We start from the raw sequence: 57671 nt of genomic DNA, 5'->3' as shown, positions 1-57671 counted from the left end.
CGAAAACCTCGCGCATCGAGCAGATCGCCACCGCCTCGCTGAAGATGCAGTCGGTCACGACGGGCCGCACCCAGTACCTGACGCTCGACCCGGGCGCCGCGAAGGCCGTCGACGCGCCGATCCCCACTTCGGCACCGGCCTCGGCACCGGCGGCAACCCGTCGCGGAGGCGTGCGATGAAAAAATCGTCGGCTCGCAAGAGCGTTGCGTTTTCCGCCAATCCGATCCTGTCGGTGCGCCTGCCGATGTGGCGCTCGAAGCTCGTCGTGTTCATGCTGTTCATGGCGTTCGTCGCGCTCGCCGGGCGCGCGTTCTGGATTCAGGGACCAGGCAACGCGTTCTATCTGAAGCAGGGCGAAATCCGCTATCAACGCCGCATCGAATTGCCGGCCACGCGCGGCAAGATTCTCGACCGCAACGGTCTCGTGCTTGCCACGAGTCTGCCCGTGCGCGCGATCTGGGCGATTCCCGACGCGGTGCCCGACGATCTCGGCGCCGACAAGCTCGACTCGCTCGGGCGTCTGCTCGGCATGACGACGAAGGAGCTGCGCACGAAACTGTCGGAAGACAAGAATTTCGTCTACGTGAAGCGCCAGGTGCCGCTCGACGTCGCCACGAAAGTCGCCGCGCTCGACATCCCCGGCATCTACTCGCGCGAGGAATACAAGCGCTTCTATCCGGAAGGCGAGATCACCGCTCACCTGATCGGCTTCACGAACGTCGAGGACGAGGGCCAGGAAGGCGTCGAACTCGGCGACCAGAAGCTGCTCGCCGGCATGTCGGGCAGCCGCCGCGTCATCAAGGACCGCATGGGTCACGTGATCGAGGACGTGGACGAGCAGGTCGTGCCGCACAACGGGCAGGACGTCGATCTGTCGATCGACAGCAAGATCCAGTACATCGCGTATACGAACCTGAAAGCGGCCGTCGAGAAATTCAAGGCGAAGGCCGGCGCGGCGATGGTGATCGACGTGCGCACGGGCGAAGTGCTTGCGCTCGTCAATTACCCGACCTACAACCCGAACGACCGCTCGCACCTGACCGGCGACCAGCTGCGCAACCGCATCCTGACCGACACGTTCGAGCCGGGCTCGATCATGAAGCCGTTCACGATTTCGCTCGCGCTCGATCTGCACCGCGTGACGCCGACTACACTGGTTGATACGGGCAACGGCCACTTCGTACTCGATGGCGCGCCGATTACCGACGACGCCGGCTTCGGCGTGCTGACGGTCGGCGGCGTGATCCAGAAGTCGAGCAACATCGGCGCGACCAAGATCGCGATGCAGCTGCGGCCCGAAGAGATGTGGAACATGTACACCAGTATCGGTCTCGGCCAGGCGCCGAAGGTCGGTTTCCCCGGCGCGGCGGCGGGCCGTCTGCGTCCGTGGAAAAGCTGGCGCCGCATCGAGCAGGCGACCATGTCGTACGGCTACGGCCTGTCGGTGTCGCTGTTCCAGCTCGGCCGCGCATACACCGCGATCGCGCACGACGGCCAGCTCATGCCGGTGACGATTTTCCACACGCCGGGTGACCAGCCGGCCACCGGTCCGCAGATCTTCTCGCCGACCACCTCGCGCGAAGTGCGCACGATGCTCGAATCCGTCGTGTCGGCGCAGGGTACGTCGCCGGATGCGGCGGTGCCCGGCTATCGCGTCGGCGGCAAGAGCGGTACCGCGTACAAGCACGGTCCGCACGGCTACGACCACTCCAAATACCGCGCGTCGTTCGTCGGCATGGCGCCGATGCCGAATCCGCGCATCGTCGTCGCCGTGTCGGTCGACGAACCGACCGCGGGCAGCCACTTCGGCGGCCAGGTGTCGGGGCCGGTGTTCTCGGGCATCGTCGGCGACACGCTGCGCGCGCTCAACGTGCCGCCCGACATGCCCGTCAAGCAGATGGTCGTGACCGACGACTCGGCTCCGCCCGCGCCCGGTGCGCCGGCGACGCAAGCCACGGTGAAGAAGCTGTCCACGAGTCCCGGCGTGAAAAAGATGACCATTTCCGCCAACGCGAAAAATCGTCCCGGAGTCGAGCGATGAGCGTGCTGCGCGAGCAACATCCAGCGCACCGGCAGATCGCCGACGCCCTCGCCTGGCTGCACGAGCACGTGCGGCCAGGCGCGCAATTGCATGCCGACACGCGCTCGCTCGCGGCCGGCGACGCGTTCTTCGCCTACGCGGTCGACGGCGCGGACAACCGCCCGTTCATCGGCGCCGCGCTCGACCGTGGCGCGACGGCTGTGCTTGTGCAACCCGAAGGTTTCGCCGGCGCGCTCGACGCGTCGGTCGCGCACGCGGTGCCGGCGCTGAACGAACTGGCCGGCTCGATCGCGAGCGCATGGTACGGCGAGCCGAGCGATGCGATGCTCGCGGTCGGCATTACGGGCACGAACGGCAAGACTTCGTGCAGCCAGTGGATCGCCACGGCGCTCAGTGCACTTGGCACGCGCTGCGCGATCGTCGGCACGCTCGGTACCGGTTTCCCCGGCCAGCTCGTGCACACCGGCTTCACGACGCCCGACGCGCCGCAACTGCAACGCAGTCTCGCGCAACTGCGCGACGCGGGCGCGCAGGCGATCGCGATGGAAGTGTCGTCGCATGCGCTGCATCAGGGGCGCGTGAACGGCACTGCATTCGACATCGCCGTATTCACGAATCTCACGCAGGATCATCTCGACTATCACGGTACGTTCGACGCCTACGAGGCGGCGAAGGCACGCCTGTTTGCCTGGCCCGAACTGCAGGCAGCCGTGATCAATCGCGACGATGCCGCCGGCCGCCGTTTGCTCGCGGCCACGCGCGGCCATGCGCGCACCATCGCGTACGGCATCGAAGCCGGGCAAGGCAGCGTCGACGCCAAGGATGCGCCGCAAGCCGACGCGTGGCTCGTCGCCTCGAACGTGCGTGCCACGACCACCGGCACGGCGTTTCATCTGACTACCTCGGACTGGGGCAGCGCCGAAGTCGACGTGCAAACGCTCGGCGCGTTCAACGTGAGCAATCTGCTTGCGGTGCTCGGCACGCTGCTCGCCGCGGACGTGTCGTTCGACGCGGCGCTTGCCGAACTCGCGAAGCTCGAATCGGTGAACGGCCGCATGCAGCGCCTTGGCGGCCGTCTGCAAAACGACGAGCCGCTCGTCGTGGTCGATTACGCGCATACGCCCGACGCGCTCGAAAAGACGCTCGCCGCGCTGCGCCCGATCGCGGCCGCGCGCGGCGGCGAACTCGTCTGCATGTTCGGCTGCGGCGGCGACCGCGATGCAACCAAGCGTCCGCTGATGGGCGCGATCGCCGAAAAGCTCGCCGACAGCGTTGTCGTTACGAGCGACAACCCGCGCAGCGAAGATCCGCAGTCGATCATCGAGCAGATCGTCGCGGGCATGCGGGACGCGTCGCGGGCGCGCTGCATCGAAGACCGCGCGAGCGCGATCCTGCAGGCGATCCGCGGCGCCGCGCGCGAAGACGTCGTCGTGCTGGCCGGCAAGGGACACGAAGCCACCCAGGAAATCATGGGCAAGAAACGCGCATTCTCCGATCAGGACCACGCCCGCCTCGCGCTTGCCGCGCGCGCGACGCACGCACGCGGAGGTGGCGAATGAGCATGTTCTCGCTGCACGAAGCCGCCGCGCTGATTCCGGGCGCCACCGTGTCGGGCGACGCCGGCGCGCGTTTCGAGCGCGTCTCGACCGACAGCCGCAGTGCCGGCCCCGGCGACCTGTTCGTCGCGATCAAGGGCGATCGCTTCGACGCGCACGACTTCCTGCCGCAAGTCGCCGAGCGCAACGTCGCGGCCGTGCTCGTCACGCGCACGCCGGAGAACTGGAGCGTGCCCGCGATCCGCGTCGCCGAGACGCGCGCCGCGCTCGGCGCGCTCGCGCGCGGCTGGCGCCGCCAGTTCGGCATGCCGCTCGTCGCGGTCACGGGCAGCAACGGCAAGACCACGGTCAAGGAAATGATCGCGTCGATTTTCGCGGCCGCGGTCGGCGCGGATGCGCGTCTTGCCACCGCCGGCAATTTCAACAACGACATCGGTCTGCCGCTCACGCTGTTCCGTCTGCACGCCGCGCATCAGCTCGCGGTGGTCGAGCTCGGCATGAATCATCCGGGCGAAACCGAACTGCTCGCGAAGATCGCCGAGCCGACGGTTGCCGTCGTCAACAACGCGCAGCGCGAGCATCAGGAATTCATGGCGACCGTCGAAGCGGTCGCGCTCGAACACGCGAGCGTGATTCACGCGCTGGCGCCCGACGGCACGGCCGTGTTCCCCGCCGACGATGCCTACGCGAGCATCTGGCGCGTGGCCGCGACCGGCAACCGCATCGTCGATTTCGCGCTGAACAGCGCGGAGCGCACGACCGAAGCCGCGGTGACGGGCCGCTTCGACGGCCAGCGCCTGAGCATCGACACGCCGCAAGGCCACCTCGACGTCACGCTGCAGGTGCTCGGCGATCACAACGCGCACAACGCGCTCGCGGCGACTTCGGCGGCGCTCGCCGCGGGCGTGTCGCTCGACGCGATCCGGCGCGGTCTCGAATCGTTCGGCGCGGTGAAGGGGCGTCTGCAAGTGAAGCAGGCCGCGCTCGGCACGCTCGCGGGCGCCACCGTGATCGACGACACCTACAACGCGAATCCCGATTCGATGCGCGCCGCGATCGACGTGCTCGCGTCGCGCGCCGCGCCGCGCGTGCTCGTGATGGGCGACATGGGCGAAGTCGGCGACAACGGCCCGGCGTTTCATCGCGAAATCGGCGCGTATGCGAAAGAGCGCGGTATCGACGCGCTGTATGCAATGGGCGACGCCTCGCGCGACGCCTGCACCGCATACGGCGCGGGCGCGCACCACCTCGCCGATGTCGGCGCGCTGGTCGCGCAATTGCAGCAGGCCGGCTTCGGCGCGGCCGCAACGCTTCTCGTGAAAGGCTCGCGCTTCATGCAGATGGAGCGCGTGGTGGACGCCGTGACGAGTCCACAACCCAACGCCGCGGGCACGACGCCCGCAGCACATTGAAATAGAAGGAACCCGGCATGCTACTGGCGCTGGCGCAATGGCTGCAGAATGACGCAAGCTTCTTGCGCGTGTTCAGTTATCTGACGTTTCGCGCGGTGATGGCGACCATCACCGCGCTGTCGATCGGGCTCGTCTGCGGCCCGGCGGTAATTCGCAAGCTGACCGCGATGAAGGTCGGCCAGGCCGTGCGCAAGGACGGTCCGCAAACGCACCTCGTCAAATCCGGCACGCCGACGATGGGCGGCGTGCTGATCCTGCTCGGCATCGCCGTGGCCACGCTGCTGTGGGCCGACCTGACCAACCGCTTCATCTGGATCGTGATGCTCGTCACGTTCGGCTTCGGCGTGATCGGCTGGGTCGACGATTACCGCAAGGTCGTCTACAAGGACCCGCGCGGCATGTCCTCGCGCGAGAAGTATTTCTGGCAGTCGGTGATCGGTCTGTTCGCGGCGGTCTATCTCGCGTTCAGCGTGTCCGAGGCGAGCAACGTGCGCGTGTTCGACCTGTTCATGGCGTGGGTGCGCAGCGGCCTGTCGATGGGCTTGCCCGCGCGCGCCGACCTGATGCTGCCGTTCTTCAAGTCGATCAGCTATCCGCTCGGCGTGTGGGGCTTCATCGTGCTGACGTATCTCGTGATCGTCGGCGCGAGCAATGCCGTGAATCTGACCGACGGCCTCGACGGCCTCGTCATCATGCCGGTCGTGCTGGTGGGCGCGTCGCTCGGCGTGTTCGCGTACGTGATGGGCAGCTCGGTCTATTCGAAGTACCTGCTGTTCCCGCACATCGCCGGCGCGGGCGAATTGCTGATCTTCTGCTCGGCGATGGGCGGCGCGGGCCTCGCGTTCCTGTGGTTCAACACGCACCCGGCGCAGATGTTCATGGGCGACGTCGGCGCGCTCGCGCTCGGCGGCGCGCTCGGCACGGTCGCGGTGATCGTGCGCCAGGAAATCGTGCTCTTCATCATGGGCGGCATTTTCGTCGCGGAAACGCTGTCGGTGATGTTGCAGGTCACGTGGTTCAAATACACCAAGCGCCGCTACGGCGAAGGGCGGCGCCTCTTCAGGATGGCGCCGCTGCATCACCATTTCGAATTGTCGGGCTGGAAGGAAACGCAGGTGGTCGTGCGTTTCTGGATCATCACGTTGATGTTGTGCCTGTTCGGTTTGTCCACTCTCAAATTGCGTTAAGCAGCGGTATTTAAGGAAGCAGGCGATGTTCGGCGAGAAGTTTCGGGATCGGCAAAAGCCGAGGGTGCTCGTGCTGGGACTGGGTGAATCCGGTCTCGCGATGGCGCGCTGGTGCGCCAGGCACGGTTGTCGGCTGCGGGTGGCCGATACGCGCGAGGTGCCGCCGAACCTGTCCGCGCTCGAAGCGGATGGCGTCGATGCCGATTTCGTCGGCGGTCCGTTTGCGCCGGTGCTGCTCGACGGCGTCGAACTGGTCGCGATCAGCCCGGGGCTGTCGCCGCTCGCCGCCGATCTGCTGCCGCTGATCGCGGCGGCGCGCGAGCAGGGCATTCCGGTGTGGGGCGAGCTCGAACTGTTCTCGCAGGCCTTGCGCACGCTCGGCGAATCGGGCTACGCGCCGAAGGTGATCGCGATTACCGGCACGAACGGCAAGACCACGACGACGAGCCTGACCGGCCTGCTGTGCGAACGCGCGGGCAGGAAGGTCGCGGTGGCCGGCAACATCAGCCCGTCGCTGCTCGACAAGCTCTCCGAAGCGATCGACCAGACCGCGCTGCCCGACGTGTGGGTGCTCGAACTGTCGAGCTTCCAGCTGGAAACCTCGCATACGTTTGCGCCCGATGCGGCGGCCGTGCTCAACATCACGCAGGATCACCTCGACTGGCACGGCGGGCTCGATGCGTACGCGGCGGCGAAGGGTCGCATCTTCGGTACACAGACCGTGCGCGTGCTGAATCGCGACGACGCGCGCGTGATGTCGCTCGCGTCCGCGAGCGGTGAAGCCGAAGTGATCACGTTCGGCGTGGCCGAACCGCAGAACGACGGCGATTATGGTCTGCTGCGCGATAACGGCATGGTGTGGCTCGTCGAGGCGCACGATCGCGACGCGAGCGACGAACCGACACCGAAGCGCCGCCGCAAGAACGAAGCGGCCGCCACGCCGGACATCGCGCTGAAGCGCCTGATGCCCGCCGACGCATTGCGCATCCGCGGCTTGCACAACGCCGCGAACGCGTTGGCCGCGTATGCGCTCGCGCGCGCGATCGGCCTGCCCGGCGCGCCGTTGCTGCATGGCTTGCGCGAATATCGCGGCGAGCCGCATCGGGTGGAACTGATCGCGTCGATCGACGGCATCGACTACGTGGACGACAGCAAGGGCACCAACGTCGGCGCGACGGTCGCCGCGCTCGACGGTCTCGCGCAGCGCATCGTGCTGATCGCCGGCGGCGACGGCAAGGGCCAGGCGTTTGAACCGCTCGCCGCGCCGGTCATGCGCTGGTGTCGCGCGGTGATGCTGATCGGCCGCGACGCGCCGCAGATTCGCGCGGCGCTTGAGCACAGCGGCGTCGCAATGACGGATCACGCGACGCTCGAAGAAGCGACGCGCGCTGCCGCCGCGCTCGCTCAGCCTGGCGACGCGGTGCTGCTCTCGCCCGCCTGCGCGAGCCTGGACATGTTCAGGAGTTACGCACATCGGGCCGAGGTATTCCGCGGCACGGTGGAAGACATCGCGGCCGAACGGGGGACGATGATATGAGCTGGTCGGAACGTTTCGGCTCGCGCGAAGCAGCCGGCAGTAGCGCCGGCCCGGCGCGCGCCGCTGGCCGCACGGGCGGCAGTGGTCTCGCGAGCGCGGTCAACGGCGTGCGTCCGCTGCGCTCGCGCATGCTCGACTACGACCACTCGCTGCTGTGGGTCGTGGTCGCATTGCTCGGGCTCGGCATCGTGATGGTGTATTCGGCGTCGATCGCAATGCCCGACTCGCCGAAGTACGCCTCGTATCACGACTACGCGTTCCTCGTGCGCCAGGTCATCTTCGTCGTGATGGGCGCCGTGGTCGGCGTCGTGTCGTTCCGCATTCCGATTTCGACGTGGGACAAGTACGCGCCGAAGCTCTTCCTGATCTCGCTCGCTGCGCTCGTGATCGTGCTGATTCCGCACATCGGCAAGGGCGTGAACGGCGCGCGCCGCTGGATTCCGCTCGGCATCACGAACATGCAGCCGTCGGAAATCATGAAGCTCGCGGTGACGATCTACGCAGCGAACTACACGGTGCGCAAGCAGGAGTACATGCACAGCTTCGCCAAGGGCTTTCTGCCGATGGCGGTCGCGGTCGGTCTTGTCGGCGCGCTGCTGCTGCTCGAACCGGACATGGGCGCGTTCATGGTGATCGCGGCGATCGCGATGGGCGTGCTGTTCCTCGGCGGCGTGAACGGCAAGCTGTTCGGCGGCCTCGTCGCGACCGCGGTGGGCACCTTCAGTCTGCTCGTGTGGGCGTCGCCGTGGCGTCGCGAGCGGATTTTCGCCTACCTCGATCCGTGGGACGACCGCTACGCGCAGGGCAAGGCCTATCAGCTGACGCACTCGCTGATCGCGTTCGGCCGCGGCGAGTGGTTCGGCGTGGGCCTCGGCGGCAGCGTCGAGAAGCTCAACTATCTGCCGGAAGCGCATACCGACTTCATTCTCGCGGTGATCGGCGAGGAACTCGGTTTCGTCGGCGTGCTGGTCGTGATCCTGATGTTCTACTGGATCGTGCGCCGCTCGTTCGAGATCGGCCGTCAGGCGCTCGCGCTCGACCGCACGTTCGCGGGTCTCGTCGCCAAGGGCATCGGCCTCTGGTTCGGCGCGCAGACCTTCATCAACATGGGCGTGAACCTCGGGCTTCTGCCGACCAAGGGGCTCACGTTGCCGCTCGTCAGTTACGGCGGTTCGGGCATTCTGCTGAACTGCGTCGCTATCGCTGTCCTGATGCGGGTGGATTACGAGAACCGGGTGCTGATGCGCGGGGGCAAAGTATGACGGCTCTGCCACAACGCACGCTGATGGTGATGGCCGGCGGCACCGGGGGACACGTGTTCCCGGGGCTCGCGGTCGCGCACCGGATGCAGGCGTGGGGCTGGAAAGTCGTGTGGCTCGGCAACCCGGCGGGCATGGAAGCGACGCTCGTGCCGAAGCACGGCATTCCGATGGAGTACGTGCGTTTCGGCGGCGTGCGAGGCAAGGGTTTGAAGACCAAGCTGATGCTGCCGGTGAACCTGCTGAGCGCCTGCACGCAGAGCTTCTCCGTGCTGCGTCGCGTGAAGCCCGATGTCGTGCTCGGCATGGGCGGCTACATCACGTTTCCGGCCGGTCTCATGACCGCGCTGAGTGGCCGGCCGCTCGTGCTGCACGAACAGAATTCGATTGCGGGTCTCGCGAACAAGGTGCTCGCGAAGCTCGCGAAACGCGTACTCGTCGCGTTCCCGAATGCGCTGCCGCACGGCGAATGGACCGGCAATCCGATCCGTGAGGAACTTGCGCGCGCGAATGCACCCAAAGCTCGCTACGCGCAACGCAGCGGTCCGCTGAACGTGCTGGTGGTGGGCGGCAGTCTCGGTGCGGCAGCGTTGAACGATGTGGTGCCGCGCGCGGTTGCGCTGCTGGGCGCCAACGAGCGCCCGCGCATCGTGCATCAGGCGGGGGCCAAGCATATCGACGCGCTGCGCGAGAACTACGCGGCAGCCGGCTTGCAGGCGGGTGCCGACGTCTCGCTCGTGCCGTTCATCGACGACATGACGAGCGCCTACGAAGCGGCCGATCTGGTGATCTGCCGCTCGGGCGCGATGACGGTCTCGGAGATTGCGGCGGTCGGCGTCGCCGCGTTCTTCGTGCCGTTCCCATATGCGGTGGACGATCACCAGACCACCAACGCAGCGTTTCTCGCCGACAACGGCGCGGCGCTGGTCGTGCAACAACGCGATCTGTCGGCGCAAAAGCTCGCCGACTGGTTGCGCAGCCAGACACGCGAAAGTCTCGCGGAGATGGCGGAGCGTTCGCGCTCGCTCGCGAAACCGGATGCCACCGAACAGGTCGCGCAGATCTGCGCGACGGTGGCGGGTGCGGGTTCGACGGCGGGCATGAGCCCTGAAGGAAAGCAATGAAACACATCGTCAAACATATTCATTTCGTCGGCATCGGCGGTGTCGGCATGAGCGGCATCGCCGAGGTGCTCGTCAATCTCGGCTATCAGGTGAGCGGCTCGGACCTGTCGGGCAACGCGGTCACCGAACGTCTCGCCGCGCTCGGCGCGCGCATTTCGATCGGCCACGCGGCGGAAAACATCGAGGGGGCGAACGCGGTGGTCGTGTCGACCGCGGTGCGCAGCGACAACCCCGAAGTACTCGAAGCGCGTCATCGCCGCATTCCGATCGTGCCGCGCGCGGTGATGCTCGCGGAGCTGATGCGCCTGAAGCAAGGCATCGCGATTGCCGGCACGCACGGCAAGACCACGACCACCTCGCTCGTCGCGAGCGTGCTCGCGGCGGGCGGGCTCGATCCGACCTTCGTGATCGGCGGGCGGCTGATCAGCGCGGGCGCGAATGCGCGCCTGGGCACCGGCGACTTCATCGTTGCCGAGGCCGACGAATCGGACGCGTCGTTCCTGAACCTGTTCCCGGTGATCGAAGTCATTACGAACATCGACGCCGATCATATGGATACCTATGGTCACGACTTCGCGCGTCTGAAGCAGGCGTTCATCGAATTCACGCACCGTCTGCCGTTCTACGGCATCGCGGTGCTGTGCGTCGACGATCCGAACGTGAAGGAGATTCTGCCGTTCGTGTCGAAGCCGATCATCCGCTACGGCTTCGCGGCCGACGCGCAGGTGCGCGCGGTCAACGTCGAGGCGCGCGAAGGCCGCATGCATTTCACCGCGATGCGCGAAGACGCGGCGCCGCTCGACATCACGTTGAATCTGCCGGGCGAGCACAACGTACAGAACGCGCTGGCCGCGATCGCGATCGCGACTGAACTTGAAGTGAAAGATGCCGATATCCAGCGAGCGCTTGCGGATTTCAACGGCGTCGGCCGGCGCTTCCAGCGCTACGGCGAAGTGCCGGTTATGAGCAACGGTGAGGCCGCCGGCGCCTACACGCTGGTGGACGACTACGGTCATCACCCGGTCGAAATGGCGGCCACGGTGGCAGCGGCGCGCGGCGCGTTTCCGGGCCGGCGTCTCGTGCTGGCATTCCAGCCGCACCGCTTCACGCGCACGCGCGACTGCTTTGAGGATTTCGTGAAGGTGCTGTCGACTGTCGACGCGCTCGTGCTGACCGAGGTCTACGCGGCCGGCGAAGCGCCGATCGTCGCCGCGGACGGCCGCGCGCTCGCGCGCGCGCTGCGCGTCGCGGGCAAGGTCGAGCCGGTGTTCGTCGATACGGTCGATGAAGTGCCGGACGCGCTCTCCACCGTGGTGCGCGACGGCGATGTGGTGATTACGATGGGCGCGGGTTCGATCGGCGGTGTGCCGGGTCGCCTCGCTCAGGAACAGAAGGTGTGAGATGAGCAGCATCAAATCCGATCAACTCGCTAAACAATTCGGCAAGGTGGCCGTGCTGCTCGGCGGTAATTCCGCCGAGCGCGAGGTGTCGCTCAATTCCGGGCGGCTGGTGTTGCAAGGCCTGCGCGACGCGGGCATCGACGCGCATCCGTTCGACCCGGCCGAGCGTCCGCTGTCCGCGTTGAAGGAAGAGGGTTTCGTGCGCGCGTTCAACGCGCTGCATGGCGGTTACGGCGAGAACGGCCAGATTCAGGGTGCGCTCGATTTCTACGGCATCAAGTACACCGGTAGCGGCGTGCTCGGCTCGGCGCTCGGTCTCGACAAGTTCCGCACCAAGCTCGTGTGGCAGCAGCTCGGCATTCCGACGCCGCTGTTCGAAGCGGTGCTGCGCGGCGACGACTACGCAGCGCGCTCCAAAGAGATCGTCGCGAAGCTCGGTCTGCCGCTGTTCGTGAAGCCGGCCAGCGAAGGGTCGAGCGTCGCCGTCATCAAGGTGAAGAGCGCGGACGCGCTGCCGGCCGCGCTGCTCGAAGCCGTCAAGCACGACCGTATCGTGGTGGTCGAGAAGAGCATCGAGGGCGGCGGCGAATACACCGCGTGCATCGCCGGCAATCTGGACCTGCCGGTGATCCGCATCGTGCCGGCCGGCGAGTTCTACGACTACCACGCGAAGTACATCGCCAACGACACGCAGTACCTGATTCCGTGCGGCCTGCCCGCCGACGAGGAAACGCGCCTGAAGCAGCTCGCGCGCCGCGCGTTCGACGTGCTCGGCTGCGCCGACTGGGGCCGCGCCGACTTCATGCTCGACGGCGAGGGCCAGCCGTATTTCCTCGAAGTGAACACGGCGCCCGGCATGACCGATCACTCGCTGCCGCCGAAAGCGGCGCGCGCGGTCGGCATCAGTTATCAGGACCTGGTGGTCGGCGTATTGGCGCTGACATTGAACGACTAATCAAGGCAATCGCAAGCAACACCATGTGGAACAACGTTCGCCAGCTCAATCTCGCCAGCAATGCCTTGCATGCGTTGCTGGTGCTCCTGCTGCTGGCGGCGGGCGGTTACTGGCTGATCCAGCGCCCGAATTTCGCGTTGCGCGAAATCCAGATCGACGGCGACACCGAGCATATCAATTCGCCGACGGTGCGCGCCGGCGTGGTCGGCAAGTTGAAGGGCAACTTCTTCACCGTCGATCTCGATGTCGCGCGGCAGGCCTTCGAGCAGATGCCGTGGGTGCGCCACGCGAGCGTGCGGCGCGTCTGGCCGAATGCACTGGCTGTCACGCTGGAGGAGTACAAGCCGCTTGGGACGTGGGGCAGCGATCAGCTCGTGAGCGTCGACGGCGAGCTGTTCACGGCGAACCAGGGCGAGCTCGACGAGGATCTGCCCGCGTTCGACGGCCCGGACGGTACGGCAAAGGAAGTCGTCGCGCGTTATCACGACTTCCAGAAGTGGTTCGCGCCGCTCAATGCGACGCCCGAGGAAGTAACGCTGTCGCCGCGCTACGCGTGGACGGTGAAGCTCTCGAACGGCACGCAGGTGGAGCTGGGGCGCGAACGCAATCAGGACACGCTCGCCGATCGCAGCAGGCGTCTGACCGCGGCATGGAACGCGGTCACGCAACGTTGGGGAAAGGATATCGAGTATGCGGACTTGCGCTATCCGAACGGTTTCGCGATTCGTGCCGCTGGCATGCGCTTCATCAGCGAACCCGACAAGGGCAAGAAGTAAACGGACATCACACGCAATGAGCACGCTATGAGTAAAGACTATAAGGATCTGCTGGTCGCCCTCGACATCGGGACGTCGAAGGTCGTGGCCATCGTCGCCGAGTTGAAGGGCGAGGGCCACTACGAGGTGATCGGTCTCGGCCAGAGCGAATCGAAGGGGCTCAAGAAAGGCGTGGTGGTGAACATCGAAGCCACCGTGCAGTCGATCCAGCGCGCGCTCGAGGAAGCCGAGCTGATGGCCGACTGCAAGATCACGAACGTGTTCACCGGCATCGCCGGCAGCCATATCCGCAGCTTCAATTCGAGCGGCATGGTCGCGATCAAGGAGAAGGAAGTCACGCAGGCCGACGTCGCGCGCGTGATCGAAACCGCCAAGGCGATCAACATTCCGACCGACCAGCAGGTGCTGCATATCCTCACGCAGGAATTCATCATCGACGGTCAGGAAGACGTGCGCGAGCCGATCGGCATGAGCGGCATCCGCCTCGAAGTGAAGGTGCATATCGTTACCGGCGCCGTGAGCGCGGCGCAGAACATCGTCAAATGCGTGCGCCGCTGCGGCCTCGAAGTGAACGACCTGATCCTGCAGCCGCTCGCGTCGTCGCTCGCGGTGCTGACGGAAGACGAAAAGGAACTGGGCGTGGTGCTCGTCGACATCGGCGGCGGCACGACCGACATCGCGATCTTCAGCGAAGGCGCGATTCGCCACACGGCCGTGATTCCGATCGCCGGCGACCAGATCACGAGCGACATCGCGATGGCGCTGCGCACGCCGACGCCGGACGCCGAAGACATCAAGGTCGACTACGGCATCGCCAAGCAGGCGCTCGCCGATCCGGACGAGATGATCGAAGTGCCGGGTCTCGGCGAGCGCGGTCCGCGCACGCTGTCGCGCCAGGCGCTCGCGGCCGTGGTCGAGCCGCGCGTCGAAGAACTGTTTTCGCTCGTGCAGCAGGTCGTGCGCGAGTCGGGTTACGAAGAACTGCTGAGCTCCGGCGTGGTGCTGACGGGCGGCGCGTCGATGATGATCGGCATGGTCGAGCTCGGCGAGGACATTTTCCTGAAGCCGGTGCGCATCGGCGTGCCGGAATACGCGGGCGGTCTCGCCGACGTGGTGCGCAATCCGCGCTACTCGACGGCGATGGGCCTGCTCGTCGAAGGCCGCTCGCAGCGCATGCGCGGGCGCAAGGTTGCGGTGCAGTCGGGGTCGATGGGGCAGGTGTTCTCGCGCATGAAGGACTGGTTCCTCGGCAACTTCTGATTACAGGTTTCGAGAAATTCGCGCTGGTGCCGGCGGCTGGCGCGCGACAGGGGGTTGCCCGATCTCCTGCCGGATAACGCCGAGTGGCGGTACTTTTTTATCTTGACGGAGGCAACATGGAATTCCAGATGCTGGAAACCGAAACGAACGGCACCATCATCAAGGTCGTCGGAGTCGGTGGCGCTGGCGGCAATGCCGTTCAGCACATGATCAACAAAGGCGTGCAAGGCGTCGACTTCATCGTGATGAACACGGACGCGCAGGCACTGTCGCGTTCGCGTGCCACCGCGGTGATCCAGCTCGGCAACACGGGTCTGGGCGCGGGCGCGAAGCCGGAAATGGGTCGCGCCGCCGCTGAAGAAGCCCGCGAGCGCATCGCCGACGCACTGCGCGGCGCGCACATGGTGTTCATCACCGCCGGCATGGGCGGCGGCACCGGCACGGGCGCGGCACCGGTCGTGGCGCAGATCGCGAAGGAGATGGGCATTCTGACCGTCGGTGTGGTCAGCAAGCCGTTCGAATTCGAAGGCGGCAAGCGCATGCGCGTCGCGGAAGCCGGTTCGCAGCAACTGGAGGATCACGTCGACTCGCTGATCGTCGTGCTGAACGACAAGCTGTTCGAGGTGATGGGCGATGACGCCGAGATGGACAAGTGCTTCCAGTGCGCTGACGACGTTCTGAACAACGCGGTGGCGGGCATTGCGGAAATCATCAACGTCGACGGTCTCGTGAACGTCGACTTCGAAGACGTGAAGACCGTGATGGGCGAGCAGGGCAAGGCGATGATGGGCACGGCGACGGTTGCCGGCGTCGATCGCGCGCGCCTCGCGGCCGAGCAGGCCGTCGCGAGCCCGCTGCTGGAAGGCGTCGATCTGTCGGGCGCGCGCGGCGTGCTGGTCAACATCACGTCGAGCCGTTCGCTGCGTCTGTCGGAAACGCGCGAAGTGATGAACACGATCAAGAGCTATGCCGCGGAAGATGCCACGGTGATCTTCGGCGCGGTGTACGACGATGCGATGGGCGACGCGCTGCGCGTGACGGTCGTCGCAACGGGCCTCGGCCGCGCGGCGAAGAAGCAGCAATCGGCACCGATGACGCTGCTGCGCACCGGCACCGACAACCAGCCGGTCGGCGCGATGCAGCATGCTGCCTACGCACCGGCGGCGGGTCACGCGAGCACGGCCGACTACGGCGCGCTGGATACGCCGGCAGTGTGGCGCACCTCGCGCGACACCGCGGCCTCGCACGTGCAGGCGCTGCAGGAAAAGGGCGTCGACACGTACGACATTCCGGCGTTCCTGCGCAAGCAGGCGGACTGAGCGCGCGGGCAGGCTTTCGTTGCCGCGCTGCGGGTTGTATTGCGGTGCAGCGCTGGCGGACGAATGCACGAGCGTGGCGGGTGAACGGCAAAGAGGTCGCGTATCGTCTGATTCGCGGCAGGGGCGACTGCCCTCTGCGGATTCGCGAAACGGACAGGGCGACTGCCGCCGGGCGGCGCAGCCTGTAGTTGTGTAGTTGGGCTGACGCTGGATTTCACTGCGACACGACGACGTGCGAGCGTGCTTCGCATCGATGCAAAGGACTGAGCATGATCAAGGCAGGTGACAAGCTACCCGACGCGACGCTCTTCGAGTTTGTCGAAGACGAGCGGGCGGGCTGCACGATCGGACCGAACAGTTTCGACGTGCGCGGGCAGACGGCGGGCAAGCGCGTGGTGATCTTCGGATTGCCCGGCGCGTTCACGCCGACCTGTTCGGCCAAACATGTACCGGGTTATGTCGAGCACGCCGAGCAGTTGCGCGCTGCCGGCATCGACGAGATCTGGTGCGTGTCCGTCAACGACGCGTTCGTGATGGGCGCGTGGGGACGCGATCAGCACACCTCGGGCAAGGTGCGCATGATGGCGGACGGCAGTGCGGCTTTCACGCGGGCGCTCGGTCTGGAGCAGGATCTGTCGGCGCGTGGCATGGGAATCCGTTCCCTGCGCTACGCGATGGTGGTCGACGACGGCGTGGTCAAGACGCTGAACGTCGAAGCTGCCGGCAAATTCGAAGTCAGCGATGCGGCGAGTATTCTCGCTACGTTGAGCTAGTTGCTGGCGTCACACCTTCGCTGCGGGCCTGCGCGCTGATGTCGCGTGAGGTTTCGGCCACGGTGATTGCGACGCTTTTGTGACAGGCCGTTACGCGGGCCGATGACCGGAAACGCCTCCGTTCCGGGGCATCGGCCCGTCCCGCTTCCCCTCGCGGTGCCTAAGGGGTAATGCAGCGAAACAGATTGATACGTTCCCTGCAAAGACGCTTGTCTGGGGATTGGAGTATACTTCGCGCTATGAAATAAAAAGTCCCGATTGGGATTTTCAATCGAGTAGAAGATCACCATGTTGAAGCAGCGCACAATCAAATCGATCGTCAAGACTGTCGGCATCGGCCTGCACTCCGGCCGCAAAGTCGACCTGACGCTCCGTCCGGCGGCGCCGGACACTGGCATCGTGTTTTCGCGCGTGGATTTGCCCACGCCGGTGGACATTCCTGCGTCGGCGATGGCGATTGGCGATACGCGTCTCGCCTCCGTGTTGCAGAAAGACGGCGCGCGCGTGTCGACGGTCGAGCATCTGATGTCCGCCTGCGCCGGTCTCGGCATCGACAACCTTTACGTCGACGTCACCGCCGAGGAAATCCCGATCATGGACGGCAGCGCGGGTTCGTTCGTGTTCCTGATCCAGTCGGCCGGTATCGAAGAGCAGAACGCGGCGAAGAAATTCATCAAGGTCACGAAGCCGGTCGAAATTCGCGACGGCGACAAGTTCGCGCGTCTCGACCCGTACTTCGGCTTCAAGCTCAAGTTCACGATCGACTTCCGCCATCCGGCCGTGGACAAAACCGGCCAGGCGCTCGAAGTCGATTTCGCCAACACGTCGTATGTGCGCGAAATCGCGCGTGCCCGCACGTTCGGCTTCGCGCATGAAGTGGAAATGATGCGCGAACTGGGCCTCGCTCGCGGCGGCAGCATGGACAACGCGATCGTGCTCGACGAGTACCGCATCCTGAACAACGACGGCCTGCGTTACGACGACGAGTTCGTCAAGCACAAGATGCTCGACGCGATCGGCGACCTGTATGTGGTCGGCCATCCGCTGCTGGCGTCGTACACCGCGTACAAGTCGGGCCACGGCCTGAACAACGCGCTGCTGCGCGAACTGCTCGCGCACGAAGACGCGTACGAAGTCGTCACCTTTGAAGACACGCAGAAAGCGCCGCGCGGCTTCGCGTACGAAACGCAAACGGCTTTCGCCTGACGCCCGAGTTGTAGCGCACAGGCAAGCCAGATGGAACAACGGCCCTTCGGGGCCGTTTTTTTTCGTCTATTGCTTAGCGATTGCGTTATTCAGCGATTGCGCCGATGCCGGGCCGCCATGCGCGCGAGCGCTTCCTGCAGGGGAGAAGGCGCGAGCGATTCGCTGAGCGCTTGCAGCGCGTCGGCGCCGGCCGGCGTCATGCACGCCTGTTTGACGGGCGGCGGCTCCTTGAGCGGCTGCGGCCGCACGCGAATCTTCAGCGCATGGACCGGCCAGCCGCGCTGCTGCAAATCCGCCAACAGCCGCGGCTCCAGGTGCCTCAGCCGTGCCGCGAGGGCGTTGTGCGCGGCAAAGAGGGCTAGGACACCTTCCTTGATGAAGCCCGGCTCGATGCTGCTCGCCAGATAATCGGGCAGCAACTCGCGCAGATCCTTCTCGAGCGCGGCAATCTGCTCGACGCCCGCGCGCAGCGCGGCGAACGCGTCCGTGCGGCCCAGCACCTCGGAAAGCGGCTGGGGACGGCGCAGATCGAATTGCTTCGGCGGCCTTGAAAAGGACGAAAAACGGCTCATGTTTGGGATTAACGACGTGGGCGCGCACCTTGCACGCCCATGCCGCGATTGTACCGCGCGGGCAGCTTGCGAACCCCGCTTGCGACGCGTCGCCGGAGTTTGCCGGACGGCCCCCGGGGCACCCCCCGAACGCCCGCGCCGTCGCACCTCTGACACAAGCGCTGCCAAAGGCGCGTGCTAGAATGCCCGATTCGAATTCACTCTTGGACTAAGCGGCCAAAGCCTTTCCGACTCTAGGCTCGCGCGTGCCCGAACCGCACACCGCGAGCCAGCCGAAGCCGCGACGCAGACACCGATCCGATGACCACCGGTTTTCTACAGAAGATTTTTGGCAGCCGTAATCAGCGGCTAGTCAAGCAATATCAAAAGACCGTCGCGGCGATCAATGCGCTCGAACCGCAGATCGAGCAATTGACGGACGATCAGCTGCGCGCCAAAACGGGTGAATTCCGCCAACGCGTCGCGAGCGGCGAATCTCTCGACAAGATCCTGCCCGAGGCGTTCGCGGTTTGCCGCGAGGCCAGCAAGCGCGTGCTGAAAATGCGCCACTTCGACGTGCAGTTGATCGGCGGCATGGCGCTGCACTACGGCAAGATCGGCGAAATGCGCACCGGCGAAGGCAAGACGCTCGTCGCGACGCTGCCGGTGTACCTGAATGCGCTGTCGGGGCGCGGCGTGCACGTGGTCACGGTCAACGACTACCTCGCGCAGCGCGACGCCGAATGGATGGCGCGGCTCTACAACTTCCTCGGTCTGTCGGTCGGCATCAACCTGTCGCAGATGGACCACGAGTCCAAGCAGAAAGCCTACGCCTCGGACATCACCTACGGCACCAACAACGAATTCGGCTTCGACTACCTGCGCGACAACATGGTCTACGAGACCGACGCGCGCGTGCAGCGCGGCCTGAATTTCGCGGTCGTCGACGAAGTGGACTCGATCCTGATCGACGAAGCGCGTACGCCGCTCATCATCTCCGGCCAGGCCGAAGATCACACCGAACTCTACGTGCGCATGAACGCGCTGCCGCCGCTGCTCGAACGCCAGATCGGCGAAGAGAAGGCGGACGGCACCGGCGTCGAGAAGCCGGGCGACTACACGCTCGACGAAAAGGGCCGTCAGGTGTTCCTGACCGAATCTGGCCACGAAAAAGCCGAGCGCCTGCTCGCCGAGTGGGGCCTGATCGGCGAGGGCGAAAGCCTCTACGCGCCGCAGAACATCACGCTGATGCACCACGTGTACGCGGCGCTGCGCGCGCACACGCTGTTCTTCAAGGACCAGCACTACGTCGTGCAGAACGGCGAAGTCATCATCGTCGACGAATTCACCGGCCGTCTGATGGCCGGCCGCCGCTGGTCGGACGGTCTGCACCAGGCGGTCGAGGCGAAGGAGCACGTGAAGATCCAGAGCGAGAACCAGACGCTCGCTTCGATCACGTTCCAGAACTACTTCCGCATGTACGCGAAGCTGGCCGGCATGACCGGCACGGCCGACACCGAAGCGTACGAATTCAACGAGATCTACGGTCTCGAAACGGTCGTGATCCCGACCAACCGTCCGCCCAAGCGGATCGACAAGCAGGATCAGATCTACAAGACCGCGAAGGAACGCTACGACGCGGTGATCCGCGACATTCGCGAGTGCTACGAGCGCGGTCAGCCGGTGCTGGTCGGCACGACGTCGATCGAGAACTCGGAACTGCTGTCGCATCTGCTCAAGCAGGCCGGTTTGCCGCGCGAAGTGCTGAACGCGAAGCAGCACGCGCGCGAAGCGGCGATCGTCGCCGAAGCGGGCCGGCCGCAGCGCATCACGATCGCCACCAACATGGCCGGCCGCGGCACCGACATCGTGCTCGGCGGCAACGCGGAGAAACAGGCGTCGTTCATCGAGCAGGACGAAACACTTTCTGACGATGAAAAGCAGCGCCGCATCCAGAAGCTGCACGACGAATGGCAGACGCTGCACGATCAGGTGAAGGCCGCGGGCGGTCTGCACATCATCGGCACCGAGCGTCACGAGTCGCGCCGGATCGACAACCAGCTGCGCGGCCGTGCCGGCCGTCAGGGCGACCCGGGTTCGTCGCGCTTCTATCTGTCGCTCGAAGACCCGCTGCTGCGCATTTTCGCGGGCGACCGCGTACGCGCGATCATGGACCGCCTGAAGATGCCGGAAGGCGAGGCGATCGAAGCGGGCATCGTGTCGCGCTCGATCGAATCGGCGCAGCGCAAGGTCGAGGCGCGCAACTTCGATATTCGTAAGCAATTGCTCGAATACGACGATGTCTCGAACGATCAGCGCAAGGTGATCTATCAGCAGCGCAACGAATTGCTCGAAGCGAACGACATTACCGAGACGATCGGCGCGATGCGTCACGGCGTGATCGCCGACATCGTGCATCAGTTCGTACCGGCGGGCAGCATCGAAGAGCAGTGGGACGTGCCCGAACTCGAGGAAGTGCTGCGCAACGAATGGCAGCTCGATCTCGCGATTCAGGAAATGATCAACGAGTCGAACTCGATCAACGCGGACGAAATTCTCGAAGCGGTCGAGGCCGCCGCCGACGAAGCGTACGAGTCGAAGGTCCAGCTCGTGGGCCGCGAATCGTTCAGCGCGTTCGAGCGCTCGATCATGCTGCAGACGCTCGATCGTGCGTGGCGCGAACACCTGGCGGCGCTCGACCATCTGCGCCAGGGCATCCATCTGCGTGGCTATGCGCAGAAGAATCCGAAGCAGGAATACAAGCGCGAGGCGTTCGAACTGTTCGCCGCGATGCTCGACGCGGTGAAGCTCGAAGTCACGCGCATCGTGATGAACGTGCAGATCCAGTCGCCGGAGCAGCTCGAGGCGGCTGCGGAGCAGATGGAAGAGCAGGGCGGTCATCTCGAGAACGTCGAGTTCCGTCATGCCGAATTCGCGGAAGCCGGCGCCGCCGCGCCCGTCGCAGCCGAAGCGGCCACCGCCGCGATGATCGGCGACGCGATGAGCCACGGCCACGGTCACGGCGTGGCCCCGCAAGCGGTGCATGTGAATACCGACAACGTGCCGAAGGTCGGACGTAACGACCCGTGCCCGTGCGGCAGCGGCAAGAAGTACAAGCAGTGTCACGGCAAGATCGCGTAACGCCGGTGCGGCGCGCTTCTGGGCGCGCCGCGTTGTTTCGGTGTCGTCGTTAGCGCGGCTTTGCCGTTGATTTCGCCGGTGGCCCGGCAGCACGCCCGGGTCACCCGTTCCGTTTCCCCAATGCCGGCACCCGCCGGCATTTTCTTCGACAGGTCGCGACCATGGCTGTCAACTTTCCCTCGATCGATCCCGCTCAGCTCCATCCCGTTGCCGGCGTCACGCTCGGCTGGGCAGAGGCGAATATCCGCAAGCCGAACCGCAAGGACGTGCTCGTCATTTCCGTCGACGAAGGTGCGACGGTCGGCGGCGCGTTTACGCAGAACCGCTTCTGCGCGGCGCCCGTCACCGTGTGCCGCGAGAACCTGCAGCGCGTGCGCGCGGGCGGCAAGCCGATTCGCGCGCTGGTCATCAACACCGGCAACGCGAACGCGGGCACCGGCGAGCCGGGCCTCGCGGCGACGCGCGAAACCTGCGCGGAACTCGCGCGTCTCGCCGACATCGCGCCCGAGCAGGTGCTGCCGTTCTCGACGGGGGTGATTCTCGAACCGCTGCCGGTCGACCGTCTGAAGGCCGGTTTGCCGGCCGCGCTCGCGAACCGCAAGGAAGCGAACTGGTACGACGCGGCGCAGGCGATCATGACGACCGACACGCTGCCGAAGGCGACCTCGCGCCGGGTCACGATCGACGGCCACACGGTCACGCTGACCGGCATCAGCAAGGGCGCCGGCATGATCAAGCCGAACATGGCGACCATGCTCGGCTTTCTCGCGTTCGACGCGGCCGTCGCGCAGCCGGTGCTCGACGAACTCGTCAGGCACGTCGCGGACCGCTCGTTCAACTGCATCACGATCGATGGCGATACGTCGACCAACGATTCGTTCATCCTGATCGCGTCGGGCAAATCGAGCCTGCCCGCGATCACGTCCACCGATTCGCCCGCTTATGCAGCGCTGCGCGACGCGGTGACGGAAGTCGCCCAGACGCTCGCGCAGCTGATCGTGCGCGACGGCGAAGGCGCGACCAAATTCATGACCGTGCATGTCGAAGGCGGCTCGAGCGTCGAGGAGTGCCGCAAGATCGCCTACGCGATCGGCCACTCGCCGCTCGTGAAGACGGCCTTCTATGCCTCGGACCCGAACCTCGGCCGCATTCTCGCGGCCATCGGCTATGCCGGCGTGGACGATCTCGACGTCGGCAAGATCGATCTGTATCTCGACGACGTGCTGGTCGCCACCGCCGGCGGCCGCAACCCGGCCTACCGCGAAGAAGACGGCCAGCGCGTCATGAAAAAGAGCGAAATCGGCATTCGCGTCGTGCTCGGACGCGGCAATGCGCAAGCCACGATCTGGACCTGCGATCTGTCGCACGACTACGTGAGCATCAACGCCGACTACCGCTCGTAATCAGGCTCAATGCGCGGCCGCTGGCCGCCTACTTAACATGGACAAACTCGAACAGTTTCTGACCCGGGCCGAAGCCGTGCTCGGTCGCCTGGAAGCCATGCTTCCCCCCGCCGCGCCGGAAATCGACTGGTCGGCCGCCGTCGCGTTCCGCTGGCGCAAGCGCCAGGGGCGCGGCTACCTGCAACCGGTGCCCGCGATTTCGTCGATCACGCTCGACGACCTGCAGAACATCGATCGCCAGAAAGGGCTGATCGAACAGAACACGCGCCAGTTCGTGCGCCAGCAGCCGGCCAACAACGTGCTGCTGACGGGCGCGCGCGGCACCGGCAAGTCGTCGCTGATCAAGGCCTGCCTGAACGCGTACGCAAAAGACGGGCTGCGTTTGATCGAAGTGGACAAGGACGATCTGCACGATCTCGGCGACATCGTCGATCTGATCGCGAAGCGCCCGGAGCGCTTCATCGTGTTCTGCGACGACCTGTCGTTCGAAGAGGGCGAATCGGGCTACAAGGCGCTGAAGGTTGCGCTCGACGGCTCGGTCGCCGCACAGTCGGACAACGTGCTGATCTACGCGACCTCGAACCGCCGCCATCTGCTGCCCGAGTACATGAGCGACAACGAGACGTACAAGCACACGTCGGATGGCGAGATTCATCCGGGCGAACTGGTCGAAGAGAAGATTTCGCTGTCCGAGCGTTTCGGGCTGTGGGTCAGCTTCTATCCGTTCAAGCAGGACGACTATCTGACGATCATCGCGCACTGGCTGCGGCATTTCGGTTGCGACGACGCCGAAATCGAGGCGGCGCGCGGCGATGCGCTCGTGTGGGCACTCGAACGCGGATCGCGCTCGGGACGTGTCGCGTGGCAGTTCGCGCGCGACTGGTCCGGCCGTAAGACGCCGGCATGAGCGAGGCAAGCGGCAACACGGGCAAGAACGGCGCCGCCCGCCCGGTCACCGAAGTCGCGGTCGGCGTGCTGGTGCAGCCAGACGGGCGCTATCTGCTCGCGCAGCGTCCGGCGGGCAAGCCGTACGAGGGCTACTGGGAGTTTCCGGGCGGCAAGCTCGAACCGGGCGAATCGGTCGAGGCCGCGCTCGCGCGCGAACTGCACGAGGAGCTTGGGATCGAGGTCGAGGCGAGCCATCTGTGGCATACGCTCGAACACGATTATCCGCATGCCTATGTGCGGCTGTTCTTCTGCAAGGTGACGCAGTGGTCGGGCGAGCCGCATGGGCGCGAAGGCCAGGCGTTCGTGTGGCAGAGCTTGCCTGCCGAGGTCTCGCCGCTGCTGCCGGCGACCATTCCGGTGCTGGAGTGGCTGGCGGCCGAGAAGACGTAGTCGGCGGGTAGCACGTGTAGCAGATGAAACCACGCGGTGACGGGGGTTGTGCGAACAGCGCCGGGCCGCGTGGTTTTTTATCGTCTGTTTATCGCCTTTTATTGCCGGTCTTTCGATGGCCTTTTTTTAGTCTCGCGACCGGACTCAATGCGGGTTGTAATCGTCACGAGACGTTTCATCGGATGACGAGGCTTCCTGGTCGTTGCCGCCGATCTTGTATTTCTCGGCGGCCCATGCGCCGAGATCGATCTGCTTGCAGCGTTCGGAACAAAAAGGACGGAAGCGGTTTTCAGGGGTCCAGCGGACATCTTTGCCGCAAGTAGGACATTTGACGACGGTAGGCATACGGTCGGACAGTCAATCGCAAACGGAACAAGTAACGAATATAAGGCTATTTTGCGCCGTTTCAAAGGCGCGTTCCCTGAATCCGGATTGGGCTGTTTGGGTCTGTTAAGGACGGCGACGAGCGCTTACAGGCTGCAAAGCGTGAGCTGGAACGGTACGTCGACGTCGACCGCGCGCGGCCGCAGATCGCCGTCCTGCACCGTGAAGCGCACCCACAGCATGTACTTGTTGGCGCTCGCTTCGGGAATCACGCGCAATTCAGGTGCCACGCGCACCTGCATCAATTGATACGAGCGGCCCGACAGCATCTGCTGATAGCTGCCCTGCATCGCCATCACCTTCGACGCCTGGCCCGATTCGCGCGCGAGCCGCAGCACGATGGTGGCCGCGTCGCGCAGCGGCAGCAGCGGCGTGACCCATTTGGCGATGTCCTGGCGACGCTGATCGGGATGCAGCTGTTGCCACGCATAGTAGGACGGCAGATCGAATTTGCAGGTACCGCCAGGAATGATGGCGCGGCTGCGAATGCTCGCGAGCCATTCGTTGTCTGCAAGATGCTGGCCGGTTTTGCCCTGCATCTGCGCGAGCCCTGCGAGCGTTTGCTCGATTTCGCCGAGCACCGCTTCCAGCGCGTTCTGTTCGATGCCGGGATTGCCGCGAAACGGCGCGAGCGTTTGCCGTTGCCGCTCGAGCTCCTTCATCAGATCGGACTTCAGATCTGCGCGACCCGCGACTTCGGAGATTTCGAACAACGTTGTCAGTGCGACGTGATGTTCCCTAGCGTCTTCCTGAGTCAGAAAGAACGTGAAGCGCTCGAACAGATCTTCGAGGCGCAACAGCGTTCTGATTCGCTCGTTGAAGGGGTACTCGTAAAGGATCAAGCGGGCTCGCCTCGGGCGTGGTCGGTGACAGGAATGCAAAACATTCTAATGCCGTGGGACTACCCAAGCAATCACGCACTTTTTCAGCGCGCTTTCGCAACTTTTTTCGTGACTTCACGATGGTTCAGAGCGTTTCGGCTGCTGGGGGCGCGCAAAGTTCAATGCGCGGGTGGCGGTTCGTGTGGGAACCTGGGCTGATGGTGCCTCGTGCCGCGGTTGAGTCATGCCGGTGGCGGGTTTTTGCCTCGGGCGTGCTCGTGCATGAGGCGTGCCGCGGACACGCTTGTGTCATGTTGCGCTCGCGTTGCGCTTCGAGATTCGCGTGGCGCTTCATCGGGACGCATGCATGCGATCGATCCGCGTACGGATCGATCGCGGCCAGGTGCGGCACACGCCTATGCAACGCATGTGTGCGATCCGGGTGCGTCACGTATCGCGGTATTGCGCGTGTGCGCAGGTCAGCGCACGCGGCGGCTTCGGTTTGGCCGGCCCTCTCGCTCGTTCACCCGTTACTCACCCATTCGCGAGCAACAGGTACGCGCGATGCCGTACATCCACCTGAGCTTCGAGCGCTTCGAGCGGCGCATTGTCGTTGTCGATGACGTCGTCGGCGGCGGCTAAGCGCGCTTCGCGCGTGGCCTGGCGCGCGATGATCGCGAGGATCTGTTCGCGGCTGAAGCCGTTGCGCTTCATCACGCGCGCGATCTGCGTCTCGACGCTGCAATCGACGGTCAGCACCCGATTCGCCCGGTTCTTCCACGTACCGGATTCGACCAGCAACGGCACCACGACGATCACGTACGGCCCTTGCGCCTCGCGTTGCTCGCGCTCGGTTTCCGCGCGAATCAGCGGATGCGTGATGCTTTCGAGACGCTTGCGCGCCGCTTCGTCGCTGAACACGAGCGAGCGCATGCGCGCGCGATCGAGCGAGCCGTCCGGCTCGACGAACTCCGTGCCGAATTCGGCGGCAATGAGCGGCATCGCGACGCCATGCGGCGCGGTGATGCGATGCGCGATCACGTCGGTGTCGACGAGCGGCACGCCGCGCGCGGCAAACAGATTAGCCACCGTCGATTTGCCGCTGCCAATGCCGCCAGTCAGTCCCACAACGAACATGCTTCAGCCTCCCAGAGCCAGATAGAGCGGCGTGCCGACAAATAGCGTGAGCGCACCGCCCGCGGCGAGAAACGGCCCAAACGGCAGCGGCTCCTCGAAGCGCATGCGGCCGCGCCACGTGGCCGCGAGTCCGACCACCGCACCGGCGATCGCCGCGATCAGCACGATTTGCGGCAGGGCAGCCCAGCCGAGCCAGGCGCCGAGGGCGGCTAGCAGCTTGAAATCGCCGTAGCCCATGCCTTCGACGCCACGTACGAGACGGAACACCCAATGCACGGCCCATAGCGCGAGATACCCGAAGATCGCGCCGAGCACCGCGTCGTGCAGGTTCGTGAACATACCGTTGAAATTGACGATGATGCCGGCCCACAGCAGCGGCAGCGTCATCGAGTCGGGCAACAGGTGCGTGTCGATGTCGATCGCGCTCATCGCCAGCAGCGTCGCGCACAGGCCGAACGCGGCGAGCGCCATCATGGTCGGGCCGAACACCGCGAGCACGCTCGCGGCGCAGGCGGCGCTCGCAATTTCGAGCAGTGGATAGCGCAGGCTCACATGCGTGCCGCACGCGGAGCAACGCCCGCGCAACATGAGATAGCTCAGGACCGGCAGGTTTTCCCACGCGCTCAGAACGTGACCGCAATGCGGGCATGCGCTGCGCGGCACCCACAGGTTATAGCGCGCGGGCAGGCCGTCGTCGGCTTGCGGCGTCTCGGTGGCCTCGTTGATTTCCTCGCGCCAGGCGCGTTCGAGCATGATGGGCAGCCGATGCACGACCACGTTCAGAAAGCTGCCGATCACGAGGCCGAACACGATCGCGAACGCGATCTGCACGCCCGCGGGCAGACTGGCGATCGCGAGCCCGACATCGCTCGCGAAGCGGCCTGGCAGTAAGCCCGCGAGCAGGCTGGAAGAGGTTTCTTGCACGAGCGGAAGAGGAGCCTGCATGGAGTTTGGAATGGATTCGGCTGCGATGCTACACCACGTTGCCGAGTTGAATAATGGGAAGATACATCGCAATCACGAGGCCCCCGACCAGCGCGCCGAGCACGACGATCACGAGCGGTTCGCACAGGCTCGACAGCGTGCCGATCTTTTCGTCCACCTGGCGATCGGCGAGCGAGGCGACGTCGAGCAGCATCGTGTCGAGCGCCCCCGATTCCTCGGCGACCGCAACGGGCTGCACGACCTCGGACGGGAAGCATTGCGCGGCGCGCATCGCCGCGGCGAGCCGTTCGCCGCGCCGCAATCTCACCGCGATGCCCGCCGTGGCGCGATCGAAAAAGGCATTGCCGGTTGCGTGCGTGAGCGAGTCGAAGGCATCGGCGAGCGGTGTGCCGGCGGACAGCAGCGTGCCGAGCGCGCGGCTCCAGCGCGCCGCGCACAGCGTGCGCAGCAGCGGGCCGGCTACCGGCAGATTGAGCGAGGCGCGCGCAAAACGGATGCGGGCGCTGGCCGACCGCCGCAACACGAACGTCATGGCCGAGCTCAGCGCGGCCAGCAGCGCAAACGCCGGCACGCTCCAGCGCGCCGCGCCGGCTGACAGCGCTAGCACGAACTGTGTCGGCGCGGGCAACTGGGCACCGAAACCGTCGAAAATCTGCTTGAAGGTCGGCACGACCCACACCAGCAACGCAGCCGTAATCGCCATGGCGAGCAGCAGGATCGCGACCGGGTAGGTCAGCGCCGCGCGTACTTTCGCGCGTTGCGCGGCGGCGCGTTCGCGGTCGTCGGCGAGACGGGCGAGCACCGTGGCGAGTGCGCCCGCGGCTTCGCCGACTTCGACGAGCTGGCAGTACAGCGCGTTGAACTGCGCGGGGTGCCGCTGCAATGCCGCCGAAAAGCGCAGGCCGGCGGTGATGTCGCGCGCGACGGCGGCGATGATGCGCGGCATGCCTTGCCGGCGCGACGCGGGGGCTTGCGCGAGCAGTTCGAGCGCGGGTGCGAGTGGCAGACCGGCGCGCAACAGGCTCGCGAGTTGCCGCGTGAACAGCGTGACGTCGGCGGCGCGGGTTTGGGGGCGTGGCGCCGGCCCTTGCATCGCGAGTTCCACGATGAACAGGTTGTCGCGTTTGAGCATGGCCCGTGCGGCGCTCGCGTCCGGCGCGATCAGCGAGCCGCTTTGACGCGCGCCGTCGGCGTCGAGGCCGTGCCATTTGAAGCGCTGGTCGGCAGCGGGGCGAAGGAGCGGAACGGTGCTCATGCGACTTCGGTGGCGGCGAGCGCTTCGGCGAGACTCGTGGTGCCGTCGCGTACGCGCGCGAGCGCGGCGTCGCGCAACGTCGCGACCTGTTCGGTCTGCGCGAGCCGGGCCAGCTCGTGGACGCCCGCGCTGGCGACGATCAGTTCGCGCATAGCGTCGGAGACCGGCATCACCTGGTGAATGCCGACGCGTCCCCGGTAGCCGATGCCGTGGCAGGCCGCGCAGCCGACTGCCGCATAAGGCTGCCAGCCATCGAGCCGGTGGGCGGCGAACCCGGCTGCCTCGAGCGCCGCCGCCGAATGCGGCGCTGGCTTGCGGCACGCGGCGCACAGGCGCCGCACGAGCCGTTGCGCCGTCACCATCCGCAGCGCGGCCGCGAGGTTGTAGGGCTCGACACCGATGTCGATGAGCCGCGCGATCGCCGCGGGGGCATCGTTCGTATGCAAGGTGGACAGCACGAGGTGGCCGGTTTGCGCGGCCTTGACCGCGACGTCGGCGGTCTCGTTGTCGCGGATTTCGCCGACCATGATGACGTCCGGGTCCTGACGCAGAAACGCGCGCAGTGCGACTGCGAAAGTCAGCCCGGCTTTCTCGCGCACACTGACCTGATTGATGCCGGCGAGCTGGATCTCCGCCGGGTCCTCGACCGAGCAGAGATTGCGCGCCTCGCCGTTCAGCAGATTCAGAAAGCAGTACAGCGACAGGGTTTTGCCGCTGCCGGTCGGTCCGGTGACGAGCACAAGACCGTGCGGCGCGCGAATCGCAGCGTCGACGGTTTGACGCTGTTGCGGATCGAGGCCGAGCGAATCGAGCGAAAGATCGGCGGGCAGTGCGTCGAGCCGGCGCAGCACGAGCTTTTCGCCGAACAGAGTGGGCAGCGAGTTGACGCGATAGTCCTCGATGCGCTGCGGCGTGCTGGCGATGCGCAGGCGACCGTCCTGCGGCACGCGCCGTTCGGCGATGTCGAGCCGCGCGAGTACTTTCACGCGCGTGACGAATGCATCGCGCAGATGAGCGGGCGGCCGCGGGATTTCATGCAGCACGCCGTCGATCCGCAAGCGTATGCGCCAGCCGTGCTCGGCCGGCTCGATGTGAATATCCGACGCATTGCGCCGCGTCGCTTCCCGCAGCGTGTCGGTCAGGAGACGCACGGCCGGGGCGTTGTCGGGATCGGCGAGACTGGCTGCGCCAGTTTCGCCGTTAAAGGGCAGGGCGCGCGGCGTGGCCGTCGCGGCTGCAAAGGAGTTGGACATGAGAGACCGGCGATGAGCCGCCTGTAGAACGTGACGGCTTCATCTTCCGGCAGTGAGGGCGGCAGCGCCATTCAGCCATTCGGCTAATGGCGCGCTGAACTGCCGTGTGCGATGCTGATCGCGAATCGGCGATTGCCAGCCAGGGCGTTAGTTGGGGCGCGCTTTGGCGGCTTTGCGCGACGGCGGTTTGAACAGCTTGACGGTGCGAATCGCCTGATCGTCGCTGCGCATGACTTCGAGCTTGATCTCGCCGATCTGCACGCAGACGTCGCCATCGGGAATGTCTTCGAGAATTTCGAGAATCAGGCCGTTGAGCGTTTTCGGGCCGTCGGTGGGCAGCGTGAGGTGCAGCCAGCGGTTCAGTTCGCGCAGCGGCATGCTGCCCGCGACGATGCATTCGCCATCCTCGTTCCAGCCGCCGCGCGAACTGGCGCCGCGCGGAATCGAGGTGGTGAATTCGCCGATCAGCTCCTCGATGATGTCTTCTGGCGTGACGAGCCCTTGCAGTTCGCCGTATTCGTCGACGACGAGCGCGGTGCGCTGGCGGCTCTCCTGGAAATATTGGAGCTGCTGGAACACCGGCGTGCCGCTCGGCACGAAATACGGCTCGGTCAGCAGTTCGCGCAGGGTGTCGCGCCCGAGTTCCTGGTTGTGCAGGGCCGCGAGCGTTTTGCGTACGTGCAGCACGCCGAGCACACGGTCGATGTCGCCCTGGTAGACGATCAGCTTGTTGTGATAGCAGGTTTCGAGTTGATGCAGGATCTGCTCGAACGGCGCGTCGAAGTCGAGCGCCTCGATGCGGCGGCGCGGGATCATTACGTCGTCCACGGAGATGTTTTCGAGGTCGAACAGATTCAGCAGGATGCTGCGGTGCTTGGTCGGCATGAAGCTGCCGGACTCGAGCACGATGGTGCGCAATTCTTCGGTGGAGAGCCGCTGGTCACGCGCGCTTTTCGTGTTGATGTGCAGCACGCGCAGGATGCCGTTCGCGAACAGGTTGACGAACCAGATGAGCGGTTTCGCGGCGCGCATCAGCGGCGCGATGAGCAGGCTCGCGGGTAGCGCGATCTTCTCGGGAAAGGTTGCGCCGACGATTTTCGGCGTGATCTCCGCGAACACGATGATCAGAAACGCGACGAGCCCGGTCGCGATCGACAGGATGAGGTTGTTGCGGCCGAACGTGTGCAGCGCGAGCGAGGTCGTGAGCACCGGGATGATCGTATTGAACAGGTTGTTGCCGATCAGGATGACGCTCAGCAGTTGATCGGTACGCGCGAGCAGGCCCTGGGTCGTTTTCGCGCCGAGCGTGTTCTGGTTGGCAAGGTGCTTCAGACGATGGCGGTTGAGCGCCATCATCGCTGTCTCGGAAATGGAAAAGAAGGCGGAGCAGACGAGTAGCAGAAGGACGGCGCCAATCTGCGCCCATAAGGGAAGTTGTTCCACGCGTCGTGAAAAATAAGGGAAAGGATGGAGAGAATATAGCAGAGGGGGCTATGCGGCCCGCCACTGGGGTTGGCGCCGATATGGACGATGTGGTGGCTGTGTGTCGCCGGTGTAGCAACGGCTGCGGGTAAAAAACGACGTGCAAAACAAAAAACCGCCGAGCAATGCTGCGGCGGTTTTTGAACCTTGAACGAACAAGGAGAATCTGGTCGGGGTGAGAGGATTCGAACCTCCGGCCTCTACGTCCCGAACGTAGCGCTCTACCAGGCTAAGCTACACCCCGATTAGGTACTGCTGACTCGATTCAGACTAACCCGGCGTTTCAGTCTCGTTCAAGACTGCCTTGCCGTTGAGTAAGAACATAATTCTAGCAGGCTCTCTTTAAAAATGGAATGGGGGAATGAAGAAATTGCCGCCGCGGCTGCCTGGGCTTCCTGTTTCGCGCATTCGAGCGTGTGATCGAGCGCGCCGGAGCGCGTGATCGCCTCGAAAATCGTTTCGAAACGGTCGGTGCCGCCCTGCTCGATCGCTTCGCGCGCGAGTGCCGACTGCTCCGGCGTGCCGCGTTCGATCAGATAGATGAGCGGCAGCGTCGGTTTGCCTTCGCGCAGATCGTCGCCGGCGTTCTTGCCCATCGATTCGGCCGTGCCCGTGTAGTCGAGCCAGTCGTCCATGATCTGGAACGCCGTGCCGATGCGCCGGCCGAATTCCGCCGCGGCCGCTTCGATTTTCGCGTCCGCGCCGGCCAGCACCGCGCCCAGCTGGGCGGCCGCTTCGAACAGCTTGGCGGTCTTGTAGCGGATCACCTGCATGTAGCGGGCTTCGTCGACGTCCGCGTCGTGCATGTTCAGCAATTGCAGCACTTCGCCCTCGGAGATGATGTTGGTCGCCTCCGACAGAATCTCCATGACCCGCATCTTGCCGACGCCGACCATCATCTGGAACGAGCGCGAGTAGAGAAAATCGCCGACCAGCACGCTCGCGGCGTTGCCGAACAGCGCGTTGGCGGTCTGACGGCCGCGCCGCAGGTCGGATTCGTCGACCACGTCGTCATGCAGCAAGGTGGCCGTGTGGATGAATTCGACGACCGCCGCCAGTTCGTGCCGGTGCCCCGTCGTGTCGCCGAGCGCGCCCGCCACGAGCAGCAGCAGCGCGGGCCGCAGCCGTTTGCCGCCAGCGCCGATGATGTACTCGGAAATCTGGTTGATCAGCATCACGTCGGACGCAAGACGTTGCCGGATGACGCGATTCACCTGCTGCATGTCTTCGGCGACCGGAGCAAGCAGGCTGGCGACGTTGGGGGAAGGGGTGGCAGTCGACGACATGATGGCTGAATTGGGTAGTGCCGCGAATTATAAGGCGATCGGGGCGCTTCCGGGTCGTCGGCTGCGGCGCGGGCGCTTTGCCGCGTCGGCAGCGCCGCATGCCGGGGCTGCGTGGGAGGTGCCGGGTGCCGCTCGCCCCGTCGCGAAAGTAAGGCCGGAAGGCGGCGGAAAGACTCTTAAACGGTTTTGGAAACAGGTTTTGACCGAGCAGCTAACTCCATGTATAATTGAGAGTTTCCGCGCGCGGTGCGTGGGAAAAAATGAACAAAGAGTGAGGTTCTCAATGTACGCGGTCATAAAAACCGGTGGCAAGCAGTACAAGGTTGCCGTCGGCGAAAAACTTAAAGTAGAACAGATACCGGCAGACATTGACGCTGAAATCACGCTCGACCAGGTTCTCGCAGTGGGCGAAGGCGAATCGATTAAGTTCGGTACGCCGCTGGTCAGTGGGGCTTCCGTCAAGGCTACCGTCGTGTCGCAGGGTCGTCACGCAAAAGTGACCATCTTCAAGATGCGTCGCCGGAAGCACTACCAGAAGCATGGCGGCCACCGCCAGAACTATACCGAACTGCGCATCGACGCGATCAACGCGTAAGCGCACCGGTTAAGGAGCAGATCAAATGGCACACAAAAAGGCAGGCGGATCGTCCCGGAACGGCCGCGACTCCGAATCGAAGCGCCTCGGCGTGAAGGTTTACGGCGGCCAGGCTATCAACGCTGGCGGCATCATCGTGCGTCAGCGCGGCACGCGCATGCACGCTGGTGAAAACGTCGGCATGGGCAAGGATCACACCCTGTTCGCGCTGAAGGACGGCCACGTTCAGTTCTCGACGAAGGGCGCGGCGAAGAAGCACACCGTTTCCGTCGTCCCGGCAGCCTGAGTTTAATCAGGCACGGGCTTCAGGACCGGAAAAAGGCCCCGCGAAGTTCGCGGGGCCTTTTTTATTGCGGCGCCTTCTGCGCGCGGCATCGATCGCTGGCTGGCTGTGCCTATGCCGTTCGGTCGATTGATCAACGCGCAACGCGCGCGGCAAAATAGCAGCATCCAATCAGGCAGTACACCCTGCATCTGGCAGCACATACGGGACGGAGTTACGCATGAAGTTCATTGACGAAGCGAGGATTGAAGTCATCGCCGGCGACGGAGGGGATGGCAGCGCGTCGATGCGCCGCGAGAAATTCGTTCCGTTCGGCGGTCCGGATGGCGGCGACGGCGGCCGGGGCGGCAGCGTGATCGCGGTCGCGGACCGCAACATCAACACGCTGATCGACTACCGCTACGCGAAAAAACATCTGGCTCGCAACGGCGAAAACGGTCGCGGTTCGGACTGCTACGGCAAGGGCGGCGACGACATCACGCTGCGCATGCCGGTCGGCACCACGATCACCGACATGGAAACTGGCGAGTTGATCGCCGATCTGACCGAGCACAATCAGAGCGTGCAAATTGCGCAGGGCGGTGCGGGCGGTCTCGGCAATCTGCATTTCAAATCCAGCACGAACCGCGCGCCGCGTCAGAAGACCGACGGCAAGCCGGGCGAGCGCCGCATGGTGCGCCTCGAACTGAAAGTGCTGGCCGACGTTGGCCTGCTTGGCATGCCGAACGCCGGCAAGTCGACGTTTATCTCGTCGGTGTCGAACGCGAAGCCGAAAATCGCCGATTACCCGTTCACGACGCTCGCGCCGAATCTCGGCGTGGTGCGCGTCGGGCCGAGCCGCAGCTTCGTGATCGCCGACATTCCCGGTTTGATCGAAGGCGCGGCCGAAGGCGCGGGTCTCGGCCACCAGTTCCTGCGCCACCTGCAGCGCACTGGCCTGCTGCTGCACATCGTCGACATTGCACCGTTCGACGAGTCGATCGATCCGGTCGTGGAAGCGAAGGCGATCGTCAACGAACTGCGCAAGTACGACGATCAGCTCTATCAGAAGCCGCGTTGGCTCGTTCTGAACAAGCTCGACATGGTGCCCGAAGACGAGCGCGAAGCGCGCGTGTCGGCGTTCCTCGAAGGTTTTGGCTGGGATGGTCCGGTGTTCGAGATTTCGGCGCTGACCGGCCAGGGCTGTGAGAATCTCTGCTACGCGGTGTTCGACTACCTCGCCGAACATTCCGATGCGCAGCGCGCGGCCGAAGCCGAAGACCTTGCTTCCGACGTGCGTTTCCGCGAAGGATCGGGAGTCCAGGCCGCGGTTGGCGAGTCCGGCAGCCACCCGCAGGAATAAAAACTCCAGCGCCGGCGCCAGCAGGCGGGCTGCCGGCATGTATCACGCGTCATCTTGGGAGACAGCGCACGATGCGTTCGGTCATCGCGGATTCACGGCGATTGGTAGTGAAGGTCGGTTCGAGCCTCGTCACGAACGACGGGCGCGGCCTCGATCATACGGCGATCGGCCGCTGGGCCGCGCAGATTGCGGCGCTGCGCGCGCAAGGCAAGGAGGTGGTGCTGGTCAGCTCGGGCGCCATCGCCGAGGGCATGCAGCGGCTCGGCTGGACCAAACGGCCGCGTGAAATCGACGAGTTGCAGGCGGCCGCGGCCGTCGGGCAGATGGGGCTTGCGCAGGTGTACGAAAGCCGCTTCGCCGAGCACTCGATCCAGACCGCGCAGATTCTGCTGACGCACGCCGACCTCGCCGACCGCGAGCGTTACCTGAATGCGCGCTCCACGTTGCTCACGCTGCTACGCCTCGGCGTCGTGCCGATCATCAACGAAAACGACACGGTCGTAACCGACGAAATCAAGTTCGGCGACAACGACACGCTCGGCGCGCTGGTCGCCAATCTGATCGAAGGCGACGCACTCGTCATTCTCACGGATCAGCAAGGCCTTTTCACGGCCGATCCGCGCAAGGAGCCGAGTGCCACGCTCGTTCAGCAGGCCGACGCCGGCGCGCCGGAGCTCGAAGCGATGGCGGGCGGCGCAGGTTCGAGCCTCGGCCGCGGCGGCATGCTGACCAAGATTCTTGCTGCCAAGCGCGCGGCGCATAGCGGCGCCAATACGGTGATCGCGAGCGGACGCGAGGTGGACGTGCTGTCGCGGCTTGCGTCGGGCGAAGCGATCGGCACGCAGCTCATCGCCCGCACCGCGCGGATGGCGGCGCGCAAGCAGTGGATGGCCGATCACCTGCAGGTGCGCGGCCACGTCGTGATCGACGACGGCGCGGTGGAAAAGCTGACCGCAGGCGGCAAGAGCCTGTTGCCGATCGGCATCGTCGGTGTGCAGGGGGCGTTTGCGCGCGGCGAGGTGATTGCGTGCGTGAGCGCGTCGGGGCGCGAGGTGGCGCGCGGTTTGACGAACTACAGCAGCGCCGAAACCAGGCTGATCCAGCGGCGCCCCAGCGGCGAAATCGAGTCGGTGCTCGGCTATATGCTGGAGCCCGAGTTGATCCACCGCGACAACCTCGTGTTGCTCTGATTCGTCCCGCGACGCGAACCCGAACAAGGTTCGTAGAAAGCCAAAGCCCACAAAAAAGCCGCTCCAGCCTGAACTGGAACGGCTTTTTCCGTCTTTGGCGCAACGCACCGGGAGGAACCCGGAGCGCGCCCGCGAACGCAACTCAGTGAATCTGCGACGTTTGCGTGCGCTTGTAGCGAATGTTCTCGACGATGTGCTGCGCGCTGCCAGTCGGAATCTTGTTCGCGCACATGTAGTCCTGGTACAGCGCCGCCTGGTACGCGTTCAGCGCGCCATTCTCGATGCGCGAAAACTGGTTGGCGACATCCTTGTCCCAGCCGTCGTGATCGGCATTCAGGCCCGCATACTGGCGCCACTCGTACGTGTCGCAGCGGATACCTTCGTAGTTCACGTTGCGCGCGCCGCTCGGGCTCGTGACGACCACCGTGTAACGCACGACGCCGTCGTCGCCGACGCTGACGGATTTCGCGTCGATTGCGAATTGCAGCGGCGTATTGCCGGACACCTCGAACGGCAGCAGATTCGCCTCCGTCGGCAGAGGTGGCAGCGTGTCTACCTTGTTTTCAACCCAGTTGCCCTTGCGGTCCAGCAGATAGACGAACGCGCTGTCGTCTTTATTGGTCGGTTTGCCGGCGCTCGAACAGCCTGCCAGCAGGGCGCCTGTGGCGACGCACGCCGCGGCGAGAGCAAATGCTTTCAATCTGATTCCCTCGAAAGACGGACGCGGCCCGAAAGCCGCGCCAGAGAGAGGCGGCATGGACAGCCGCCCGGAATTGTTAACCGCGCATGCCCGGCCGGACCAGCGGGCCGGCGCTTTCGTCGGCGGATTCCTCGTCGTGCCGCGCTTCGCTGTTCGCTTGTACGGCTTCGGCGTCATCTCCGCAATCCTGCATGACCACAACGTGAGTCGTGGTCGCGATGCTCACCGAACTCACGACAGTGACCGAAGTCACCGTACTGACCGTGGAATCCGGAGGACTCTGCATCGACGAGGTCACCCGGGGATAGCGCGACCCATGGTGCCCGCCAGGTTTTTCCGCACGCGGCACAGGCCGGCGCATGAAACGGGATAGCTCCGTCAGCGCCAACTGATACACATCCCGCTTGAACTCGATCACACAGTCGAGCGGCACCCAGTACTCGTTCCAACGCCAGGCATCGAACTCCGGGTGGTCGGTGGCGCGCAAGCAGATATCGCAGTCGCGTCCCACCATCCGGAGCAAGAACCAGATTTGCTTCTGGCCGCGGTAATGACCGCGTACTTCACGCTTGATGAACTTGTCAGGCACCTCATAACGCAACCAGTCGCGCGTGCGACCGATCACCTTGACGTGCTCAGGAAGCAGTCCGGTTTCTTCGTGTAACTCCCGATACATCGCTTGCACGGGGGTCTCACCATATTTGATGCCCCCTTGCGGAAACTGCCAGGAATGTTCACGGAGCCGTTTGCCCCAAAACACCTCGTTGTGCGCGTTCAAGAGGATGATGCCGACGTTCGGGCGAAAGCCTTCACGATCCAGCATACAACCACCTTCGAATCCTTTAAAATTGCTTTGATTATAAACAGATAACGGACCCTACGCACCGAATCGCATAAGAATGGAACGATTCGCCGCAATGGGCCCGTGTTTGCGGTAGCCTGTCGGTTTCCCGTGCCATGTCCCTTGTGCGAAGGCTGCGCGCGGCGGTTGCGGCGCCGTGCGGGGCTGGGTGCCGCCGGTCGGGCGAACGGTGCTCCCGGCGGCGGATCTGTATCGATTTCCCCAACGTTTTCACCTTTTCGGGCGGTCCCTCCGGAGCCGCCGCTTTTGGACAATCTGAATGAAAGCCTCCCGTTTCTTTATCGGCACGCTCAAGGAAGCTCCTGCCGACGCCGAGATCGTCAGCCACAAGCTCATGGTGCGCGCCGGCATGATCCGCCGCGTCGCCGGCGGTATCTACAATTACCTGCCGGTCGGGCTGCGTTCGATCCGCAAGGTGGAAGCCATCGTGCGCGAGGAAATGAACCGGGCGGGCGCCATCGAACTCCTGATGCCGGCGGTGCAGCCGGCCGAGCTGTGGCAGGAATCGGGCCGCTGGGAGAAGTACGGCCCCGAGCTGCTGCGCTTCAAGGACCGTAAGCAGGCCGACTTCGTGATGGGGCCGACGCACGAGGAAGTCGTGACCGACATCGCGCGCAACCAGATCAGGAGCTACCGTCAGTTGCCGGTCAACTTCTATCAGGTCCAGACGAAGTTCCGCGATGAAATCCGTCCGCGTTTCGGCGTGATGCGCGGCCGTGAGTTCATCATGAAAGACGCGTACTCGTTCGACAAGGACATCGAAGGTTTGCGCGAGTCGTATCGCAAGATGTACGACGCGTACGTGCGCATCTTTACGCGCCTCGGGCTCGAGTTCCGCGCGGTCGCGGCGGACAACGGCTCGATCGGCGGCAGCGGCTCGCACGAATTCCACGTGATCGCCGACACCGGCGAGGACGCCATCGCTTATTGCCCGACTTCCGACTTCGCCGCGAACGTCGAAGCGGCCGAAGCGCTGCCACTCATCGCGCAGCGCGCGGCGCCCGCCGAGGACATGAAGAAGACCGCCACGCCGGGCAAGGCGAAGTGCGAGGCCGTCGCCGAACTGCTGAACATCCCGCTCGAGCGCACGATCAAGTCGATCATTCTCGCCACCGAAAACGAAGGCGCTGAGCCGACCATCTGGCTGCTGATGCTGCGCGGCGACCACGACCTGAACGAGATCAAGGCCGCCAAGCTGCCCGGTCTCGCCGACTTCCGCATGGCGACCGAAGCCGAGATCATCGAAACGTTCGGCACGCCGCCGGGTTATCTCGGTCCGATCAACACGAAGAAGCCGGTCAAGGTGATCGCGGACTGCACCGTCGCGAACATGAGCGACTTCGTGGTCGGCTCGAACGAGGTCGACTATCACACCACCGGCGTGAACTGGGGCCGCGATCTGCCGGAGCCGGTCGTCGCCGATATTCGCAACGTGAAGAAGGGCGATCCGTCGCCGGACGGCAAGGGCGTGCTCGACATCTGCCGCGGCATCGAAGTGGGCCACGTGTTCCAGCTCGGCACCAAGTATTCGGAAGCGATGGACGCGACCTGCCTCGACGAAACCGGCAAGCCGCGGCCGATGGAAATGGGCTGCTACGGCATCGGCATCACGCGTATTCTCGGCGCGGCGATCGAACAGAATTTCGACGACAAGGGCATCATCTGGCCGGAGTCGATCGCGCCGTTCGAGGTCGTGCTGTGCCCGATGGGCTATGACCGCAGCGACGCGGTGCGCGAGCAGGCCGACAAGCTGTACGCGGAACTCGTCGCGGCCGGCATCGACGTGATCCTCGACGATCGCGGCGAGCGTCCGGGCGTCATGTTCGCCGACTGGGAGCTGATCGGCGTGCCGCATCGTCTCGTGATCGGCGACCGTGGCCTGAAGGACGGCAAGCTCGAATACCAGGGCCGCCGCGATGCCGAAGCGACGCTGCTGCAGGTCGAGAGCGCGGCGCAGACCGTGATCGACAAAGTGCGCGCGGCACTCGCGCATTAAGCGAGTGAGCTGAGCGGGCGTACCAGGCGGAGCGAGCGGTGGAGTACACCTTTCTGTCGGCGACCGTGCTGCTGATCCTGATTACCGATCCGCTCGGCAACATCCCGATCTTCGTCAGCTGTCTGCAGGGCGTGGCGCCCGAGCGCCGCACGGTCGTGATCCTGCGCGAGGTCGCGATCGCGTTTGCAATCCTGCTGGTGTTCATGGTGCTCGGGCAGGGCTTTCTGCGCATGATGAGCCTCAGCGACCTGTCGTTGCGGATCGGCGGCGGGATCGTGCTGTTCCTGATCGCGCTGCGCATGGTGTTTCCGCATCCGGACGGCCCGTTCGGCGGGGACGCGCGCGGCGGCGAACCGCTCATCGTGCCGCTCGCGATTCCGGCGCTGGCCGGCCCGTCGGCACTGGCGACGGTGATGCTGCTGACCTCGCAGGCGCCGGGCAAGACGTTCGAGTGGATCGGCGCGCTGACCGTTACGATGATCGTCTGCGCGATCGTGCTGATGCTCGCCGAGCGCATCCAGGCCTGGCTCGGCGAACGCGTGATGGCGGCGTTCGAGCGACTGATGGGGCTCGTGCTCGTGGCGATCTCGGTCGAGATGATGCTCGGCGGGATTCGCTCTTTCGTGCACCAGCTATGACGCGGGAGTCGGTAGGCCACCTGTCGCCGATGCAGCCATAAAAAAAGCAGCCAACACAGGCTGCTTTTTTTACGCCGGAGCGCCGAGGCGCCAGTGCGCGACTTACGCCCCCTCGGTCAACGCCCGGATGGTCGGCAGGTTGCGCCAGTACCCCTTCGCATCCATCCCGCAGCCGAACACGTAGCGGTCCGGCACCTCGAAGCCGCAGTAGTCGGGGCGCAGCGGCTTCGCCTTCGGAATGATCTTCTCGCACAGCACCGCCGACAGGAAGCGCTTCGCGCCCATCGCGAGGATGCGGTCGCGGATCGCGGCCATCGTCTCGCCTTCGTCGAGGATGTCGTCGAGCACGAGCACGACGCGATCCTTGACCGACTCGGCCGGAGCGACGCGCCATTGCATCTCGTCGCTGCCTTTCGTCGTATTGCGGTAGCGCGTGAGGTGGATGTAGTCGAATTCGAGCGGGAAATCGAGGTGCGGCAGCAGCATGCCGGTGAACACCGCGGCACCGCCCATCACCGACAGCACGAGCGGGAAGTCCTCGCTCATCTCGTTGCGGATGGCGGTTGCCATGCCGGCGATCGATGCGTTGACGTCCGAGGCCGAAACGATCTCTTCGGAGTGTTGAAAAATATGGAGGGCTTCTTCGCGGTTCATGACGTCTAACGGGCGGTAACTGTATACATATAGAGTGAGTGGGAACATCCCGTGGGACGTTCCGGTCGGGGACGGCGCCGTGCGCTAGAGAATATAAACCCGCGCGAACCCGGCGTCAGCCGCACGATGCCACGGCGTTTGCGCGCGTGGCGTGCGCGACCGTCCCCATCAAGCTTAGCGCATGCCGGGCAGCATGCCTTTCATGCCGCGCATCATCTTCTGCAGATTGCCGCCCTTGAGCTTCTTCATCATCGTGCGCATCTGCTCGTACTGGTTCAGCATGCGGTTGACTTCCTGCACCTGCACGCCCGCACCCGCGGCGATGCGGCGCTTGCGCGTCGCCTTGATCAGCTCGGGCTTGGCGCGCTCGGCCGGCGTCATCGAGTTGATGATGCCTTCCATGCGGCGCATCTGCTTCTCGGCCTGGCTCATGTCGGCGCCGGCCGCGGCCTGCTGGAACTGCGCGGGCAGCTTGTCCATCAGCGACGACAGGCCGCCCATGCCTTTCATTTGCGTGAGCTGCGCGCGGAAGTCGTTGAGGTCGAAGTCGCCGCCTTTCTTGACCTTGTCGGCGAGCTTCTGCGCGGCCTGCACGTCGACGCCGCGCTGCGCTTCCTCGACGAGCGCGAGGATGTCGCCCATGCCGAGAATCCGGCTTGCCATGCGGTCCGGGTGGAACACTTCGAGGCCGTCGAGCTTTTCGGCCACGCCGACGAACTTGACCGGCTTGCCCGTCACGTGACGCACCGACAGCGCCGCGCCCCCGCGCGAATCGCCGTCAAGCTTGGTGAGCACGACGCCGGTGAGCGGCAGCGCGTCGCTGAACGCCTTCGCGGTATTGACCGCGTCCTGGCCGAGCATCGCGTCGACGACGAACAGCGTTTCGGCCGGCTTCAGTTCGGCGTGCAGCGCGGCGATTTCGTTCATCATCGCTTCGTCGATACCGAGACGGCCGGCCGTGTCGACGAGCAGCACGTCGTGGTAATGGCGCCTGGCCCAGTCCACCGCGGCGCGCGCGATATCGACCGGCTTCTGGTCGGGCTCGGACGGGAAGAAGTCCGCGCCGACCTGCTCGGTCACCGTTTTCAGCTGGGCGATAGCGGCGGGCCGATAGACGTCGCACGAAACCGTCAGCACCTTCTTCTTGTACTTCTCGCGCAAGAGCTTGGCGAGCTTGCCGACCGTGGTCGTCTTGCCGGCACCTTGCAGACCCGCCATCAGGATGATCGCGGGCGGCGTGACGGCGAGGTTGAGCTCGGCGGCCTTGCCTTCGTAGTCGCCGCCGATCACCGCGGTCAGCTCGCGCTGCACGACGCCGACGAGCGCCTGGCCCGGCGACAGGCTGGCGATCACTTCCTCGCCGAGCGCCTTCTCCTTGACCTTGGCGATGAACTCGCGCACGACGGGCAGCGCCACGTCGGCCTCGAGCAGTGCGAGACGCACTTCGCGCAGCATTTCCTGGGTGTTCGCCTCGGTGAGCCGGGCTTCGCCGCGCAGCGTCTTGACGACGCGCGCCATCCGTTGAGTCAGATTGTCGAGCATGGGGAGCGATGAACGGTGGGGCCCGCGCAGCGCGCGAAGCGCAAGACGTCGCGGAGCAGGGCCCTAGTGTAAACTTCGAATATGGATATTGTACTGTATGCCCTCACCGCGTTTCTCTACGGCGGCCTCGCCGTGGCCGGCTGGCGCTCGCACCGGCACGCGGCCGCGCGCCCGCTGCTCGAGAGCGTGCCGCCGTTGTCCCCGCCGTTGCCTGTCAATGCCGCCGGCACGGGCGCTTCGGTCGCCACCGGTATGAGCGTGCCCGGGCGCGCGCTCCTGTGCGTCGCGCTGCTCGCTCACGGCGTGCTGCTGCATACCACGATCTTCCCGCAGAACGCGATGGTGTTCGGCTTCGCGTTCGCGCTGTCGGCGATGTTCTGGCTCGGCGCCGGCATCTACTGGATCGAGAGTTTCTTCTTCCCGCTCGACGGCTTGCGGCTGCTCGTGTTGCCGCTCGCCTGCGTCGCGTCGCTGCTGCCGCTCGCGTTCGGCGGGGTGCGCGTGCTGCCGTATGCGGCCGCGCCGATGTTCAAGCTGCACTTCCTGATCGCGAACATCGCCTACGGTCTGTTCGCGATCGCGGCACTGCACGCGATCCTGATGCTCGCGGTCGAGCGGCGTCTGCATGCGATGCGCGGCGGTCTCGCGCAACGGCATGCGGCGGCCGGCAACGGCTGGTGGTCGAGCTGGCTCGACACGCTGCCGCCGCTGCTTACGCTCGAAAAGCTGCTGTTCCGTCTGATCGGCGCCGGCTTCGTGCTGCTCACGCTGACGCTCGTCTCGGGCATCCTGTTCAGCGAGCAACTGATCGACCGCGCGTTGCGGCTCGATCACAAGACCGTGTTCGCGATTCTCTCGTGGGTGATGTTCGGCGCGCTGCTGACCGCGCGCAAGGTATCCGGGTGGCGCGGCCGTGCAGCATTGCGCTGGGTGCTGGCCTCGTTCGTCGCGCTGTTGCTCGCGTACGTCGGCAGCCGTTTTGTTTTCGAGGTGCTGTTGCACCGGCCTGTAGTGTGAGCGTGTCACCATGCGACAAATCTTTTTGCTGATCCTGCTGTTCATCGTCGGTCAATGGCTCGTGAAGGCGCTGCGCCGTCACGACGCGCAAACCGCGCAACGCACGGGCGCCGGTGCGAATGGTGCGAACAGCGGTGCCAACGCCGCGAATAACGGCGCAGGTTCGTCCAACGGGCAGCCGCAGCTTGCCGAGCCGATGATCCGCTGCGTCGAGTGCGGCGTGCATGCGCCGCAGAGCGACTCGGTGAGCGTGGCGGGGCAGACCTTCTGCTGCGCCGCGCACGCGCAGCGTCACGGCGCGCGTCCGAGCGGCCGCGACGCCCGATGAGCGTCGCGTTCGCCGTCGATGCCGACGGTTGGGTTTCCGCCGCGCGCAAGCTGCCCTCGCCGAATTTCGAAGCGCGGCCGCAAGGTGCCGTGCCGACGCTGATCGTCGTCCACAACATCAGCCTGCCGCCGAACGAGTTCGGCGGCACCGCGATCGCCGAGCTGTTCCAGAACACGCTCGACTGCGATGCGCATCCGTACTACGACACGCATCTGCGCGGCGTGCGCGTGTCCGCGCATTTCGTGATTCATCGCGACGGCGCGCTCGAACAGTTCGTGTCGTGCAACGAGCGCGCGTGGCACGCGGGGCCGTCGAATTTTTTCGACCGCGAGCGCTGCAATGATTTCTCGATCGGCATCGAGCTCGAAGGCAGCGACACCACCGCCTTCGAAGCGGCGCAATACCGCACGCTCGCCGCGCTCGTGAGCGCTTTGAAGGCACGCTATCCGATCGACGCGCTCGCCGGTCACTCCGACATCGCGCCCGGCCGCAAGACCGATCCCGGTCCGCATTTCGAGTGGCCGCGACTGCAGCGCGACACCTCGCTCGATGCTCGGTATTTCCCCTATCTCAAGTTTTCCGCGGGCCGGTAAACGGCCTTCCGCGATCCTTCGCGCAATCTCGTGTAAAGCGCGCGGAACAAGGCGCCGCCTCGTTCCGCACGCGATGCCTTTTGCGCGCGCGACCAGAAAAGTCAAGACTTCGAAAGCAAATAAAACGGTTTGACCTGTCTCGAATCTCCACTATACTTGGTGCCATAAACCCGGTTTCGCACTATATCTTGTGTTGGTTGTGCATAACCATGTGAATAACCGGGTGTATAAGTCTGCGGCGCCCCGCTCTTCGAGCATGGCGCCGCAAGCATTCCAGGCAGCGAAAAATTCCTGGGGCGCGGCGGGTAAGGGGATCTCCGGCCGCATCCAGACGCATTCAGGAAAGGACCAGCCAGTGATCGCGACATGCTCGATGACGACCGACATCAAATCGAACTAGGCCTCATCGCAGTCGCATCCCGCCAACCGGCGTAGCCGGCCTTCCTGTATCTCATCGCACGCGCTCGCGGCGGCGCGGCGTTCGATTTAATCCGCGGCACTCGCCGCAATTTCCAGGACCAGGAGCTTTGCACATGCAAACCACCGACAACGCGACGACCCGCTACGAGGGCTCACCGGCTGGCCAGGCCTTCGGCCAGGCACAGAGCGCGCAGGCGCTCGCGCCGCACACCAGCTACGCCGACTACAAGGTGATCCGCCGCAACGGCAGCGTGGTGGCGTTCGAGCCGTCGAAAATCGCGATCGCCGTGACGAAGGCGTTCCTCGCCGTCAACGGCGGTCAGGGCGCGGCGTCGGCGCGGGTGCGCGAACTGGTCGAGCAACTGACGCAGAGCGTGGTGCGCGCGCTCGTGCGCAGCCGCCCGAACGGCGGCACGTTCCATATCGAAGACATTCAGGATCAGGTCGAACTCGCGCTGATGCGCGGCGGCGAACACAACGTCGCGCGTGCCTACGTGCTGTACCGCGAGAAGCGCAACCAGGCGCGCGTGCACGACGAGCAGGCCGGCGCGGGCAGCACGCCGGGCCTGAACGTGACCGACAACGGCGTCACGCGTCCGCTCGACATGGCGGCGCTGCGCGGCATCATCGAGTCGGCGTGCGCGAATCTCGGCGAGGCGGTGAGCGCCGAGCCGATCGTCGCGGAAACGGTGAAGAACCTGTACGACGGCGTGCCGATGAGCCAGGTGTACGACTCGGCCATCCTCGCCGCGCGCACGATGATCGAAAAGGACCCGGCCTACAGCCAGGTCACCGCGCGCATCCTGCTGCACACGATCCGCCGCGAGATTCTCGAAGAAGAAGTGACGCAAGCCGAAATGGGCGAGCGCTACGCCGAGTACTTCCCGCAGTTCATCAAGCGCGGCGTGCAGGCGGAACTGCTCGACGACAAGCTGCTGCAGTTCGACCTGAAGCGTCTCGGCGCCGCGCTCGACGCGAATCGCGACCTGCAGTTCGGCTACCTCGGTCTGCAGACGCTGTATGACCGCTACTTCCTGCATCACGACAACGTGCGCATCGAGATGCCGCAGGCATTCTTTATGCGTGTGTCGATGGGCCTCGCGCTCAACGAGATCGACCGCGAAGCGCGCGCGATCGAGTTCTACAACGTGCTGTCGAGCTTCGACTTCATGAGCTCGACGCCGACGCTGTTCAACTCGGGCACGCGCCGCTCGCAACTGTCGTCGTGCTACCTGACCACGGTCGACGACGACCTCGACGGCATCTACGAAGCGCTCAAGGAAAACGCGCTGCTCTCGAAGTTCGCGGGCGGCCTCGGCAACGACTGGACGCGCGTGCGTGCGCTCGGCTCGCACATCAAGGGCACCAACGGCAAGTCGCAAGGTGTCGTGCCGTTCCTGAAGGTCGTCAACGACACGGCGGTCGCCGTGAACCAGGGCGGCAAGCGCAAGGGCGCGGTGTGCGCGTACCTCGAATCGTGGCACCTCGACATCGAGGAATTCCTCGAGCTGCGCAAGAACACCGGCGACGACCGTCGCCGCACGCACGACATGAACACCGCGAACTGGATTCCCGACCTGTTCATGAAGCGCGTGATGGAAGGCGGCGACTGGACGCTGTTCTCGCCGTCCACCTGCCCGGACCTGCACGACAAGTTCGGCGCCGAGTTCGAAGCGGCTTACACGGCTTACGAAGACAAGGTCGCGCGCGGCGAGATCAAGCTGTTCAAGAAGATTCCGGCGGCGCAGCTGTGGCGCAAGATGCTCGGCATGCTGTTCGAAACCGGCCATCCGTGGATCACGTTCAAGGATCCGTGCAACGTGCGCTCGCCGCAGCAGCACGTCGGCGTCGTTCACTCGTCGAACCTGTGCACGGAAATCACGCTGAACACGAGCGACGCCGAAATCGCCGTCTGCAACCTCGGCTCGGTGAATCTCGTCGCGCACCTGAAGGAGCAGGCCGACGGCACGCTCGCGCTCGACCACGACAAGCTGAAGCGCACGGTCAGCGTCGCGATGCGCATGCTCGACAACGTGATCGACATCAACTACTACGCGGTCGCCAAGGCGCGTAACTCGAACCTCAAGCATCGTCCGGTCGGCATGGGCATCATGGGCTTCCAGGACTGCCTGCACGTGCTGCGCACGCCGTACGCGTCGCAGGAAGCGGTCGAGTTCGCCGATCGCTCGATGGAAGCGGTCTGCTACTACGCGTACTACGCGTCGACCGAGCTCGCCGAAGAGCGCGGCCGCTATTCGAGCTACCGCGGTTCGCTGTGGGATCGCGGCATCCTTCCGCAAGACTCGGTGAAGCTGCTCGAGCAGGCGCGCGGCGGCTACGTCGAAGTCGATGCGAGCGAGTCGATGGACTGGGCGGCGCTGCGCTCGCGCATCGCGACCTACGGCATGCGCAACTCGAACTGCGTGGCGATCGCGCCGACCGCGACGATCTCGAACATCATCGGCGTGTCGGCATGTATCGAGCCGACGTACCAGAACCTCTACGTGAAGTCGAATCTGTCTGGCGAATTCACCGTGGTCAACGACTACCTCGTGCGTGACCTGAAGGCGCGCGGCCTGTGGGACGAAGTGATGGTCGCCGACCTCAAGTACTTCGACGGCACGCTCTCGCGCATCGACCGCATCCCGGCCGACCTGCGCGCGATCTACGCGACCGCGTTCGAAGTCGATCCGGTGTGGCTCGTCGAGGCGGCGTCGCGTCGTCAGAAGTGGATCGACCAGGCGCAGTCGCTGAACATCTACATGGCGGGCGCATCGGGCAAGAAGCTCGACGAGATCTACAAGCTCGCCTGGGTGCGCGGTCTGAAGACGACCTACTACCTGCGCACGATGGCGGCGACGCACGTCGAGAAGTCGACGGTTGCGCACGGCGCGCTGAACGCGGTGAGCTCGGGTCACGAAGGCTCGGGCGGCGCAGGCGGCGCGGCGGGCGGTGCAGCCGGCGGCTTCGGCGTGAGCGGCGGTGCGGCGGGTGGCGCAGCGGGGGGCTTCCAGGCTGCGGCTTCGTCGGCGGCATCGGCAGCGGTCGAAGCAGTTGCTTCGGCACCCGAAGCAGAGGGTCCGGTGTGCATGATGCGTCCGGGCGACCCTGGCTTCGACGAGTGCGAGGCTTGCCAGTAAGCGGACGGCAGGCAGCGGGAGCGCTGCTTGCTCAATGCGAGCGAGGTCGTAGGTGATGACCCGCATGCGGCGAGCAGCGCACCGCGCGCAGATGAAGTAGCAGCAGGCCGATGAGCGGCGAGCAGGATCGAAGTCTCGCCGCTCATCGAAGTAGCGAAGCAGCACCGAAGTGAGCAAGACAGTCGGCAGAGCGGTCAGCAACAGCGGACGAAGCGCACGACAGTGCGCGCAACACGGTGTCCGGCGAACGCCTCGCTCGACGAGGCGAGCAAGGAAGCGAGTCAGGAAGCGAGCAACGTCGGCAGCCGCACGCATCGCTCGACACCACATCGAGCTTCACTCGCCAGCGCCGACGCAAGACGGCCAACACAGCTCACCGCCGACGCTCGCGATGAGCGGCTCGCGCGGCATCGATCGATCAACGGATGCCGCGAACGCACTGCGCAATACAGATAGATAGAGCAGCGAAACGTCGTGACGAAACGTTGCTCTTCGAGTTCGCGAAGTACCTCGACAACGCATGTTCAACACGCATTCGATACGCCTCACTCGACGCATCGCACGCAGCATGTCGAACAAAGTGTTGTATGAACGTAGCAACGCGAATCGAAAACAGGAATTTTCATGAACGAACTCTTTTATCGCTCGTGAAAAGATGGTACAAACCGTTCTAAATTGATGGTGACATTTATGCTCAACTGGGATGACGAGATCACTGCCGTAACTCCCTCGAGCGCGACGCAACCGAACGTGTTGCGCAACGCTGCGGGATCGGCTGTCGGTTCGCAAGTCGGAACGCGTTCCGCTCTTCATGCTCCCTCGGCTCAAGAAGTTTTCGCGAACGACCTCGCCGTCGCTCCCGTTACTCATGCCGCCAATCCGGTTCCTAACGTTGCCGCTGCTGCCGCTACTTCCGAAGCGCGCGTCAATGTTGCCGACAAGCGCATCATCAACGGCCAGACCGACGTCAATCAGCTGGTGCCGTTCAAGTACAAGTGGGCCTGGGAAAAGTATCTGGCCGGCTGTGCCAACCACTGGATGCCGCAGGAAGTGAACATGTCGCGCGACATCGCCTTGTGGAAAGACCCGAACGGTCTGACCGAAGACGAGCGCCGCATCGTCAAGCGCAACCTGGGCTTCTTCGTGACGGCCGACTCGCTCGCCGCTAACAACATCGTGCTGGGCACCTACCGCCACATCACGGCGCCTGAATGCCGCCAGTTCCTGCTGCGCCAGGCGTTCGAAGAGGCGATCCACACGCACGCTTACCAGTACATCGTCGAGTCGCTCGGTCTCGACGAGGGCGAAATCTTCAACGCGTATCACGAGGTCTCGTCGATCCGCGAGAAAGACGAATTCCTGATTCCGTACATCCATGTGCTGACCGACCCGGCCTTCAAGACCGGTACGCTCGAAGCAGACCAGACGCTGCTGCGCTCGCTGATCGTGTTCGCCTGTGTGATGGAAGGCCTGTTCTTCTACGTCGGCTTTACGCAGATCCTGGCGCTCGGCCGCCAGAACAAGATGACCGGCGCGGCGGAGCAGTACCAGTACATCCTGCGCGACGAGTCGATGCACTGCAATTTCGGCATCGACCTGATCAACCAGATCAAACTCGAAAACCCGCATCTCTGGACCGCTGAGTTCCGCGCGGAAATCCGCGAGATTTTCCAGCAGGCCGTCGAGCTCGAATATCGCTACGCCGAAGATACGATGCCGCGCGGGGTGCTCGGCCTCAATGCGTCGATGTTCAAGAGCTATCTGCGCTTCATCTGCAACCGCCGTTGCCAGCAGATCGGTCTCGATCCGCTGTACCCGAACGAGGAAAACCCGTTCCCGTGGATGAGCGAGATGATCGACCTGAAGAAGGAACGCAATTTCTTCGAGACGCGAGTGATCGAATATCAAACCGGCGGTGCGCTGACCTGGGAATAAGCCGGGTTCGCATAGCTGATGTATTCATTGATGGGGATGCCGCGGCTCGTGTCGCGGCAACCTGGGTTAGGAGCAGAACGGCCTGATGCAAAGCGTGCCCGGTGCCTTGACGGCCCACAAACATGACAGGCACTTTGCGGACCCTTCAGTGGGATGGGCAAACTTCCCCCCGGAAAAAGCCGCTGGCGTGAGCGCCGGCGGCCCGATCAAGCAATTGCCGGCGTCGCCTTGCGATGCCGACCATATCTGGCGCGCGGTGCCTCGGGGCACGGCGCGCCTTACCGCATTCATTAGCGTAAGCGCGCAGCATCTGCGTACGCCGATGAATAGCCCGCTTCGTAGCGCGCGCCCTGAGAAGCGTCCGCGGGAAGCGGGTTTTGACGAAGGGTGTAGTTTGAACTGACCTCATCTGAAAACCTGAAGGAGAAAATGATGGCAACTGCAAAGAAAGCCGCGGCCAAGAAACCCGCAGCGAAGAAAGCCGCAGCCAAGAAGGCAGCTCCGGCCAAGAAGGCAGCACCGGCTAAGAAAGTCGCTGCCAAGAAGGTCGCAGTGAAGAAGGTTGCGGCGAAGAAGGCAGCGCCGGCCAAGAAGGCGGCAGCAAAGAAAGTCGCGGTGAAGAAGGTTGCGGCGAAGAAGGCAGCGCCGGCCAAGAAGGCGGCAGCGAAGAAAGTTGCGGTGAAGAAGGTCGCAGCGAAGAAGGCAGCACCGGCGAAGAAAGCCGCGGTGAAGAAGGTTGCCGCGAAGAAGGCCGCGCCGGCTAAGAAGGCTGCTGCGAAGAAGGCAGCACCGGCCAAGAAGGCTGCGGCGAAGAAGACCGCTGCCAAGAAAGCCGCGCCTGCGAAAAAGGCTGCCGCGAAGAAAGCTGCACCTGCCAAGAAGGCTGCCGCGAAGAAGGCCGCTGCGCCCGCGAAGAAGGCTGCTCCTGCGAAGAAGGCCGTCGCCAAGAAGGCTGCGCCTGCTCCCGCTGCGCCTGCTGTCTCGAGCGCAGCACCGGCGTCGACGGTGAAGACCGCGCTGAACCCGGCAGCGGCATGGCCGTTCCCGACGGGCAGCCGTCCGTAAGCAGCAGAGGCAATTCGACACATCGCATCATGATGTGTCCGATGACCGGGTCGCGCTCGAGTGTTGAGCGAACCCGGTCAATGTCCCGTTACCGGTTTCCGGTGACGGGATTTTTTTTGCGCCGTGCTGGGGTTCAGTGATGGCGTGTGCTGACGGTAGCGGCGGTAGATAGGCGCACACAGGCGCACGTAGTGCAGTGCACGTATGCAAAATCCGTGGGCGAAAAAAACACGCACGGACCCGTGAGGGTGCATGCGTGCGAGGGTCGTCGTGGCGGCGCGCAAGTCAGGCGCCGCGGGTCGCCGCGAGGGGCGGGTGGTATCAGTGCGTGACGCGCGTGACGCCGCCGCTCGACAGCAGCCGCACACGGTCGCCGGCGCGGAAGATTTCGCCAGTCGAGGTTTGCGTGATCGCGCGGATGTCGCCGTTGTCGAGCCGCACGGTGATTTCGAGGCCGTCGCGCATCGCGACGTTGTTCTCGATCGCATTGCCGGCCACCGCACCACCAATGCCGCCGACGATGCCGGTGGCGACCGAGCCGCGTCCGCCGCCGAACGCGCTGCCGGCGAGGGCGCCGAGCGCCGCGCCGCCCAGTGCGCCGACGCCGCTCGGCTGACCGTTGTTGGAACTGATGCGTACCGCGCGCACGCTATCGACCGTGCCGAAGCGAACCGTCTGTTCGCGCTGCGCCTGCGAGGCGGTGAAAACGTCGGGAGAACTACTGTTGACCGCGCAGCCCGACATGGCCAGCGAACCGGCGATCAAGGTGGCGACGACCAGGCGACTCGTTGTTCCCATTACCAAACTCCCATAGCTCGCGGTGTCAGGGCAGCTCGTATCCGAATGCCTGCTTGAACCGCTCGTTGATTTCCGCCCGGGTGGGCGCGTAGTTTTGCGGGCCCTGCTGTTCGATCTTCAATGCGCCCAGCAGACTGGCGAGACGTCCCGTGGTGGCCCAGCCCAGACCCTTCTCGATACCGTACAGCAAGCCGCCGCGAAATGCATCGCCGCAACCGGTGGGATCGAGCACTTGCTTTGCCTCGACCGCCGGAATCTCTTCGATGCCGCCGCCGTGATAGATCTGCGCGCCCTTTTCGCCGAGCGTGACGATCAGCGCGTCGACCTTGCTGGCGATCTCTTCGATCGACCAGCCGGTCTTGTTGCTCACGAGCCGGGCTTCGTAATCGTTGACCGCGACATAGGTGGCAAGTTCAATCATGCGCCGCAGCGTCTCGCCGTCGAAGAGCGGCAAGCCCTGGCCCGGATCGAAGATGAACGGCACGCCTTTGGCGGCCAGTTGCTCGGAGTGCTGAACCATGCCGTCGTAGCCGTCCGGTGCCACGATGCCGAGCGTGATGCCTTCTGCTTCGTCGGCGCGGTTGCGATGCGACTGCATCATCGCGCCGGGGTGGAACGCGGTGATCTGATTGTTCTCGAGGTCGGTCGTGATCATCGCCTGCGCCGAGTAGGTGTCGGGCACGACGAGCACGTTCTCGGTCGACAGGCCGAGCTGCGCGAGCCGGTCCAGATAGAGCTGCGCGTCGACCGCGCCGATCGCGCCCATGATGCGTGCGTCGCCGCCGAGCAGATTCAGCGCATAGGCGATGTTGCCCGCGCAGCCGCCGAACTCGCGGCGCATGGTCGGCACGAGAAAGCTCACGTTGAGGATGTGAACCTGCTCCGGCAGGATGTGCTCCCGAAAGCGGCCTTCGAAGGTCATGATGTTGTCGTAGGCGAGCGAGCCGCAGATGAGCGTAGCCAAGGCGAGCGTTCCTGTGAAAAAACGGTGAAAAAGAGGGGCGCCGATGCGACAGCGCCGCGCGGGAAGGCGCGGCGCCGGGCTCGTGCGCGAACGGTTTTACTTCAGCGCGGCGAGTGCTGCGTCGTAGTTCGGCTCGTTCTTGATTTCGCCGACCAGCTCCGCGTGCACGACCTTGTCGTGCTCGTCGATCACGACGACGGCACGCGCCGTCAGGCCGGTCAGCGGGCCGCTCGTCACGTCGACGCCGTACGCCTGCGCGAATTCATGGCCGCGGAACGTCGAAGCCGTCACGACGTTTTCGATGCCTTCGGTCGTGCAGAAGCGCGACGCCGCGAACGGCAGATCGCCCGACACGACGATCACAGCGGTGTTGCTGAGCTTCGCGGCGGCTTCGTTGAACTTGCGGGTCGACGTCGCGCAGGTCGGCGTGTCGAGGCTCGGGACGATGTTGAGCACCTTGCGCTTGCCGGCGAAATCGGCGAGCGACAGCGGCTTCAGGTCGCGGCCGACCAGCGAGAACGCGGCGGCCTGCTGGCCCACCGACGGGAACGTGCCGCTTACTTCGATCGGGTTGCCACCCAGCGTGACTTGACTCATGTTGTGCTCCGAAATTGCGTCAGTAATGACAATGGAACGCCCGCTTCTCAGCGGGCGCGTGAAGGTGCGTTACGGATAAAAAATCTGTACGCGGAAATTGGACGCCACCGCATTGCCGGTGTCGAGATGCACGATCATCGTCTGCGTTGCGTGCGCGGGCAGGCCGTCCGCGATCACGGTGCCGGGCGGCACGTAGTCCTGCGGCCACAGCACGCGCCGCACGGCGACGTTGTTCTGCTCGTCGAGCAGCGTGAGTTCGATCGCCGGGTAGGCGAGCGCGATGTTCATGCGGTTGTGCAACGGCATCTTCAGTTCGAGCTTGTGCGGGCCGTCGATCTGCCGCAGATCGGACGGCTCGACGAGCAGCCCCTCGATGTCGTGCGGCGGGCTCAACTGGCAGCCGAGATGCGCGCACACCTTCGCGTAAAGACTCTGCGAGCGCGGCACGTTGACCATCACGGCTTCGCGCTGCCACCACGCGAGTTGCGCAAGCAGCGCGATGACGAGTAGCGGCACGATGATCGCGCCGGCCACGAGCCAGCCGATACGCTTGCTCTCGGCGGGGCGGGTCTCGCGCATGACCGGGAACGGATCGGCGCCGCTGTTGACGGGGTTGACCGAGAACGGCTCGCCGCTGGACGCGGCGGGACCGCGGGGCGGACGGGGGCCGCCTGGCGCGCCGGTGCCCGAGCCGCCTGCTGCTGCTGTTGCCGCGGCTACCTCGCCGAGGCCGGCGGCTGCGCCGAAATCGGCCACGCCCGAGCCATCGATGCCTGAGCCGATCGCGCCGAAATGCGGTTCGTTATCGGGGATGCCATGCAGAGGCACCGCCGGTTCGCGCAGCGCCGATGGCTCGACACGCCCGGTTTTGTGCCACACGCGCGGCGCTTCGTCGGCGGACGGCGGCACGGGTGCCGCGCGAGGCGGTTCGGCAGGTGGCGGCGCTTCGGCCGGCATGCGCCGCGCCGCGCCCGCAAGCCCGTCGTCTGACGGATAAGCAAACGGATCGGGCGGCGCATCGGCCAGCGTCGGTTCCTGCAGCGTTGGTTCCTGATCTCGCGGCAGCGGCGCAGTGAAGCCGCCGGTGGGCAGTTCCGGTTCGCTGGCGCGACGGGTCGGAGAGGTCGGGGCTGTCGGGGCGGAGGACGGCGCGTTCTTGCCGTTGTCGAGCGGTAGCGGTGCGAGCTGCATGCTGTCCGCGTGATGACGCAGACGGCTATCGAGCGTGCTGCCGGACGCGGAGGCCCACGAGTCCCGCGCTTCGGCGCCGGGGTTTGTCTCAGGTGCGCCGGCCAGCGCCTCGATGGCCGACGCGGCGACCGGTCTGGCGGTGGAGAGGTCGTCGCCCCCGCTGACGTCGAACAGACTGCCCGAGGCGTCGAACACCTCCTGGCAATGCCCGCAGCGCACGAGACCGCGGCGCTGCGCAAGCTGTGCCGGTTGCAGACGGAAGACGGTTTCGCAGAAGGGGCAACGCGTCGCCAGGAGCATATCGAGCCGTTGAGCCTGAGGCCGTTGGTTTGACAATACGCCTTATTCTAATGGCTTTCGCGGCGCGTTCCGGCGAGGCATACCCAGCCCTCGTGTTCGCGCCATACGCCGATATCGATCCAGCGCGCGTAGACCTGCGCGACTTCGTCCGCCTGGCGCGCGAGAATGCCCGACAGCGCGATGCGCCCGCCCGGCTTCACCTTCGACGCGAGCATCGACGCCATCAATTTCAGCGGATTGGACAGGATATTGGCGACCACGACGTCGAACTCGCCGACGGGACACGCGTCGGGCAAGCCGTAGGTCACTTCGGCGTGGTTGCGCTCGCTGTTGTGGCGCGCCGACTCGACCGCCTGCGGATCGATGTCGATGCCGATCACCGGATTCGCGCCGCACTTCTTCGCGAGAATCGCGAGAATGCCGGAGCCGCAGCCGTAGTCGAGCACCGACTGGCCGGCCTTGACCGACTGCTCGATCCACTCCATGCACAGGCGCGTGGTCGGATGGCTGCCGGTGCCGAACGCGAGGCCCGGGTCCAGTTCGAGCACGAGCGCGTCGGGGTCCGGTGCGTCGTGCCAGGACGGCACGACCCAGATGCGCTCGCCGATCTGGATCGGATCGAACTGCGACTGCGTGAGCCGCACCCAATCCTGCTCCTCGACTTCGCGCACGCTGAACGACGGCGCCGCGTCGAGGCCGATTTCATTGGCCGCCGCGGTCAGCAGCACGGCCGGCTCGTGTTCCGGCGCGAGCAGCGCGATCACGCGCGAGCGCTGCCAGGCCGTGCGATCCGGCGTGAGACCGGGTTCGCCGAAGAGCGGCTGCTCGTCGGGCGTATCGGCGTCGGCGTCTTCGACCGAGACCGACAGCGCACCCAGGTCGAGCAGCGCGTCGGAGAGTTCCTCAGCGTGCTCGCGCGCCAGTTCGGCGACCAGTTCCCGATAGCTCATGACTTACGCTTCTTCCGGCGCGACCTGCTGACGCGCGGCCAACCGGTTTTCGAGGTAGTGAATGCTCGTGCCGCCTTCGACGAACTTCGCGTCGAGCATCAGTTCGCGGTGCAGCGGGATGTTGGTCTGAATGCCTTCGACCACCATTTCCGACAGCGCGATGCGCATGCGCATGATCGCCTGCTCGCGCGTTGCGCCGTAGGCGATCAGCTTGCCGATCATCGAATCGTAGTTCGGCGGCACGAAATAACCATTGTAGGCGTGCGAGTCGACGCGGATGCCGGGGCCGCCCGGCATGTGCCACGAGGTCAGGCGTCCCGGCGACGGCGTGAACTTGAACGGATCTTCGGCGTTGATGCGGCACTCGATCGCATGGCCGCGGAACTGGATGTCGCGCTGACGGAGCACGAGCTTCTCGCCGGCTGCGATGCGGATCTGCTCCTGCACGATGTCGACGCCGGTGATGAGTTCCGTGACCGGGTGCTCGACCTGCACGCGTGTGTTCATCTCGATGAAGTAGAACTCGCCGTTCTCGTACAGGAACTCGAAGGTGCCCGCGCCGAGGTAGCCCATCTTCTTGCAGGCGTCGGCGCAACGATCGCCGATCCGCTCGATCAGGCGGCGCGCGATGCCGGGCGCCGGCGCTTCCTCGATCACTTTCTGGTGGCGGCGCTGCATCGAGCAGTCGCGCTCGCCGAGCCACAGCGCGTTCCTGAACGAGTCCGACAGCACCTGGATTTCGATGTGCCGCGGGTTCTCGAGGAATTTCTCCATGTAGACCTGCGGGTTGCCGAACGCGCGGCCGGCTTCCTCGCGGGTCATGTTGACCGCGTTGACGAGTGCCGCTTCCGTGTGGACCACGCGCATGCCGCGTCCGCCGCCGCCGCCCGCCGCCTTGATGATGACCGGATAGCCGATCTGGCGGGCGATTTTCACGATCTCCTTCGGATCGTCTGGCAGCGCGCCTTCCGAGCCCGGCACGCACGGCACGCCGGTCTTGATCATGGTCTGCTTGGCGGTGACCTTGTCGCCCATCATGCGGATCGTTTCCGGACGCGGGCCGATGAAGGTGAAGCCGGACTGCTCGACGCGCTCGGCGAAGTCGGCGTTCTCCGAGAGGAAGCCGTAGCCGGGGTGGATCGCTTCGGCGTCGGTGACTTCGGCCGCGCTGATGAGCGCGGGCATGTTCAGATAGCTCAGATTCGAAGGCGCCGGGCCGATGCAGACCGCCTCGTCGGCGAGCTTCACGTACTTGGCTTCCTTGTCGGCTTCCGAATAGACGACGACCGTCTTGACGCCGAGCTCGCGGCAGGCGCGCTGGATACGGAGCGCGATCTCGCCGCGATTGGCAATGAGGATTTTTTCAAACATAGCGGGTTTTCGACTCATCAATGGGCGCCGGGTCGGTCATGACGCCGGCTGCCGCAGAGGATCGGTCGCGCGCCTCGGAACGGGCGGCGCGCGGGCGGCGAATGGTGCGTGCCGCGTTAGCCGACCACGAACAGCGGTTGGCCGTATTCGACCGCCTGGCCGTTTTCGACGAGGATTTCCTTGACCACGCCGGACTTGTCCGATTCGATCTCGTTCAAGAGCTTCATCGCTTCGATGATGCAGATGGTCTGGCCTTCCTTGACCGTGTCGCCGACCTGCACGAACGGATCGGCGCCCGGCGACGGCGCGCGGTAGAACGTGCCGACCATCGGCGACGTCACGACGTGACCCTGCGGCGCGGCGGCTGCCGGTGCCGCCGCCGCGGCTGCCGTGGCGGCC

The 57671-nt window shown here is 65.0% G+C and carries 52 protein-coding genes and 1 tRNA gene (1 of these 53 running past the window's edge); 32 read left to right on the top strand and 21 right to left on the bottom strand.

Features of this window, described 5'->3' with window-relative positions:
- The 15 genes from ftsL to lpxC all read left to right on the top strand — a co-directional run.
- Positions 1-179, top strand: the 3' portion of a protein-coding gene (gene ftsL, locus F3J20_RS23175; protein ID WP_167048673.1) for a cell division protein FtsL. 172 nt of this gene lie to the left of the window's left edge; only the last 179 of its 351 coding nucleotides appear in the window; its start codon lies beyond the left edge, outside the window; the stop codon is at positions 177-179.
- Positions 176-2041 (top strand): penicillin-binding protein 2, encoded by a 1866-nt coding sequence (locus F3J20_RS23170; RefSeq protein WP_167048675.1) that lies wholly within the window; start codon positions 176-178, stop codon positions 2039-2041. Before ftsL ends, F3J20_RS23170 begins: the two co-directional genes overlap by 4 nt.
- Positions 2038-3600, top strand: coding sequence for a UDP-N-acetylmuramoyl-L-alanyl-D-glutamate--2,6-diaminopimelate ligase (locus F3J20_RS23165; protein ID WP_167284634.1), 1563 nt, complete (start codon positions 2038-2040; stop codon positions 3598-3600). Before F3J20_RS23170 ends, F3J20_RS23165 begins: the two co-directional genes overlap by 4 nt.
- Positions 3597-5009 (top strand): UDP-N-acetylmuramoyl-tripeptide--D-alanyl-D-alanine ligase, encoded by a 1413-nt coding sequence (murF, locus tag F3J20_RS23160; protein ID WP_167284633.1) that lies wholly within the window; start codon positions 3597-3599, stop codon positions 5007-5009. The genes F3J20_RS23165 and murF overlap by 4 nt, the downstream gene beginning before the upstream one ends.
- A gap of 17 nt (positions 5010-5026) precedes the next feature.
- Positions 5027-6196 (top strand): phospho-N-acetylmuramoyl-pentapeptide-transferase, encoded by a 1170-nt coding sequence (mraY, locus tag F3J20_RS23155; protein ID WP_167048681.1) that lies wholly within the window; start codon positions 5027-5029, stop codon positions 6194-6196.
- 25 nt (positions 6197-6221) lie between these two features.
- Positions 6222-7733, top strand: coding sequence for a UDP-N-acetylmuramoyl-L-alanine--D-glutamate ligase (gene murD / locus F3J20_RS23150; RefSeq protein ID WP_167284632.1), 1512 nt, complete (start codon positions 6222-6224; stop codon positions 7731-7733).
- The gene (gene ftsW, locus F3J20_RS23145) at positions 7730-8995 is read left to right on the top strand and encodes a putative lipid II flippase FtsW (protein ID WP_167048685.1); all 1266 of its coding nucleotides are present in this window, start codon (positions 7730-7732) and stop codon (positions 8993-8995) included. Before murD ends, ftsW begins: the two co-directional genes overlap by 4 nt.
- The gene (gene murG / locus F3J20_RS23140; protein ID WP_167284631.1) at positions 8992-10116 is read left to right on the top strand and encodes an undecaprenyldiphospho-muramoylpentapeptide beta-N-acetylglucosaminyltransferase; all 1125 of its coding nucleotides are present in this window, start codon (positions 8992-8994) and stop codon (positions 10114-10116) included. The genes ftsW and murG overlap by 4 nt, the downstream gene beginning before the upstream one ends.
- Positions 10113-11516: a UDP-N-acetylmuramate--L-alanine ligase gene (gene murC / locus F3J20_RS23135; protein WP_167048689.1), complete on the top strand. Its 1404-nt coding sequence runs from the start codon at positions 10113-10115 to the stop codon at positions 11514-11516. Before murG ends, murC begins: the two co-directional genes overlap by 4 nt.
- A 1-nt stretch (position 11517) precedes the next feature.
- A complete protein-coding gene (locus F3J20_RS23130; RefSeq protein WP_167284630.1) occupies positions 11518-12471 on the top strand; it encodes a D-alanine--D-alanine ligase in 954 nt (317 codons plus the stop codon).
- A gap of 23 nt (positions 12472-12494) precedes the next feature.
- Complete coding sequence (locus F3J20_RS23125) at positions 12495-13247, top strand: cell division protein FtsQ/DivIB (protein ID WP_167048693.1); 753 nt, start codon at positions 12495-12497, stop codon at positions 13245-13247.
- 27 nt (positions 13248-13274) lie between these two features.
- A complete protein-coding gene (gene ftsA / locus F3J20_RS23120) occupies positions 13275-14507 on the top strand; it encodes a cell division protein FtsA (RefSeq protein WP_167048695.1) in 1233 nt (410 codons plus the stop codon).
- Positions 14508-14623: 116 nt separating this feature from the next.
- Complete coding sequence (gene ftsZ / locus F3J20_RS23115; protein ID WP_167048697.1) at positions 14624-15826, top strand: cell division protein FtsZ; 1203 nt, start codon at positions 14624-14626, stop codon at positions 15824-15826.
- 269 nt (positions 15827-16095) lie between these two features.
- Positions 16096-16599, top strand: coding sequence for a peroxiredoxin (locus tag F3J20_RS23110; protein WP_167048699.1), 504 nt, complete (start codon positions 16096-16098; stop codon positions 16597-16599).
- Between the two features lie 288 nt (positions 16600-16887).
- Positions 16888-17805 carry a UDP-3-O-acyl-N-acetylglucosamine deacetylase gene (lpxC, locus tag F3J20_RS23105; RefSeq protein WP_167048701.1) on the top strand — a complete coding sequence of 306 codons (918 nt, stop codon included), beginning with the start codon at positions 16888-16890 and terminating at the stop codon, positions 17803-17805.
- Positions 17806-17894: 89 nt separating this feature from the next.
- Here lpxC and F3J20_RS23100 read toward each other — a convergent pair whose 3' ends face one another.
- A complete protein-coding gene (locus tag F3J20_RS23100) occupies positions 17895-18377 on the bottom strand; it encodes a DUF721 domain-containing protein (protein WP_167284629.1) in 483 nt (160 codons plus the stop codon).
- A 300-nt stretch (positions 18378-18677) separates the two neighbouring features.
- Here F3J20_RS23100 and secA point away from each other — a divergent pair, with 300 nt between their 5' ends.
- From secA to F3J20_RS23080, 4 genes are all read left to right on the top strand, one after another.
- Positions 18678-21497, top strand: coding sequence for a preprotein translocase subunit SecA (secA, locus tag F3J20_RS23095; RefSeq protein WP_167284628.1), 2820 nt, complete (start codon positions 18678-18680; stop codon positions 21495-21497).
- Positions 21498-21658: 161 nt separating this feature from the next.
- Positions 21659-22900 carry a bifunctional glutamate N-acetyltransferase/amino-acid acetyltransferase ArgJ gene (gene argJ, locus F3J20_RS23090; RefSeq protein ID WP_167048707.1) on the top strand — a complete coding sequence of 414 codons (1242 nt, stop codon included), beginning with the start codon at positions 21659-21661 and terminating at the stop codon, positions 22898-22900.
- 37 nt (positions 22901-22937) lie between these two features.
- Complete coding sequence (locus F3J20_RS23085; RefSeq protein ID WP_167048709.1) at positions 22938-23807, top strand: ATP-binding protein; 870 nt, start codon at positions 22938-22940, stop codon at positions 23805-23807.
- On the top strand, positions 23804-24238 hold the full coding sequence (locus F3J20_RS23080; RefSeq protein WP_167048711.1) for an NUDIX domain-containing protein: 435 nt from the start codon (positions 23804-23806) through the stop codon (positions 24236-24238). The genes F3J20_RS23085 and F3J20_RS23080 overlap by 4 nt, the downstream gene beginning before the upstream one ends.
- Positions 24239-24382: 144 nt before the next feature.
- On the opposite strand, the gene yacG is transcribed toward F3J20_RS23080, so the two are convergent.
- From yacG to F3J20_RS23035, 9 genes are all read right to left on the bottom strand, one after another.
- Positions 24383-24583, bottom strand: coding sequence for a DNA gyrase inhibitor YacG (yacG, locus tag F3J20_RS23075; protein ID WP_167048713.1), 201 nt, complete (start codon positions 24581-24583; stop codon positions 24383-24385).
- 125 nt (positions 24584-24708) lie between these two features.
- Positions 24709-25464, bottom strand: coding sequence for a cell division protein ZapD (zapD, locus tag F3J20_RS23070; RefSeq protein WP_167048715.1), 756 nt, complete (start codon positions 25462-25464; stop codon positions 24709-24711).
- A gap of 513 nt (positions 25465-25977) precedes the next feature.
- Positions 25978-26580 carry a dephospho-CoA kinase gene (gene coaE, locus F3J20_RS23065; protein WP_167048717.1) on the bottom strand — a complete coding sequence of 201 codons (603 nt, stop codon included), beginning with the start codon at positions 26578-26580 and terminating at the stop codon, positions 25978-25980.
- A gap of 3 nt (positions 26581-26583) precedes the next feature.
- Positions 26584-27525 (bottom strand): A24 family peptidase, encoded by a 942-nt coding sequence (locus F3J20_RS23060; RefSeq protein ID WP_167284627.1) that lies wholly within the window; start codon positions 27523-27525, stop codon positions 26584-26586.
- Between the two features lie 28 nt (positions 27526-27553).
- Positions 27554-28780, bottom strand: a complete 1227-nt coding sequence (locus tag F3J20_RS23055; RefSeq protein WP_167284626.1) for a type II secretion system F family protein — start codon at positions 28778-28780, stop codon at positions 27554-27556.
- Positions 28777-30033 carry an ATPase, T2SS/T4P/T4SS family gene (locus F3J20_RS23050; protein WP_167284625.1) on the bottom strand — a complete coding sequence of 419 codons (1257 nt, stop codon included), beginning with the start codon at positions 30031-30033 and terminating at the stop codon, positions 28777-28779. The genes F3J20_RS23055 and F3J20_RS23050 overlap by 4 nt, the downstream gene beginning before the upstream one ends.
- A gap of 147 nt (positions 30034-30180) precedes the next feature.
- Positions 30181-31476, bottom strand: coding sequence for an HlyC/CorC family transporter (locus tag F3J20_RS23045; RefSeq protein WP_167048725.1), 1296 nt, complete (start codon positions 31474-31476; stop codon positions 30181-30183).
- A 206-nt stretch (positions 31477-31682) separates the two neighbouring features.
- Positions 31683-31759 (bottom strand) — tRNA-Pro (locus tag F3J20_RS23040).
- Positions 31760-31808: 49 nt separating this feature from the next.
- Positions 31809-32801 carry a polyprenyl synthetase family protein gene (locus F3J20_RS23035; protein ID WP_167284624.1) on the bottom strand — a complete coding sequence of 331 codons (993 nt, stop codon included), beginning with the start codon at positions 32799-32801 and terminating at the stop codon, positions 31809-31811.
- 283 nt (positions 32802-33084) lie between these two features.
- Here F3J20_RS23035 and rplU point away from each other — a divergent pair, with 283 nt between their 5' ends.
- From rplU to proB, 4 genes are all read left to right on the top strand, one after another.
- Positions 33085-33396: a 50S ribosomal protein L21 gene (gene rplU, locus F3J20_RS23030; RefSeq protein WP_007180329.1), complete on the top strand. Its 312-nt coding sequence runs from the start codon at positions 33085-33087 to the stop codon at positions 33394-33396.
- Between the two features lie 25 nt (positions 33397-33421).
- Complete coding sequence (gene rpmA / locus F3J20_RS23025; protein WP_008923994.1) at positions 33422-33682, top strand: 50S ribosomal protein L27; 261 nt, start codon at positions 33422-33424, stop codon at positions 33680-33682.
- Positions 33683-33899: 217 nt separating this feature from the next.
- Positions 33900-35021: an Obg family GTPase CgtA gene (gene cgtA / locus F3J20_RS23020; RefSeq protein ID WP_167048729.1), complete on the top strand. Its 1122-nt coding sequence runs from the start codon at positions 33900-33902 to the stop codon at positions 35019-35021.
- A 71-nt stretch (positions 35022-35092) separates the two neighbouring features.
- Entirely contained in the window at positions 35093-36211 is a 1119-nt protein-coding gene (proB, locus tag F3J20_RS23015) for a glutamate 5-kinase (protein WP_167048731.1), read from the top strand.
- Between the two features lie 142 nt (positions 36212-36353).
- On the opposite strand, the gene F3J20_RS23010 is transcribed toward proB, so the two are convergent.
- The gene (locus F3J20_RS23010; protein WP_167048733.1) at positions 36354-36911 is read right to left on the bottom strand and encodes a CNP1-like family protein; all 558 of its coding nucleotides are present in this window, start codon (positions 36909-36911) and stop codon (positions 36354-36356) included.
- Positions 36912-36987: 76 nt separating this feature from the next.
- A complete protein-coding gene (locus tag F3J20_RS23005) occupies positions 36988-37734 on the bottom strand; it encodes an RNA pyrophosphohydrolase (protein ID WP_167048735.1) in 747 nt (248 codons plus the stop codon).
- 298 nt (positions 37735-38032) lie between these two features.
- Here F3J20_RS23005 and F3J20_RS23000 point away from each other — a divergent pair, with 298 nt between their 5' ends.
- Together F3J20_RS23000 and F3J20_RS22995 are read left to right on the top strand one after the other, a co-directional pair.
- Complete coding sequence (locus tag F3J20_RS23000) at positions 38033-39769, top strand: proline--tRNA ligase (protein WP_167284623.1); 1737 nt, start codon at positions 38033-38035, stop codon at positions 39767-39769.
- A 38-nt stretch (positions 39770-39807) separates the two neighbouring features.
- Entirely contained in the window at positions 39808-40407 is a 600-nt protein-coding gene (locus F3J20_RS22995; RefSeq protein ID WP_167048739.1) for a MarC family protein, read from the top strand.
- 102 nt (positions 40408-40509) lie between these two features.
- Here the strand turns inward: F3J20_RS22995 and F3J20_RS22990 are convergent, their stop codons facing one another.
- Both F3J20_RS22990 and ffh read right to left on the bottom strand, forming a co-directional pair.
- Complete coding sequence (locus F3J20_RS22990; protein WP_167048741.1) at positions 40510-41061, bottom strand: hypoxanthine-guanine phosphoribosyltransferase; 552 nt, start codon at positions 41059-41061, stop codon at positions 40510-40512.
- Positions 41062-41235: 174 nt separating this feature from the next.
- Complete coding sequence (gene ffh / locus F3J20_RS22985; RefSeq protein ID WP_167048743.1) at positions 41236-42603, bottom strand: signal recognition particle protein; 1368 nt, start codon at positions 42601-42603, stop codon at positions 41236-41238.
- A gap of 81 nt (positions 42604-42684) precedes the next feature.
- On the opposite strand from ffh, the gene ccsA reads away from it, so the two are divergent.
- The 7 genes from ccsA to F3J20_RS22950 all read left to right on the top strand — a co-directional run bounded on the left by ccsA (position 42685) and on the right by F3J20_RS22950 (position 51101).
- Positions 42685-43620 carry a cytochrome c biogenesis protein CcsA gene (ccsA, locus tag F3J20_RS22980; RefSeq protein ID WP_167284622.1) on the top strand — a complete coding sequence of 312 codons (936 nt, stop codon included), beginning with the start codon at positions 42685-42687 and terminating at the stop codon, positions 43618-43620.
- 10 nt (positions 43621-43630) lie between these two features.
- Positions 43631-43948, top strand: coding sequence for a PP0621 family protein (locus tag F3J20_RS22975; protein WP_167048756.1), 318 nt, complete (start codon positions 43631-43633; stop codon positions 43946-43948).
- Positions 43945-44541, top strand: a complete 597-nt coding sequence (ampD, locus tag F3J20_RS22970) for a 1,6-anhydro-N-acetylmuramyl-L-alanine amidase AmpD (RefSeq protein ID WP_167048758.1) — start codon at positions 43945-43947, stop codon at positions 44539-44541. The genes F3J20_RS22975 and ampD overlap by 4 nt, the downstream gene beginning before the upstream one ends.
- Positions 44542-45074: 533 nt before the next feature.
- Complete coding sequence (locus F3J20_RS22965; protein ID WP_167284621.1) at positions 45075-48101, top strand: ribonucleoside-diphosphate reductase subunit alpha; 3027 nt, start codon at positions 45075-45077, stop codon at positions 48099-48101.
- A gap of 690 nt (positions 48102-48791) precedes the next feature.
- Positions 48792-50036 (top strand): ribonucleotide-diphosphate reductase subunit beta, encoded by a 1245-nt coding sequence (locus F3J20_RS22960; RefSeq protein ID WP_167048762.1) that lies wholly within the window; start codon positions 48792-48794, stop codon positions 50034-50036.
- An 85-nt stretch (positions 50037-50121) separates the two neighbouring features.
- The gene (locus F3J20_RS22955) at positions 50122-50439 is read left to right on the top strand and encodes a hypothetical protein (RefSeq protein WP_167048764.1); all 318 of its coding nucleotides are present in this window, start codon (positions 50122-50124) and stop codon (positions 50437-50439) included.
- A 29-nt stretch (positions 50440-50468) separates the two neighbouring features.
- A complete protein-coding gene (locus F3J20_RS22950) occupies positions 50469-51101 on the top strand; it encodes a histone H1-like DNA-binding protein (protein ID WP_167048848.1) in 633 nt (210 codons plus the stop codon).
- Between the two features lie 321 nt (positions 51102-51422).
- On the opposite strand, the gene F3J20_RS22945 is transcribed toward F3J20_RS22950, so the two are convergent.
- The 7 genes from F3J20_RS22945 to accB form a co-directional block, all read right to left on the bottom strand.
- Positions 51423-51899 carry a glycine zipper 2TM domain-containing protein gene (locus F3J20_RS22945; RefSeq protein WP_167048766.1) on the bottom strand — a complete coding sequence of 159 codons (477 nt, stop codon included), beginning with the start codon at positions 51897-51899 and terminating at the stop codon, positions 51423-51425.
- A 25-nt stretch (positions 51900-51924) separates the two neighbouring features.
- Entirely contained in the window at positions 51925-52863 is a 939-nt protein-coding gene (locus tag F3J20_RS22940; protein ID WP_167048768.1) for a carbohydrate kinase family protein, read from the bottom strand.
- Positions 52864-52959: 96 nt separating this feature from the next.
- A complete protein-coding gene (gene tpx / locus F3J20_RS22935) occupies positions 52960-53460 on the bottom strand; it encodes a thiol peroxidase (RefSeq protein WP_167048770.1) in 501 nt (166 codons plus the stop codon).
- A gap of 69 nt (positions 53461-53529) precedes the next feature.
- Entirely contained in the window at positions 53530-54951 is a 1422-nt protein-coding gene (locus tag F3J20_RS22930; RefSeq protein ID WP_167284620.1) for a zinc-ribbon and DUF3426 domain-containing protein, read from the bottom strand.
- Between the two features lie 47 nt (positions 54952-54998).
- On the bottom strand, positions 54999-55901 hold the full coding sequence (prmA, locus tag F3J20_RS22925) for a 50S ribosomal protein L11 methyltransferase (protein WP_167284619.1): 903 nt from the start codon (positions 55899-55901) through the stop codon (positions 54999-55001).
- Between the two features lie 3 nt (positions 55902-55904).
- Positions 55905-57272, bottom strand: a complete 1368-nt coding sequence (gene accC / locus F3J20_RS22920) for an acetyl-CoA carboxylase biotin carboxylase subunit (RefSeq protein WP_167048776.1) — start codon at positions 57270-57272, stop codon at positions 55905-55907.
- A gap of 116 nt (positions 57273-57388) precedes the next feature.
- Positions 57389-57671, bottom strand: a 283-nt coding sequence (accB, locus tag F3J20_RS22915) for an acetyl-CoA carboxylase biotin carboxyl carrier protein (RefSeq protein WP_167284618.1), incomplete at its 5' end; no start/stop codon positions are given.

It is taken from the genome of Paraburkholderia sp. Cy-641 (assembly GCF_011752945.1).
GTDB lineage: Bacteria > Pseudomonadota > Gammaproteobacteria > Burkholderiales > Burkholderiaceae > Paraburkholderia.
The sequence above is the reverse complement of the archived record's forward strand: the minus strand, read 5'-3'. Positions and strand labels throughout refer to the sequence as shown.

Bases quoted from the DNA above. Each gene is read 5' to 3' on its own strand.
- F3J20_RS23170 (WP_167048675.1), top strand. From the start codon at position 176: ATGAAAAAATCGTCGGCTCGCAAGAGCGTTGCGTTTTCCGCCAATCCG.
- F3J20_RS23165 (WP_167284634.1), top strand. From the start codon at position 2,038: ATGAGCGTGCTGCGCGAGCAACATCCAGCGCACCGGCAGATCGCCGAC.
- murF (WP_167284633.1), top strand. From the start codon at position 3,597: ATGAGCATGTTCTCGCTGCACGAAGCCGCCGCGCTGATTCCGGGCGCC.
- mraY (WP_167048681.1), top strand. From the start codon at position 5,027: ATGCTACTGGCGCTGGCGCAATGGCTGCAGAATGACGCAAGCTTCTTG.
- murD (WP_167284632.1), top strand. From the start codon at position 6,222: ATGTTCGGCGAGAAGTTTCGGGATCGGCAAAAGCCGAGGGTGCTCGTG.
- ftsW (WP_167048685.1), top strand. From the start codon at position 7,730: ATGAGCTGGTCGGAACGTTTCGGCTCGCGCGAAGCAGCCGGCAGTAGC.
- murG (WP_167284631.1), top strand. From the start codon at position 8,992: ATGACGGCTCTGCCACAACGCACGCTGATGGTGATGGCCGGCGGCACC.
- murC (WP_167048689.1), top strand. From the start codon at position 10,113: ATGAAACACATCGTCAAACATATTCATTTCGTCGGCATCGGCGGTGTC.
- F3J20_RS23130 (WP_167284630.1), top strand. From the start codon at position 11,518: ATGAGCAGCATCAAATCCGATCAACTCGCTAAACAATTCGGCAAGGTG.
- F3J20_RS23125 (WP_167048693.1), top strand. From the start codon at position 12,495: ATGTGGAACAACGTTCGCCAGCTCAATCTCGCCAGCAATGCCTTGCAT.
- ftsA (WP_167048695.1), top strand. From the start codon at position 13,275: ATGAGTAAAGACTATAAGGATCTGCTGGTCGCCCTCGACATCGGGACG.
- ftsZ (WP_167048697.1), top strand. From the start codon at position 14,624: ATGGAATTCCAGATGCTGGAAACCGAAACGAACGGCACCATCATCAAG.
- F3J20_RS23110 (WP_167048699.1), top strand. From the start codon at position 16,096: ATGATCAAGGCAGGTGACAAGCTACCCGACGCGACGCTCTTCGAGTTT.
- lpxC (WP_167048701.1), top strand. From the start codon at position 16,888: ATGTTGAAGCAGCGCACAATCAAATCGATCGTCAAGACTGTCGGCATC.
- F3J20_RS23100 (WP_167284629.1), bottom strand. From the start codon at position 18,377: ATGAGCCGTTTTTCGTCCTTTTCAAGGCCGCCGAAGCAATTCGATCTG.
- secA (WP_167284628.1), top strand. From the start codon at position 18,678: ATGACCACCGGTTTTCTACAGAAGATTTTTGGCAGCCGTAATCAGCGG.
- argJ (WP_167048707.1), top strand. From the start codon at position 21,659: ATGGCTGTCAACTTTCCCTCGATCGATCCCGCTCAGCTCCATCCCGTT.
- F3J20_RS23085 (WP_167048709.1), top strand. From the start codon at position 22,938: ATGGACAAACTCGAACAGTTTCTGACCCGGGCCGAAGCCGTGCTCGGT.
- F3J20_RS23080 (WP_167048711.1), top strand. From the start codon at position 23,804: ATGAGCGAGGCAAGCGGCAACACGGGCAAGAACGGCGCCGCCCGCCCG.
- yacG (WP_167048713.1), bottom strand. From the start codon at position 24,583: ATGCCTACCGTCGTCAAATGTCCTACTTGCGGCAAAGATGTCCGCTGG.
- coaE (WP_167048717.1), bottom strand. From the start codon at position 26,580: ATGTTCGTTGTGGGACTGACTGGCGGCATTGGCAGCGGCAAATCGACG.
- F3J20_RS23060 (WP_167284627.1), bottom strand. From the start codon at position 27,525: ATGCAGGCTCCTCTTCCGCTCGTGCAAGAAACCTCTTCCAGCCTGCTC.
- F3J20_RS23055 (WP_167284626.1), bottom strand. From the start codon at position 28,780: ATGAGCACCGTTCCGCTCCTTCGCCCCGCTGCCGACCAGCGCTTCAAA.
- F3J20_RS23050 (WP_167284625.1), bottom strand. From the start codon at position 30,033: ATGTCCAACTCCTTTGCAGCCGCGACGGCCACGCCGCGCGCCCTGCCC.
- F3J20_RS23035 (WP_167284624.1), bottom strand. From the start codon at position 32,801: ATGTCGTCGACTGCCACCCCTTCCCCCAACGTCGCCAGCCTGCTTGCT.
- rplU (WP_007180329.1), top strand. From the start codon at position 33,085: ATGTACGCGGTCATAAAAACCGGTGGCAAGCAGTACAAGGTTGCCGTC.
- rpmA (WP_008923994.1), top strand. From the start codon at position 33,422: ATGGCACACAAAAAGGCAGGCGGATCGTCCCGGAACGGCCGCGACTCC.
- cgtA (WP_167048729.1), top strand. From the start codon at position 33,900: ATGAAGTTCATTGACGAAGCGAGGATTGAAGTCATCGCCGGCGACGGA.
- proB (WP_167048731.1), top strand. From the start codon at position 35,093: ATGCGTTCGGTCATCGCGGATTCACGGCGATTGGTAGTGAAGGTCGGT.
- F3J20_RS23005 (WP_167048735.1), bottom strand. From the start codon at position 37,734: ATGCTGGATCGTGAAGGCTTTCGCCCGAACGTCGGCATCATCCTCTTG.
- F3J20_RS23000 (WP_167284623.1), top strand. From the start codon at position 38,033: ATGAAAGCCTCCCGTTTCTTTATCGGCACGCTCAAGGAAGCTCCTGCC.
- F3J20_RS22990 (WP_167048741.1), bottom strand. From the start codon at position 41,061: ATGAACCGCGAAGAAGCCCTCCATATTTTTCAACACTCCGAAGAGATC.
- ffh (WP_167048743.1), bottom strand. From the start codon at position 42,603: ATGCTCGACAATCTGACTCAACGGATGGCGCGCGTCGTCAAGACGCTG.
- ccsA (WP_167284622.1), top strand. From the start codon at position 42,685: ATGGATATTGTACTGTATGCCCTCACCGCGTTTCTCTACGGCGGCCTC.
- F3J20_RS22975 (WP_167048756.1), top strand. From the start codon at position 43,631: ATGCGACAAATCTTTTTGCTGATCCTGCTGTTCATCGTCGGTCAATGG.
- ampD (WP_167048758.1), top strand. From the start codon at position 43,945: ATGAGCGTCGCGTTCGCCGTCGATGCCGACGGTTGGGTTTCCGCCGCG.
- F3J20_RS22965 (WP_167284621.1), top strand. From the start codon at position 45,075: ATGCAAACCACCGACAACGCGACGACCCGCTACGAGGGCTCACCGGCT.
- F3J20_RS22960 (WP_167048762.1), top strand. From the start codon at position 48,792: ATGCTCAACTGGGATGACGAGATCACTGCCGTAACTCCCTCGAGCGCG.
- F3J20_RS22955 (WP_167048764.1), top strand. From the start codon at position 50,122: ATGCAAAGCGTGCCCGGTGCCTTGACGGCCCACAAACATGACAGGCAC.
- F3J20_RS22950 (WP_167048848.1), top strand. From the start codon at position 50,469: ATGGCAACTGCAAAGAAAGCCGCGGCCAAGAAACCCGCAGCGAAGAAA.
- F3J20_RS22945 (WP_167048766.1), bottom strand. From the start codon at position 51,899: ATGGGAACAACGAGTCGCCTGGTCGTCGCCACCTTGATCGCCGGTTCG.
- tpx (WP_167048770.1), bottom strand. From the start codon at position 53,460: ATGAGTCAAGTCACGCTGGGTGGCAACCCGATCGAAGTAAGCGGCACG.
- F3J20_RS22930 (WP_167284620.1), bottom strand. From the start codon at position 54,951: ATGCTCCTGGCGACGCGTTGCCCCTTCTGCGAAACCGTCTTCCGTCTG.
- prmA (WP_167284619.1), bottom strand. From the start codon at position 55,901: ATGAGCTATCGGGAACTGGTCGCCGAACTGGCGCGCGAGCACGCTGAG.
- accC (WP_167048776.1), bottom strand. From the start codon at position 57,272: ATGTTTGAAAAAATCCTCATTGCCAATCGCGGCGAGATCGCGCTCCGT.